Source organism: Pantanalinema rosaneae CENA516, assembly GCF_050753385.1.
Lineage (GTDB): Bacteria > Cyanobacteriota > Cyanobacteriia > Leptolyngbyales > Leptolyngbyaceae > Pantanalinema > Pantanalinema rosaneae.
Map to the genome: position 1 here is coordinate 115,344 of NZ_JBLZFZ010000006.1, position 57,671 is coordinate 173,014.

At 49.3% G+C, this 57,671-nt stretch carries 43 protein-coding genes (2 of these 43 cut by a window edge); 25 read left to right on the forward strand and 18 right to left on the reverse strand.

Translation table 11 applies throughout. The features are described 5' to 3' along the window. The 3 genes from ACN4EK_RS05090 to ACN4EK_RS05100 form a co-directional block, all read left to right on the forward strand. On the forward strand, positions 1-495 hold the end of the coding sequence (locus ACN4EK_RS05090; protein WP_431656409.1) for an ABC1 kinase family protein. The gene continues 1,158 nt to the left of window position 1, outside the view; only the last 495 of its 1,653 coding nucleotides appear in the window; its start codon lies beyond the left edge, outside the window; it ends in the stop codon at positions 493-495. 37 nt (positions 496-532) lie between these two features. Next, complete coding sequence (locus ACN4EK_RS05095) at positions 533-787, forward strand: ribbon-helix-helix domain-containing protein (RefSeq protein WP_431656410.1); 255 nt, start codon at positions 533-535, stop codon at positions 785-787. 66 nt (positions 788-853) lie between these two features. Continuing rightward, positions 854-1,111: a type II toxin-antitoxin system RelE/ParE family toxin gene (locus ACN4EK_RS05100; RefSeq protein ID WP_431656411.1), complete on the forward strand. Its 258-nt coding sequence runs from the start codon at positions 854-856 to the stop codon at positions 1,109-1,111. Positions 1,112-1,212: 101 nt separating this feature from the next. Here ACN4EK_RS05100 and ACN4EK_RS05105 read toward each other — a convergent pair whose 3' ends face one another. The 6 genes from ACN4EK_RS05105 to ACN4EK_RS05130 all read right to left on the reverse strand — a co-directional run bounded on the left by ACN4EK_RS05105 (position 1,213) and on the right by ACN4EK_RS05130 (position 9,704). Then, entirely contained in the window at positions 1,213-1,752 is a 540-nt protein-coding gene (locus ACN4EK_RS05105) for a phosphate-starvation-inducible PsiE family protein (RefSeq protein ID WP_431656412.1), read from the reverse strand. A gap of 101 nt (positions 1,753-1,853) precedes the next feature. Next, positions 1,854-2,087 carry a hypothetical protein gene (locus ACN4EK_RS05110; protein WP_431656413.1) on the reverse strand — a complete coding sequence of 78 codons (234 nt, stop codon included), beginning with the start codon at positions 2,085-2,087 and terminating at the stop codon, positions 1,854-1,856. A 41-nt stretch (positions 2,088-2,128) separates the two neighbouring features. After that, entirely contained in the window at positions 2,129-2,464 is a 336-nt protein-coding gene (locus ACN4EK_RS05115; RefSeq protein WP_431656414.1) for a Mo-dependent nitrogenase C-terminal domain-containing protein, read from the reverse strand. 649 nt (positions 2,465-3,113) lie between these two features. After that, positions 3,114-5,642 carry a condensation domain-containing protein gene (locus ACN4EK_RS05120; protein ID WP_431656415.1) on the reverse strand — a complete coding sequence of 843 codons (2,529 nt, stop codon included), beginning with the start codon at positions 5,640-5,642 and terminating at the stop codon, positions 3,114-3,116. 238 nt (positions 5,643-5,880) lie between these two features. Further along, positions 5,881-6,891: a glycosyltransferase family 2 protein gene (locus ACN4EK_RS05125; protein WP_431656416.1), complete on the reverse strand. Its 1,011-nt coding sequence runs from the start codon at positions 6,889-6,891 to the stop codon at positions 5,881-5,883. Between the two features lie 71 nt (positions 6,892-6,962). Then, entirely contained in the window at positions 6,963-9,704 is a 2,742-nt protein-coding gene (locus ACN4EK_RS05130; RefSeq protein ID WP_431656417.1) for a condensation domain-containing protein, read from the reverse strand. A 680-nt stretch (positions 9,705-10,384) separates the two neighbouring features. Between ACN4EK_RS05130 and ACN4EK_RS05135 the strand changes: the two genes are divergently transcribed. The 5 genes from ACN4EK_RS05135 (at position 10,385) to ACN4EK_RS05155 (ending at position 16,124) form a co-directional block, all read left to right on the forward strand. Next, on the forward strand, positions 10,385-10,636 hold the full coding sequence (locus ACN4EK_RS05135; RefSeq protein ID WP_431656418.1) for an acyl carrier protein: 252 nt from the start codon (positions 10,385-10,387) through the stop codon (positions 10,634-10,636). Positions 10,637-10,679: 43 nt separating this feature from the next. Then, a complete protein-coding gene (locus ACN4EK_RS05140; RefSeq protein WP_431656419.1) occupies positions 10,680-12,209 on the forward strand; it encodes a class I adenylate-forming enzyme family protein in 1,530 nt (509 codons plus the stop codon). Positions 12,210-12,247: 38 nt separating this feature from the next. Beyond that, positions 12,248-14,233 (forward strand): asparagine synthase (glutamine-hydrolyzing), encoded by a 1,986-nt coding sequence (gene asnB / locus ACN4EK_RS05145; protein WP_431656420.1) that lies wholly within the window; start codon positions 12,248-12,250, stop codon positions 14,231-14,233. Next, a complete protein-coding gene (gene nadE, locus ACN4EK_RS05150; RefSeq protein ID WP_431656421.1) occupies positions 14,230-15,228 on the forward strand; it encodes an NAD(+) synthase in 999 nt (332 codons plus the stop codon). Before asnB ends, nadE begins: the two co-directional genes overlap by 4 nt. A 71-nt stretch (positions 15,229-15,299) precedes the next feature. Beyond that, positions 15,300-16,124, forward strand: a complete 825-nt coding sequence (locus tag ACN4EK_RS05155; RefSeq protein WP_431656422.1) for a hypothetical protein — start codon at positions 15,300-15,302, stop codon at positions 16,122-16,124. Between the two features lie 67 nt (positions 16,125-16,191). On the opposite strand, the gene ACN4EK_RS05160 is transcribed toward ACN4EK_RS05155, so the two are convergent. From ACN4EK_RS05160 to ACN4EK_RS05170, 3 genes are read right to left on the reverse strand one after another with little or no spacing between them, the layout of a single operon-like run. After that, a complete protein-coding gene (locus ACN4EK_RS05160; protein WP_431656423.1) occupies positions 16,192-17,547 on the reverse strand; it encodes a sensor histidine kinase in 1,356 nt (451 codons plus the stop codon). Further along, complete coding sequence (locus tag ACN4EK_RS05165) at positions 17,540-20,194, reverse strand: hybrid sensor histidine kinase/response regulator (RefSeq protein WP_431656424.1); 2,655 nt, start codon at positions 20,192-20,194, stop codon at positions 17,540-17,542. The genes ACN4EK_RS05160 and ACN4EK_RS05165 overlap by 8 nt, the downstream gene beginning before the upstream one ends. Before the next feature lie 32 nt (positions 20,195-20,226). Continuing rightward, on the reverse strand, positions 20,227-21,234 hold the full coding sequence (locus tag ACN4EK_RS05170) for a BMP family protein (RefSeq protein ID WP_431656425.1): 1,008 nt from the start codon (positions 21,232-21,234) through the stop codon (positions 20,227-20,229). A gap of 408 nt (positions 21,235-21,642) precedes the next feature. On the opposite strand from ACN4EK_RS05170, the gene ACN4EK_RS05175 reads away from it, so the two are divergent. After that, positions 21,643-22,824 (forward strand): RtcB family protein, encoded by a 1,182-nt coding sequence (locus ACN4EK_RS05175; RefSeq protein ID WP_431656426.1) that lies wholly within the window; start codon positions 21,643-21,645, stop codon positions 22,822-22,824. 199 nt (positions 22,825-23,023) lie between these two features. Next, the gene (locus tag ACN4EK_RS05180) at positions 23,024-23,758 is read left to right on the forward strand and encodes a glutathione peroxidase (protein WP_431656427.1); all 735 of its coding nucleotides are present in this window, start codon (positions 23,024-23,026) and stop codon (positions 23,756-23,758) included. A 143-nt stretch (positions 23,759-23,901) separates the two neighbouring features. Here ACN4EK_RS05180 and ACN4EK_RS05185 read toward each other — a convergent pair whose 3' ends face one another. Beyond that, positions 23,902-25,839 carry a CASTOR/POLLUX-related putative ion channel gene (locus ACN4EK_RS05185; protein ID WP_431656428.1) on the reverse strand — a complete coding sequence of 646 codons (1,938 nt, stop codon included), beginning with the start codon at positions 25,837-25,839 and terminating at the stop codon, positions 23,902-23,904. A 306-nt stretch (positions 25,840-26,145) separates the two neighbouring features. On the opposite strand from ACN4EK_RS05185, the gene ACN4EK_RS05190 reads away from it, so the two are divergent. The 3 genes from ACN4EK_RS05190 to rppB all read left to right on the forward strand — a co-directional run bounded on the left by ACN4EK_RS05190 (position 26,146) and on the right by rppB (position 31,352). Beyond that, entirely contained in the window at positions 26,146-29,052 is a 2,907-nt protein-coding gene (locus ACN4EK_RS05190) for an HAD-IIIC family phosphatase (RefSeq protein ID WP_431656429.1), read from the forward strand. 193 nt (positions 29,053-29,245) lie between these two features. Then, complete coding sequence (rppA, locus tag ACN4EK_RS05195; RefSeq protein WP_431656430.1) at positions 29,246-29,944, forward strand: two-component system response regulator RppA; 699 nt, start codon at positions 29,246-29,248, stop codon at positions 29,942-29,944. Then, positions 29,934-31,352, forward strand: a complete 1,419-nt coding sequence (rppB, locus tag ACN4EK_RS05200; RefSeq protein WP_431656431.1) for a two-component system sensor histidine kinase RppB — start codon at positions 29,934-29,936, stop codon at positions 31,350-31,352. Before rppA ends, rppB begins: the two co-directional genes overlap by 11 nt. Positions 31,353-31,440: 88 nt before the next feature. Here the strand turns inward: rppB and pflB are convergent, their stop codons facing one another. From pflB to ACN4EK_RS05215, 3 genes are all read right to left on the reverse strand, one after another. Further along, positions 31,441-33,693 (reverse strand): formate C-acetyltransferase, encoded by a 2,253-nt coding sequence (gene pflB / locus ACN4EK_RS05205; RefSeq protein WP_431656432.1) that lies wholly within the window; start codon positions 33,691-33,693, stop codon positions 31,441-31,443. A 457-nt stretch (positions 33,694-34,150) separates the two neighbouring features. Continuing rightward, positions 34,151-34,369 (reverse strand): hypothetical protein, encoded by a 219-nt coding sequence (locus ACN4EK_RS05210; protein WP_431656433.1) that lies wholly within the window; start codon positions 34,367-34,369, stop codon positions 34,151-34,153. A gap of 250 nt (positions 34,370-34,619) precedes the next feature. Further along, positions 34,620-35,126: an NUDIX hydrolase gene (locus ACN4EK_RS05215; protein ID WP_431656434.1), complete on the reverse strand. Its 507-nt coding sequence runs from the start codon at positions 35,124-35,126 to the stop codon at positions 34,620-34,622. Positions 35,127-35,178: 52 nt separating this feature from the next. On the opposite strand from ACN4EK_RS05215, the gene ACN4EK_RS05220 reads away from it, so the two are divergent. Beyond that, entirely contained in the window at positions 35,179-35,952 is a 774-nt protein-coding gene (locus ACN4EK_RS05220; protein WP_431656435.1) for an amino acid ABC transporter ATP-binding protein, read from the forward strand. Here ACN4EK_RS05220 and ACN4EK_RS05225 read toward each other — a convergent pair whose 3' ends face one another. After that, positions 35,953-36,396 carry a DUF2358 domain-containing protein gene (locus ACN4EK_RS05225; RefSeq protein ID WP_431656436.1) on the reverse strand — a complete coding sequence of 148 codons (444 nt, stop codon included), beginning with the start codon at positions 36,394-36,396 and terminating at the stop codon, positions 35,953-35,955. Between the two features lie 44 nt (positions 36,397-36,440). Here ACN4EK_RS05225 and ACN4EK_RS05230 point away from each other — a divergent pair, with 44 nt between their 5' ends. Next, entirely contained in the window at positions 36,441-37,358 is a 918-nt protein-coding gene (locus ACN4EK_RS05230; RefSeq protein WP_431656437.1) for an ABC transporter ATP-binding protein, read from the forward strand. A 5-nt stretch (positions 37,359-37,363) separates the two neighbouring features. Continuing rightward, a complete protein-coding gene (locus ACN4EK_RS05235; protein WP_431656438.1) occupies positions 37,364-38,137 on the forward strand; it encodes an ABC transporter permease in 774 nt (257 codons plus the stop codon). A gap of 235 nt (positions 38,138-38,372) precedes the next feature. Here the strand turns inward: ACN4EK_RS05235 and ACN4EK_RS05240 are convergent, their stop codons facing one another. Further along, positions 38,373-40,358, reverse strand: a complete 1,986-nt coding sequence (locus ACN4EK_RS05240; RefSeq protein WP_431656439.1) for a calcium-binding protein — start codon at positions 40,356-40,358, stop codon at positions 38,373-38,375. Positions 40,359-40,832: 474 nt separating this feature from the next. On the opposite strand from ACN4EK_RS05240, the gene ACN4EK_RS05245 reads away from it, so the two are divergent. The 4 genes from ACN4EK_RS05245 (at position 40,833) to ACN4EK_RS05260 (ending at position 47,823) form a co-directional block, all read left to right on the forward strand. Then, the gene (locus tag ACN4EK_RS05245) at positions 40,833-42,548 is read left to right on the forward strand and encodes a tetratricopeptide repeat protein (protein ID WP_431656440.1); all 1,716 of its coding nucleotides are present in this window, start codon (positions 40,833-40,835) and stop codon (positions 42,546-42,548) included. A gap of 74 nt (positions 42,549-42,622) precedes the next feature. Beyond that, positions 42,623-43,558 carry an IS5 family transposase gene (locus ACN4EK_RS05250; protein ID WP_431655783.1) on the forward strand — a complete coding sequence of 312 codons (936 nt, stop codon included), beginning with the start codon at positions 42,623-42,625 and terminating at the stop codon, positions 43,556-43,558. A gap of 381 nt (positions 43,559-43,939) precedes the next feature. After that, a complete protein-coding gene (locus ACN4EK_RS05255; protein WP_431656441.1) occupies positions 43,940-47,110 on the forward strand; it encodes a beta strand repeat-containing protein in 3,171 nt (1,056 codons plus the stop codon). A gap of 173 nt (positions 47,111-47,283) precedes the next feature. Next, the gene (locus ACN4EK_RS05260; RefSeq protein ID WP_431656442.1) at positions 47,284-47,823 is read left to right on the forward strand and encodes a GNAT family N-acetyltransferase; all 540 of its coding nucleotides are present in this window, start codon (positions 47,284-47,286) and stop codon (positions 47,821-47,823) included. Here ACN4EK_RS05260 and ACN4EK_RS05265 read toward each other — a convergent pair. Continuing rightward, positions 47,816-49,462, reverse strand: a complete 1,647-nt coding sequence (locus ACN4EK_RS05265) for a RecQ family ATP-dependent DNA helicase (protein WP_431656443.1) — start codon at positions 49,460-49,462, stop codon at positions 47,816-47,818. The genes ACN4EK_RS05260 and ACN4EK_RS05265 overlap by 8 nt on opposite strands. 134 nt (positions 49,463-49,596) lie before the next feature. Then, positions 49,597-50,322 carry a hypothetical protein gene (locus ACN4EK_RS05270; protein WP_431656444.1) on the reverse strand — a complete coding sequence of 242 codons (726 nt, stop codon included), beginning with the start codon at positions 50,320-50,322 and terminating at the stop codon, positions 49,597-49,599. Between the two features lie 463 nt (positions 50,323-50,785). Here ACN4EK_RS05270 and carB point away from each other — a divergent pair, with 463 nt between their 5' ends. Continuing rightward, positions 50,786-54,031, forward strand: coding sequence for a carbamoyl-phosphate synthase large subunit (gene carB / locus ACN4EK_RS05275; protein ID WP_431656445.1), 3,246 nt, complete (start codon positions 50,786-50,788; stop codon positions 54,029-54,031). Between the two features lie 69 nt (positions 54,032-54,100). Here carB and ACN4EK_RS05280 read toward each other — a convergent pair whose 3' ends face one another. Then, entirely contained in the window at positions 54,101-54,511 is a 411-nt protein-coding gene (locus tag ACN4EK_RS05280) for a YbjN domain-containing protein (RefSeq protein ID WP_431656446.1), read from the reverse strand. Between the two features lie 470 nt (positions 54,512-54,981). Here ACN4EK_RS05280 and ACN4EK_RS05285 point away from each other — a divergent pair, with 470 nt between their 5' ends. The 4 genes from ACN4EK_RS05285 to mutY form a co-directional block, all read left to right on the forward strand. Further along, the gene (locus ACN4EK_RS05285) at positions 54,982-55,122 is read left to right on the forward strand and encodes a hypothetical protein (protein WP_431656447.1); all 141 of its coding nucleotides are present in this window, start codon (positions 54,982-54,984) and stop codon (positions 55,120-55,122) included. 120 nt (positions 55,123-55,242) lie between these two features. Beyond that, on the forward strand, positions 55,243-56,199 hold the full coding sequence (locus ACN4EK_RS05290) for an RNA polymerase sigma factor, RpoD/SigA family (RefSeq protein WP_431656448.1): 957 nt from the start codon (positions 55,243-55,245) through the stop codon (positions 56,197-56,199). A gap of 174 nt (positions 56,200-56,373) precedes the next feature. Further along, on the forward strand, positions 56,374-56,709 hold the full coding sequence (locus ACN4EK_RS05295) for a DUF760 domain-containing protein (RefSeq protein ID WP_431656449.1): 336 nt from the start codon (positions 56,374-56,376) through the stop codon (positions 56,707-56,709). Between the two features lie 206 nt (positions 56,710-56,915). Further along, positions 56,916-57,671, forward strand: partial view of an A/G-specific adenine glycosylase gene (gene mutY / locus ACN4EK_RS05300; protein ID WP_431656450.1) — the 5' portion only. It continues 369 nt past the right edge of the window; the window shows 756 of its 1,125 coding nt (coding positions 1-756); it begins with the start codon at positions 56,916-56,918; its stop codon lies off the right edge, out of view.

Below are 57,671 nucleotides of genomic sequence, written 5' to 3' on the forward strand. Positions count from 1 at the left end.
AATAAACTGCGAGTTCCCGGCAATATGGGACTGTATGCTAAAACGCTTGCGAATCTAGAAGGAGTAGCTCGTAAGCTCGATCCCGAGTTCAGTTTGCCAGATCAAATTAAACCCCTAATGACCGATCTGTTTCAGCGGCAATTAGTCGGTGAAGCACCACTACAAGCCTTGTTACGAACGGTTCTAGATTTAAAGAGTCTGGGTCTGCAATCGCCACGTCAGGTGGAAATGTTACTCGATCGCGTCACCTCGGAAACCCTGCGTTGGAATATCAGTTTGCGGGATCTGGATGCCTTGCGCCGCACTGTAGACTCATCTGCCAACCGTCTGTCCTATAGTGTCGTGGTCGGTTCGCTGATTATTGGCGCGGCGATTATTACCTCCAGACCCCAAGCTACCCAAATCTACTGGATTAGTTATGTGCTATTCGCCGCCGCCAGTCTATTAGGACTCTGGTTAGTCATATCCATTCTGCGCTCTGGACGCTTGCGGTAAATTAGAAGAAAATCCGCTGTCTTGAGGTTGATAGCCCATGCTAAGTATCTTCCTTCCAAACCAGGTTCAAACGTTTGTAGAGGAACAGGCGATCGCCGCAGGCTTTAGTTCAGCCAATGAGTATGTCTATCATTTAATTCTGCGCGAGCAGGAGCGCATGGCTCAACAAGAGCACATTGAATCTCTGTTGTTAGAAGGTCTGGCAAGTGGAGAGCCAGTTGAATCAATGGAAGATTGGTGGGAGCAAAAGCGTACCCAACTGGTTGAGCGATTTCACCAGCCGGACGCATGACCAAGCGAATCATCATCAGACCGAAGGCCGAAGGCAAGCCAGGATTTAGATGATCATTTTGCCTATATGGCTGCAAATAACCTCGAAGTAGCATTGCGGTTTTTTGATTCAACCCGATCGACAATTGCCCAACTTGCCAAAATGCCAGGAATTGGCAGTCCTTATTCCGGCAATAATTCTCGCTTGCAGGAATTACGGAAGTGGGCAGTGAAGGGGTTCAGGAAATACCTGATTTTTTACTTTGAACGCGATGATGCAATCGAAGTTATACGCATTCTGTATGCAACCCAAAACGTCAGCAGCATTCTGGAAGGTGAGGTGTAGGTTGCGAGTGCTGCCTATGATTTTCACCTCGTGGGGTTGAAGCGCAAGTGTCGAGCGATCGAAATCAATAAAATGGCTGTTCGCCGCGGCAAAGTAGCTAATCAATGCTGATTTGGGAGGTGATCCGGCGTTGAATATTGATTGATTCGGGTTCGGGGTGTCATCCGCGATCGATGTCGTTCTGAAACATACTGTTCAGGATCGATCCCATCAAAGGTGGGAGGTAGCCAGACCCGAATTACCAGCAGTGCCCCCAATACCAACAGAAACAAACACATCACTAGCACCTGAACCCAGGGTGTTTCCAATATCCCCCGCACAATGGTTTCTCTTAAGACAGATACGATCGAAACTTCAACCGCTACTCCAATTGAAACTCGATGCTCTTTGAGGTAGATAATCAGCAGGCGAAATAATTCCACCAGAATTAGCAGAAATAAAATATCTGAGGTGACAGTGGGAAAGTCTAAGGGAGGGAGTAACGACAGAACCATCTCCCGCAACTGCATCACCATAAAGCTAAATAGACCGATGCAGAGACAAATGACAATCAGATCTTGTACTGTTTCTAACAGTCGAATCACATAGTTATTATTCAACCAGCGATACCACGGCAGCGAATTCGGTTGTTCTGTATTCATAGGAGCATCTGCTAGTAGTAGAGAAAGTCTTGAAGGGAGAAGCAGTGTGTCTCCGCTGTATGCCAACCCGGTATAGTCGAGCGATCGTGAGCAGTCTTGCACTAATCTAAATTGACCGGAGCTGCGATCGATGATGGTACAGAAGCTTTAGACGAGTGTGTGGGAGTTTGATGGCTTAAACTTACCAAGGCTAGAATCAATCCCAATGCTAATCCGGCAGAGAATGCCCAAGCATGAGAGGGATAAATTGAACAGAGCAGTCGGCGGTTAGGACTGTAAATTTGAACTGACCAGCCTTTATCGAGACTTTCCAGTTGGTCGGTGGCTTTGCGCATGGATGTCTACCCTTAACTGAACGTAATTCCAACAACGTCAATCAGCAATAGCAGCGGATATCTTCACCGCACTGATCTGCCAGGTAGCACAGCGCTCGAAACCTCAAGCTAACCACCTCTTCGTAGAATGGATTCAGCTTACATAATGGCGGAATATACAAAAGGGTGTGCCCAAACACACGGATCTCCCGCTCAAACGGACACTGCATCGGAATGAATCGGCAAATTGCATGAGCCACTGCCCGATCGTGAATTTCCATCTGGTTTAGCCATTGGCGGATGGGAGATAACCCATCCGAAGAGAACAGAAATCTCTGCTTCAAGTGGCGAGCAGGAAGATGAGTTTGATGGATTCGATCTAATACAAGCTTCGACATAGCTATATCTCGGAAGTCCAAATGATTTAGGTCTTGAGCTATATCTACAGCTTAATCATAATTCCTGCAAATAGAAATATGGATTTGATATAAATTTTATTTATTAGATATAGTTCTTGCTTAATTGTCCAGTAGCCCTAATCAACGAAAAAGGTGCTGTAGTCATGGGCAAAGTACCACACTGCACCACATCGCCAATTTCACGGGTCTTCATATCGATTAGATAGCGTACTCGACAGGGGAATGCCTACTTTGCCTAGGATGTTACTAACCTATCTAGCCCACTACCTTTCTCAGCTTAAGGGCTACCTTGTACACACATCTTCTCAACGACCTCAAGAGCCTGCATTCTGCCCCCCTAGCCCCCCAATTCTGGGGGGAACTCGGTATTCAAAGTCCCCCAGAATTGGGGGATTTAGGGGGCTAAAAAGATGTATGTTACTAACCTATCTAGCCCACTACCTTTCTCAGCTTAAGGGCTACCTTGTACACACATCTTCTCAACGACCTCAAGAGCCTGCATTCTGCCCCCCTAGCCCCCCAATTCTGGGGGGAACTCGGTATTCAAAGTCCCCCAGAATTGGGGGATTTAGGGGGCTAAAAAGATGTAAACGAAGTCAGGCTCGATTGGTGTGTACACCGTAGCAGCCTAAGGGGCGCTAATGTGAGCGTAAATTTTCTGCGCCAGCACTTGTACGTGTGGTTCTGCCAATATGCCTAAATGATCCCCCGGCACATCGTAAATAGTTAGTCTGCCGCCTGCCAGAGTTTGCCAATCGAGTTTGCAATCTGGATCATCCTCAGCCCGGAATAACGTAATTTCTCCCGGATAAGGCACAAAGCGGTAATCCCGATTCACGGCTTCATAGTCCTCAGACTTGATCAAGGCACGAGCCTGGAGGTTAGCTGCATCCAATTCAATGGCAGCATGGTTGGCTTGGGGCTTCTGACTGGAGGGAATTAAAAGATGGCTGAATCGTTCTCCCACTTGTTGCAACCGCTCATACAGATACCCAATGCCCTGTTTGCGAAAATTGTGGAGATGGCGTTGGAAACGTTGCACCCGATAGGAACGAGACTTCACAGGGCAGTAGCTATCGAGTAGCCCCAGCAGTTTAACTGTGTCTCCCTGGGCAACGAGTTGTTGAGCCATTTCATAGGCAATGAACCCACCAAAGGAAACGCCCAACACATGGTAAGGCCCTTCGGGCTGAACGGTTTTAATTACCTGGATGTAATAGGTTGCCAGCTTTTGAATATCCTGGGGATGGGGAACTTCGGCACCATTCGACAGGGCTGTCGTTAATCCGTACAGGGTGTGCTGCTCCAGATGACGAGCCATCGGACGAAAGAATTGCAGATTGGGCCCTAAAACGTGGACACAAAATAAGGGTAGGGATGATTCGACCACTTGCATCGGAATCAGACTAGGATGTAACGCCTCGATCGCTGCATTTTGTAATTGTTCCGCCAGTTGGGCGATCGTCGGATACCGGAACAGGTTGGTCGCTGGGCACGATCGCTCCAAAACTTGTTCAGCCGCGGCAATCACTTGCACAGCTAAGAGAGAATGCCCACCTAGCTCAAAGAAATTGTCTGTCACGCTAATGGGTGCAACATTCAGTGTATTTTCCCAGATTCGGACTAACTCTTGTTCGATCGAGTTCCGGGGAGCAACATATAGTTTTGGCTCAGAGGGATAGGTCGGATGAGGCGTAGCTGTTCTCAGTACCGGGAGATCGGAGAGTCGTTGGTCTGGATTAAGGGTGAGACGGTCTAAAAGCTGGAGATATTGCGCCAACATGTCAGCGATCGTCTGCGATCGAAACAAATCTGTCTTATATTGCAAAACCGCTGTCAGTTGTCCCTGCCGTTCATGGATCGACATTGATAAATCAAAATTGGCAATCTCGCGATCGACAAACACCGAACTAACGTGCAACCCTTCCAGTTCCAGCATAGGCGTAGCGGTATTTTGCAACACAAACATGGCGCGGGTCAGGGGAACTCGCACTAGATTAGGTAATTCGGCGACCAATTGCAACGGCACTTCCTGATAGGGGCTGGCTTCCATGAAACATTGCCCCACTCGTTCCATCACCTCCCGCAACCTGGGATTTCCCGACAAATCGTTACGCAGGGCAACCACGTTATTGAAATATCCGATTAAGCGCCGGGTTTCTGCCCGATACCGTCCCGACACTGGCGAACAAACAACTAAATCTGCTTGCCCCGTGTATTGATGTAGCAGGATATTAAACGCTGCCATTAAAGTGACAAATAACGATACTCCAGCCTCAGCACTGAGTGATTGCAACTTCTCTGTTAGCGCTGCTGACAATTCTTGTGAGACAAATGCCCCCTGGTAGGAAGTCGCTGTGGAGCGGGGGCTGTCTATGGGTAACTCCAGCGCTGTTACCTTGCCCTGGAAATGCTGTTGCCAATAGTCTAGTTGTCGCGTCAGCATCTCGCCTTGCAACCATTGGCGTTGTGTCCAGGCAACATCAGTATACTGAACGGGTAACTCCAATAAAGGTGATGGCTCATCCTGCATAAACGCTGTATACAGTGCTCCCAATTCTCGCACAAACACGCTATGAGACATGCCATCAAAGATGATGTGATGTATGGTGCGTAGTAGCACATATTCTGTCTCAGCTAGTTGCAACAGGGCTACTCGCCACAGAGGGGCATGGTTTAGATCAAAGGGTTGTTCCACTTGGGCGATCGCTTGCCGTTGTACCTCTTGCTCTTGTTCGCTAGGGGATAAATGGCGCAGGTCAATCACCATCAAGGGAAGGGCGACTATTGCCGCAATCTGTTGGATCGGTTGCCCATCTACCTCCGCAAAGCTAGTCCGAAACACGGCATGACGACGGGCAATTTCTGCTAAGCTCCGTTCTAATGCGGCTACCTGTAAGTTGCCTACTAAGCGAAAGGAATGCAGGAGATGATGCACCGAGCTATGGGGTTGCAGACGCTCCAGATGCCATAACCGCTCTTGATTAAACGATAGAGGTAATTGTTGTCCGCAGGGGGCGAGTTGAATCGGGGGAGATTGGTGCAGTAAGCGCAAATTATTCCCAGCCATGCGCCAAAAGTTGGTCAGAGTTGGTGGTGGTGGGTCAGAAACACCGATCGGGGTAGGGGAACTACTTTGGCGAAAGTCAGCTTGCATTGCTTGGGCATCTCCAAAAACAGATGAGCCTGCTAGAAATCACGGCAAATTTGTGAAAATGCTAATATCACTTCAGTTAGGAGCATTTTCAGTTAAATCGTTGGAATGCTGAATGAACTGGAATCTGGAGCGGTTAAACGTGGATTTCTGGCAGCTTGATAATAACTATTTCGCTATATACCACTATAGCCTTTGTTGTTTAGCATACTGTTGCTGAGGTGATGGCTTAATCAAAACTTTAATCACTCCACACGGGCATGAATTTCATCACTGGGGATAGCAGAATACTGTTCTGGCAAAAATCCCAGAGCATGTAAGGCGGATCTAAGTCCGGTTTGCGTTGGATCATTCGACGACACCTCCAGACCATAAACCCAATCACCCAAACGATGTCACAGAGAACGGCATATAGCCAACCATGATTTTTGACAAAGTAATGCCGCCGGGAATCAAACAAGTATTTGGGTTGTCGTTTTGGTGCTCCATGATTGCCAGTCACCCCTGTACTTTGTCCTGAAATATGCATAATCCGACTTTGGGGGAGATACCAGCAGGTCCAGCCAGCCCGTTTTGCTTGCAGGCAGAAATCGGTTTCTTCGTAGTAGAGAAAGTACCCTTCATCCATCAACCCGGCCTGTTCAAACACTTGCCGCCGGATCATCATGCCAGCCCCCGGCAACCAATCTACAGGTTGGGCAGCATCAGTCATCTCTTGAGCAATTACCCAGGGTGATAACAGGCGGGAGACGAAACCAATTCTGAGTCCACCATCCAACTCACTGAAGATTGAAGGAAAGCGAAAGGTCACTGGCCACAGGCTACCATCGACTGTTTCAATGCCACTGCCAACAATGCCCACATCGGGATGGGTGTCCAGAAAGTCGATCATGGTTTTTAGTGCCTGGGGGCGTACCTCCGTGTCGGGATTGAGCAACATGAAATAAGGCGGAGGGTTGGGAGACTCCAGGGCTGGTCGAATTGCCGCATTATTGCCATAGGCAAATCCCCCATTGATTTCCGAGGGTAACAGCGTTGCCCAATCCCAGCCTGCCGTCGCGATCGCCGCCGCAATTTTGTCTGCCGAGCCATCTCCTGAAGCATTGTCCACCACCACCACCTGCATTCCTGGTAAGGTGGCGACTTCATGGACAAGCGATCGCAGACATTGAATAGTTAAATCGGCGGTGCGGTAGTTGACGATCGCAACCAGTAACGGGACTGAATGGTTGGTTTGAGTGGCAGCAAGCATGGTTGACAATAATGGGTCAGGCAGGGTTGAACACAGAAAGGAGGAAATGGGTAGGTGGTAATCCTTGGGGTTTAGCTGGAGCCGTCTAGCCCCCTAAATTCCCAATCTTGGGGGACTTGGAATCCGGGTGATGACGTTGGTTGCTCTGCCAGGAATTGATTGATGTGAGACTGCATTACATCCGCCATCTCCTGAACATAGGGGGGCTGGAGCATACTGGAATGACCACCCGAAATGTCATAGGCTTGCACGTTACCTCTGACTCGCTTGTCCCACCCCAGTAATGGATCACTGTAGAGTTCTACATAAGGGGTATCGTCCACTAATGTGCCATCAAAGCGATCGGTGGCTTCAGTGGCGCGAAAGAGTAAGACCTCGCCGTGAAACTGGGTGTCTGGGACATACTCCTGCTGTGCCCAAACCATCATTGTTCGCACAGGAATGTGGTGCAGAATTTGAGGCATGGGCAGCTTGCGATCTAAGCAATATCTAAAGGCTTGGAGTTTGGCGCGATCGCTGAAGTTTTTGATCCGTTTTTTTACCTCATAACTAATTAAATTGATGATTTTTTGACTAATCTGATGGGCAATCAGTAAGACTCGCCGATGAACGGGGAGATGCTCCGGTTGGCGAAAAACTTGCCGGAAACTAGTTAACCGCTGTTCAGACATGTATCCGGCGCGCTGCTCGGCGGCGACATCTGCACCATCAATGATGGCAACCATGCCAATACACTGTCCCTGGATTTGTAACTGTCGCGCGATTTCAAATGCCAAAACACCACCGGCACAGGAACCACCTAAGAAATAGGGCCCCTGGGGTTGTACCTGGCGAATCTGGTCAATATAGTAATTCACCATGTCGCCAATCCGGGTCTGGAGAATTGGATGGCGATCGCAGGCATAGGGCTGAACACCGTAGACCGCGATCGCCGGATCTAAACGGGTTGCCAGGTGGCGATACAGTAACGTTTCTCCATCCCCATCAGGCAACAAAAATAATGCCTGTTTACCCTGCCCTGCCCGCAGTTCTAAGATGCCGCTTCGGAGTGAAGACTGATGGGGAGCCTCTAATGTGTGAACGAGTTGGGCGATCGTGGGGGCGGCTAATAATGTACTTAAAGGCAACGGTTTGCCAAATGCCAGTTCAATCTCAGCAAACAACCGCACAGCCAGCAGGGAATGACCACCCAAATCAAAAAAGTTATCCTCTACCCCGATCGGTTGCACACCGAGTAACCGCTGCCAGATCTGTACCATTTTTTGCTCCGGGGCATTCCGAGGCGCGACATAGTGAGTGCTGCCCAGGGCTAATTCTGGCTGAATTACCTGAGATGACCGGGGGGTGGGTTGGGGTAACTCGGGCAGTCTTGGTAAGTCTGAAAGAGGGAGATTGGCATTGGTTGTAACACCTTCCAGTAGGGTATGGAATTGTGCCATCATCTGGTTGATTCGCTCTGCGTGAAACAGATCCGTTTTATATTGCCAGACCACCGTAAGTTGCCCATCTCGATCGTGTATCGACATGGATAAGTCAAAGTTGGCAATCTCGCGATCGACAAACACCGAACTAACCTGTAACCCGGCTAATTCCAGCGAGGGAGCCGCCGTATTTTGCAGCACAAACATGGCTCGAGTCAGGGGGACGCGAACTAAGCTAGGCAGTTCTGCTACCAGTTGCAACGGCATATCCTGATAATGGGACGCAGCCATGAAGCAATGACTGACGCGTTCGAGCAGGTCACTGAACTGGGGATTGTGCGATAAATCATTCCGGAGCGCGACCACATTGTTGAAGTAGCCAATTAAGCCGCGAGTTTCTGCCCGATGCCGTCCGGAAACCGGGGAACAGATGACCAAATCTTCCTGTCCGGTGTATTGATGCAAGAGGGTGTTAAACGCGGCAAATAGAGTAACGAAGAGTGACACACCATGTTGGGCGCTCAGGGTTTTCAGTGCAGTGGTTAGCGCTGGCGAGAGTACCTGCGATTGATAGGCTCCCTGGTAGGAGGGGGTGGCAGGACGCGGCGTGTCTATGGGTAACTCTAGCCCTTCAACCTTGCCAGCGAATAGTTGGTGCCAGAAGTCTAACTGAAGGGCAAGTAACTCATCCCGGAACCATTGGCGTTGTGTCCAGGCAACGTCAGCGTACTGTACGGGTAGATCGAGCAGGGGTGAGGTTTCCCCTTGTGTAAATGCCGTATAAAGAGCCCCGAGTTCCCGGACAAAGACACTATGGGACAAGCCATCAAAGATGATGTGATGGATGGTGCGTAGAAGCACATGCTCGGTATCACTCAACTGTAAGAGGACGATGCGCCACAATGGGCCTTGCATCAGATCAAACGGTTGTTCAGCCAGGGCGATCGCCTGGTGTTGAATTTCCCGTTCTTGTTGGGTGGGCGGAAGCTGACGCAGATCAAGGGAGGTGAGGGGTAGGGGCAGGTGGGAGGCAATCTGTTGAATGGGCTGTCCATTGACGGTAGGGAAGGTGGTACGCAGCACCTCATGACGCTGGGTAATTTCCTGCAAGCTATGTTCAAGGGCTGGACGCTGGAGGGAACCGACTAAACGGAAGGAGTGCAACAGATTGTGAACGGAGGTATTGGGTTGGAGGCGTTCCAGGTTCCAGAGGCGTTCTTGATTAAAGGAAAGGGGCAGGGGGAGGTTGCGGGGGGCTAGCTGAATGGGAGGCGACTGATGCAGCAAGCGCACATTGTTCCGCGCCATTTGCCAAAAATTGGACAGTTGTTGTCTGGGGTGATCTGTGGGGGGAGTTGCAACCGTCAGGGTTTGATTAAAATCAGCTGGCATATTTTAAAGAGGCTCCGATATTAAAGATCGATCGGCGGGAGATCACGGCAGGATTACAGAAGTGGCTGTTAGGTCGCCGACGGACAGTATGCTGAATAAAATGGCTTAAAAGCTTGATGCACCTGGAGTTTAAGTATTTTCTCAGGCTGCTCAGGGTTGATCGATGGTAGCTGAGTTATATGGCACTGTAGCTTCTGTATGTAAGAATACGGTTTCCGCCACGATCGCTTAATCAAAACTTCAATTTATGATGAAAGTTTTATTTTACGATTGCGAAAAATGGCAACCTGGAAAACAATGGTGGGTAGAAAAATCAATTTCGGGTGTCTTGAACACGGTTTCATAGTTCCAACTCTGATTACGATCGCGACTGTTTCTGGATGGGCCTTGAAACAGGTGTGTTGCGTAAGTAGGACTTGATTGTTTTCAATAGTTGGGCGGATTCACTGTTGATCATGCTGCCTCACTAGGTAAGTTGTTCCAGCTTGGAACTGAGGCGGCTGGCAACAATGGTTTTTGCACGTATTTAGCAGACATTACTCTCCGATTAGCAGATGACGCTAACTAATCGAGGGATATGAAACGTCTTGGAGCCAGGTGTTTGCCTCATCCTCAGCTTCCATTCAGCGTAACTAGGCATGAAATTAACGTCGCACCACAATTATCAGGAGCTTTAACCAATGCAAGTTGACGAAATTTTACGCAAACAAATTGCCGAAACGATTTTATTTACCAAGCAATATCCCTATCAAGACACCGATTCATTTTTAGAAAATGGGGTGATCGACTCCATGAATGTGATTGAACTGGTGTTGTTCTTAGAGCAGCAATTTGGCATTCAGGTTGCCGACCACGAAATCGTTCCCGATAATTTTGATTCGATTCAACAACTCACTTCATTTGTGCAAAGTAAGCAACAGGTTGCCGCCTGAGTTTCTTATTCGCGATCCTGGGCGAACTACAGGAAGTCATCCTATGTTAGTACAGCAATTTCTGGAACATAGCGCCGATCGCTTACCCGATCAGGTGGCTCTAGTGTGTGATGGGCAACGGTTGACCTATGCCGATGTTGAAGCCCAGGCGAATCGCTTGGCAAATGCCCTACGGAGTCAGGGATTACAACGGGGCGATCGCGTTGCCTTGTATTTACCGAATAGTGTGGAACTGGCGATCGGGATTTTTGCCGTCCTGAAAGCGGGCGGTGTGTTTGTGCCGATTAACCACACGACGAAATCTGACAAGTGTGCCTACATTTTGAACAATTGTGCTGCCCGTGTTCTGATCACGAGTGGACGGCAACTGGAATTGGTGCAGCAGTTGATAGAAACAGTGCCATCGTTAAAGACGGTGGTGTTGGCTTCGCCGATGGCGGTGGAAGATCGCGATCGCTTTCTGAGCTATAACGCCATCCAAGCTGACTATGCCGAAACTCGTCCTGCCCACGTCAACATTGATGTGGATCTGGCTTGCCTGATTTATACCTCTGGCAGCACTGGAGAACCGAAAGGCGTGATGTCGGATCACAGTAATGTGGTATTTGCCGCCAGTTCGATCATTCAATATTTGGGCAATGTCGAGTCCGATATTGTGATTGGTTTATTGCCGTTATCGTTTGATTACGGACTATACCAGTTGTTGATGGTGTTCAAGTTTGGGGGCACACTCGTACTGGAAAAAGGGTTTACCTATCCCGCCGTGATTCTCAAACGAATAGAGGAGGAACGAGTGACGGGATTTCCGGGCGTTCCAACCATCTTCACAGTGTTGCTGACGATGGATCTGAGTGGCTATGACCTTTCTAGCCTACGCTATTTAACCAATACCGCCGCTGCCTTACCCCCCTCCCATATTGCCGCCATCCGGGACAAATTTCCCTGGACGACGCTGTTTTCCATGTATGGTCTGACAGAGACGAAACGAACGCTCTACTTACCTCCCGACCAATTAGATCATCGTCCGGGTTCCGTGGGAATTCCGATTCCTGGGACGGAAGCCTGGGTAGAGGATGACGCGGGACAACGGTTACAGGCCGGACAGGTAGGTGAATTGGTGGTGCGGGGTCGGCATGTGATGCGTGGCTACTGGAATGCTCCAGAGAAAACGGCGGCTCGGTTTCGATCGGGAACATTACCAGGTGAGCAATTGTGCTACACCGGGGATTTGTTCCGCACCGATGAAGCTGGCTTCTTCTATTTCGTCGCCCGTAAAGATGATGTGATCAAAAGTCGCGGCGAAAAAGTGCCACCGAAGGAAGTGGAGAACGCCCTCTATACCCTTGCCGGAGTGCAGGAAGCGGCAGTGATTGGAGTGCCCGACGATCGCCTAGGGCAGGCAGTGAAGGCATTTGTGGTACTGGAACCAGGTTCAGAGTTAACTGAGGTGGATATATTACGCCATTGTCGCGCTCATCTAGAAGACTTCATGGTGCCGCGTTTTGTGGAGCTACGGGCAGAGTTACCGAAGAGTGCTAACGGCAAGATTAACAAGTTGGAGTTGCAGTCATAAAACCTGCCTAAATCGGTATAACTATCAAGGAGTTGCCCATGTGCGGCATTGTTGGTGTTTTGAATTTACATGAGCCGCAACCTGTACCTGAATTGGTGATGCGGCAAATGCTAGGCATGATTCGGCATCGGGGGCCGGATGAGTTTGGCATCTATCGGGATGAGTGGGTCAACCTGGGCAATGCGCGACTCAGCATTATTGACTTAAGTGGTGGTCAGCAACCGATTAGTAATGAAGATGGCACACTGTGGATTGTCTTCAATGGTGAAATTTTTAATTATCAAGAATTACGTCCTGACTTAGAGCAACGAGGACATCGGTTTAAAACCAACTGTGATACCGAGGTAATTCTGCATCTGTATGAGGAATACGGAGTCGATTGTTTGAATTTCCTCAATGGGCAGTTTGCGATCGCCATTTGGGATACCCGCCATCAACGGTTATTCATGGCCCGCGATCGTTTGGGAGTCCGACCGTTGTTCTATACCGTCCAGAATAGACAGTTGATCTTCGGTTCGGAAGTCAAGACGATCCTGGCAAATCCGGCAGTCTCAGCAGAGATTGATCCCACCTCATTGTCCCAGGTGTTTACCTTTTGGAGTCCTCAGATTCCCAACACCATTTTCAAAGATATTTTTACCCTGCCACCGGGACATTATTTGATCGCCCAACGAGGTAAATTGACGATCGAGCCGTACTGGGAACTCGACTTTACCACCGACACTCATTCAACTCGTTCTCCCCAGGATTACCTGGAGGAATTTGAGCAGTTGTTGATTGATGCGACACTAGTACGGTTACGCGCTGATGTGCCGGTGGGAGCCTATCTTAGTGGTGGTTTAGACTCATCTACGACTACGGCAATCATTCGGCAATATACCCAAAATTCGCTCGATACCTTTTCGATCGCCTTCTCCGATCCAGATTTTGATGAAAGCGAATTTCAACGCCGGATGGCAGGAATTTTGGGTACCGATCATCAGGTCGTGTATTGCACCCATGCCGATATTGGTACGGTTTTCCCGGAGGTGATCTGGCATACGGAAACGCCCATGTTGCGGACGGCTCCGGCTCCGATGTTTCTGTTGTCAAAATTAGTGCATGACCATCACCTGAAAGTGGTGATTACCGGAGAAGGTGCTGATGAATTTTTGGGTGGCTATGATATTTTTAAGGAGATGGTGATTCGGCGCTTCTGGGCAAAACAACCGGATTCCACCTGGCGACCCTCGCTGTTACGACGGCTGTATCCTGAAATCTCGCGACTGGGTAACAACGAAGCCTTTCTGACCAGCTTCTTCAAAAAACAATTGACGGAAACCGATCTGCCATTCTATTCACACCTATTGCGGTGGTCGAATGGAGCGCGTCTACAGCGATTATTACAACACCAACCAGCGTCATCTGTAACTGAAATCGCTGAAAGTGCAGTGCCAATTCCCGATCGCTTTCATCAGTGGTCGCCGTTAGCCAAAGCCCAATACCTGGAAATCACCACCTTTTTGTCGCCGTATCTGCTCTGTTCCCAGGGCGATCGCGTGGCAATGGCAAACTCGGTAGAAGGACGATTTCCCTTCCTGGATTGCCGTGTGGTGGAATTCTGTAATCGGCTACCCAGTCATTTGAAGTTGAAGGGACTGAATGAAAAATGGTTGTTGCGGCAATTAGCTAGCAAGTTGCTACCGGCGGATATTTGGCAACGGCGGAAGCGTCCCTATCGCGCTCCAATTCACCGCAGTTTCTTCCATAGTCAAACTCCCGATTATGTCATGGAACTGCTGTCTGAAAGCGCCTTGCAAGACTCAGGATTATTCAATCCCTTAGCGGTAGCGCAATTGCGGCGTAAGGTTCAGAGCGGTTTACAACTGAGTGAAGTAGACGATATGGCGGTAGCCGGGGTGTTATCCGCCCAGTTAACCCATCACCAATTTATCAAAACGTTTGAAGCGCGACGATCGACCTTAACCGCGAACGATCGCGTCAAAGTGATCAATGGATTTGTCAAAGAGGAAGTAACTGTATGAGTCATGTTGTCATCGAGTCGTCTGCTACCTTTGGTCGCCATGCGTTAGACCTGGATGTGGAGCAAGAAACAAATCGTTTAGTGGAAGGGTTGCGGCAAGGAGTCCATCAAACACTACATCGTCAAGGTGTGGTACTGGGGATCAGTGGCGGCATTGATTCTTCGGTGGTGTTGGCGTTGTGTGTGCGAGCCTTTGGAGCAGAGCGGGTAGTAGCGCTCATGTTGCCGGAGGGGGAATCCAGTCCTGACAGTGAAATGCTGGCGCAACTGTTAGCCGATCACTATGGCTTACAAACGGTGATTAAAGAAGACATTTCAGGCGCATTAGAAGGCTTTGGTTGCTATCGTCGTCGGAATGAAGCGATTCAACGCCTATTTCCTGACTTTGGCGCAGGTTGGGGGGCAAAGATTGCGTTGCCCGGTAATCTACTGGAGCAAGAAACCCTGAATATTTTTTACCTGACTGTGACCAGCCCAACTGGGGAATCGTTTACCAAACGCTTGCCGCCGAGTGAGTATTACCAAATTGTTGCTGCCTCTAACTTCAAGCAACGATCGCGGATGGCAATGCTCTATTACCATGCCGAGTTGCGCAACTACGCGGTGATTGGCACTCCCAACAAAAACGAACATCTGTTAGGCTTCTTTGTCAAACATGGGGATGGGGGGACAGACATTAGCCCGATCGGGCATTTGTTCAAAACTCAGGTGTATCAGTTGGCTCGACATCTCGGTGTCCCGGAGGAAATTCAACGCCGGACTCCGACTTCAGATACCTATCCCGGTGGCAGTACCCAGGAAGAGTTTTTCTTCCGGTTGCCCTTCGAGATTCTGGATACGATCTGGTACGGTTACGAGCAGGGGGTATCGAATCAAGACATTGCCCAGGGATTAGATCTGACTGTGGCTCAGGTAGAACGGGTGGTGAATGATATTATTCGCAAACAACGCACCACGGCTTATCTGCGGATGCATACCATTTCGCTGGACGCATGAAGCGGCGGTTGGTTCTGATAGTTCTATTTTTAGCTGTTCTGTCAGCGACTTTAGTGTTTGGCAGTAGACTTATGTACTCCCCATTTCCTGCATCTCCTGGCATCGATCGGGTATCTTCAGATTATTGGCAAAAGCTGGCGCAACAACGCATCTTATTTGGTCATGCGTCGGTGGGAGGCAATATTGTTGCTGGTATTCAGGAACTTCAGAACCAACACCCTGAGATTACGCTGGATATAATTGCTAGTGATACTCCCTGGACGGTGAATCGTTCGGGGCTAATTCATTTCTATTTAGGTAGCCAATTCCATCCCAATCAATCTTCCAATAGTGCTGTAGCTAAAATTGAGGCATTCTCCTATTTAATAGAATCAAGAATTAAAGATTCAGTTGATATTGCTTTGTTTAAATTGTGTTGGGCGGATATCCACTCGAATACAGATGTGGACGACCTGTTTCTAGACTACAAAACCACGATCGCGAAATTAATTCAAGACTTTCCTCAGACTACATTTGTCCAGGTAACTACGCCACTGGTGGCTGAACCTGGGGGAACAATGGCGATCAAAAATTGGCTGAAACAGTTGTTAGGTAAGTCTCCGTCTCGTCTATCAGACAACGTTAAAATCAATCAACTCAATGATTTAATTCGTTCAGAATATACCGGAAAAACGCCCATTTTTGATTTAGCCGCCATTGAATCGACGCGGCCCGATGGTACCCGCCAGACGTTTTCAGTCGAGGGAAACCCCTACTTTTCCTTAGCGCCAAATTACACGTCAGATATGGGGCACTTAAACCAGGCTGGACGGAAACTTGTCGCTGAACAATTCTTAGTGTTCCTGGCAGAGTTAGCCAGTCAACGATCGTCGCTGCCAACCAACGGAACTTTTTAGGAACGTCATCGTTGATCTGCTTGCCGCTGCGACTTGAACGGTAGAGCTACTGGTATCACATCATTGGTCAAACGGTCGAAACCACTTTACGGGGTTGAACTGGAGGTTGAATTGGCTGGATGGGAATTTTAATGATGAATTCAGTGCCGTTGCCGGGTTGAGAGTGACATTCAATTAAGCCGCCATGTTTTTCCTTGATAATTTGACTGCTGATTGACATGCCTAAACCTGTACCTTTCCCCACTGGCTTGGTGGTAAAGAAGGGATCAAACACTTGATGAATCACCTGAGATGGAATCCCAGGTCCATTATCGTGAATGTGGATAGCGACCCATTCTGGGTTAAGCGATCGCGTCTGAATCCGAATAGTCGGTAGGGGATGGGAGTGGGCGATCGCGGGATCTCGATGCATGGAACGTTGGTCATCCAGTGCATCAATGGCATTGGTCAGAATGTTGATAAACACCTGATTTAACTGACTGGCATAGCATTCCACCAGGGGAAGAGTTCCATAGTCTTTAATGATCTGAATCTCGGGTACACCCGCTTCATGGCTTTTGAGGCGATGCTGCAAAATTAACAGGGTGCTCTCTAACCCTTCATGCAAATCGACTGCCTTGACTTCCGATTCATCGATCCGAGAAAAATTCCGCAAAGATAGGACAATTTGCCGAATTCGATCTGCCCCCAGCTTCATAGAGTGCATCAAGCGGGGCATATCCTGCTGCAAAAACTCCAGATCAATGTCTTGCATCCGCTCTTGTACGGGGACGGGGGGATCGGGCACATAGGCTTGATAGCACTGAATTAAACTGAGCAGATCCTGGGTATAGGCTTCGGCGGGAGACAGGTTGCCATAAATAAAGTTAATTGGGTTATTGATTTCATGGGCAACCCCAGCAACCAGTTGTCCCAGGGATGACATCTTTTCGCTCTGCACCAGATGCAACTGTGCCTGCTGGAGGCTTTCTAAAGCATCGCTTAATTCGGCTGTACGCTCAGCCACTTTAGTCTCCAACGTTTGGTTGAGTTGACGCAGTTGGAGGTGAATATTAATGCGTGCCAGCACTTCTTCATGCTGAATTGGTTTGGTAATATAATCGACGGCACCCAGTTTTAGCCCCTTCACTTTATCAACGGTGTCAGAGAGAGCCGTCATGAAAATCACCGGGATGTCGCAGGTCTGCGGATTCGCTTTGATCTGGCGGCAGGTTTCAAACCCATCCATACCGGGCATCATGATGTCCAGTAAAATCAAATCCGGCAGATTGATGGCTAAACGATTCAGGGCAATTTCACCACTTTTCGCGATCGCGACTCGATAGCCAGAAGCATCCAGTACATCGAATAGAACCTGAATATTGGTGGGAGTATCATCCACCACCAAGATGGTTGGTTGAGGGGATTTCGGTTGATTATCCATCATGTTCTTTAGAAATATACGGTGCAATTAAACGCAGAATGGCTTCGTCATCAAACTCCTGTGCTAGATCTAGGACTTGGTGAGCAAACTCACTATAGTTCGGGGTCATCTCTCGAATCCGTATCGCCTCCTGTTGAATGTCCTGAATAAATCCCCCTTTCGCTGCTTTGTATAAAGCCGTTAGTTCCTGGGCTGAAGGCACAACTAATCCCTTAGGTGGCGGCGTGGCTGACAGGGGAGTTGAAGGCTCTAACTGGGGATCGGTGTCGTAGATCCATTGCAAATCGAGCAACGTTGCCAGTTCGATCAGCAGATCATCAAGCTGAATCGGTTTTGGGAAAAAGCTGTTGCAGCCTGCCTCAAAACTTTCATGGCGGTCAACATGGGACAGACTGGCAGGGGAAGCAATAATTGGTGTGTTGACAAACTCTGGATGTAAGCGTAACTTGCGGGTCATATCCAACCCGTTCATTTCTGGCATCACGACATCGGTGATGATCAGATCGGGCTGACTTTGGCAAGCCTGTTGATAGCCTGCCTGTCCATCGCTCGCTTCCACCATCCGAAATCCCAGTGGTTCCAGCATGTTGATTAAAACCAGCCGATTTTCAGGGTGATCGTCTATGACCAGAATCGTGTAAGGGCGACCGCGATACCCTACGACCACGGGCTGACGATCGCTGTTGCGGCTATCCTGCCAATCTTTTGCCAGATCCAGGTTCAGTTCAAACCAGAAGGTACTTCCCTGACCTACCGTACTCTCTAACTGAATCTCACTCCCCATGATCTGCACAATTTGTTGACTAATGGCTAGCCCCAGCCCGGTGCCCTCAGCGTTACGATTGCGCCCACCCGCCTGCTCAAACGCACTGAAGACTACCTCGATTTTTTCGGGAGGAATGCCAATGCCCGTATCCTGAACTGTAAAGCGAATTCGCTGACTGAGAGAGGTTGTTGGCAAGTTCGCTGATTGGCTGGCAACGGGCGGATCGACCGGTTCTACCCGAAAGGTGACTTGCCCGCGATCGGTGAACTTAATCGCATTACTTAACAGGTTTAACAATACCTGCCGCAACCGTTTGTCATCTGTATGGATAGCGGTGGGTAAATGTTCTGACAGCAGATAGTCAAACTGGATACCTTTCTGCTGAGCTTTAATCGTACACATTTCTACGGTTTCCAATAGAAAGTTGGGGAAATGGAAATCCTGGGGATACAGTTCCATCTTCCGAGCTTCGATTTTTGCCAAATCGAGAATGTCATTAATCAGCGTTAACAGGTGAGAGCCACACTGATAAATAATCCGAATGCCTTGCTGCTGCTTGGAAGTAAGTGTCACATCCCGCTCGAGAATTTGGGCATAACCCAGAACCCCATTTAACGGAGTGCGTAACTCGTGGTTCATGTTCGCGAGAAACTCACTTTTGGCACGATTGGCAATTTCGGCAGCTTCCTTGGCGGTTTGCAATTCGGCGGTTCGTTCAGCCACCCGGTGTTCCAGTTCTACGTTAGTATTTTCCAGGCTCAGGATGGATGCTTCTACCTGTTCAGCCATGTGGTTAAAGGTTTGCGCTAAAATCCCCAATTCATTTTTTGCCAGCAGTTGCACTCGGGTCTTCAGATTGCCTTGACTGAGTTGAATAGCGGTCTCGGTCAACGTCCTTAAGGGCAGGGTCAATCGCCGAGATAGCAGCCAGCCAGTGGCAATCGCCAGTCCGAGTAGACCAATCGCTGCCCCAGCCATGATGATGATCATGCGATAAAGGGGCGCATAGGCTTCCTGGGTTGGCAATTCGACCACGACCTTCCAGCTGACATTGCGAACCGGGGCAACGTCTCCCAATACAGGTTGGCCCGCTAATCCCTGATACTGAACTATGTTGTTGCGTACCGCCTGCTCTAGTGACCGAATCAGGGGGCGATCGCTCAAGTTTTCTAACTGAGTGGACTGACGCTGCCTGCTAGAGTGGGCAATCAGGTAGTTGCGTTCATCCAGGACATAGGTATAGCCCGTTTCTCCCACCCGAGTTTGGGAGACCACATAGCCCAGAAAACCCAGGTTAATCCGTGCTACTAACACTCCATCTACCTTGTCCGCATCATCCCGAATTGGCTCAGCCATCATGACATACGGTATCTGGGTCTGTGGATCGATCGCCACCACGCCAATAAATTCTTCTTGCTGCCGAAAGGAGCGCTGAAACAGTGCCGAGTTGGCAAAGTCTCCCAGGGGCGAATTCTGAAACGGCATGACTGAGCTAACGACCTTGCCTTGGCGATCCAAAACTGCCAACATTTCGTAGGCATCGTTGTGCCGGGTCAAACCCTCTAGCAGATTGCGTTGCGTCGTTGGAGTCAGGCGGGTCAGTCCTCTAACGCGAGCCAGGTAACTGAGCTTACGCTGCAAATCATTCAGGTAATTGGTAATTTGACCTGCAACAACTTTGCTGCGCTCTTCCTGCAACTGAATCGTTTTCTCAAAGTGATTGCGCGAACTCCAGTAAATCAGGGTCATACTCAGGGGCAAAACACTGAGTACCACCATCGCTAATAGACCCAACCGCATCTGATTGGCAAGGGAGGTCAGACGTTGCCAGGAGTTAATGGGTAGAGGGTTTTGTACCAGCGATTCAACAGATAGTTTCATGCTGCGGTTGGCTGCCACCTTAGACAACAAAATTAGCTTTGGGGGACAGAAATATCAATTTCACCGGTGATTACCTTGTTTTTGATCGTTGTAAACTCGGCTTCTTCGGCGGCAGTCAGCGATCCTCGGAAGGGAGCCAGGTTGTAAATGCCTTCCTTAAACCCAAATTTGTAGAGTTTGCCTTCCCATTGCCCCTGTTGCATCAGGTCAGCCGCACTCAAAATCAGTTTGGGAATATCCTGTAAAACGCTGGTAATTACGTGATTGGGCGCTAATTCATATTGATCAGTTGTCCAACCAATGACGTGAATCCCCGATCGTTGGGTGATGGCTTTGAGCGCTACGATGCCTGCTTCATCTGCATTGATCGCAAAGCTGTCATAGCCCTGATCCGCCAATGCCAGGGTGATTTCCCCCCCTTTTTTGCCATCTGTCCAACTTTGCAGGAATTCAGTCGCTACTTCAATGTTGGGGTTGATGGCTTTGGCTCCTTTGCGAAATAGGGCGGCTTCTTCTTTGTAAACCGGATAGTCAAAACCAACAATGTAGGCAACTTTGTTGGTTTTGGTTTTCATTGCTGCTAAAACTCCACTCAGGTAGCCAGCTTCGCCTGAGCGGAAGGCAACTGCTCCCAGATTATGGTTGTTACCCGCATAGGTCGTAACCAGGGCAAATTTGGTGCGGGGAAATTCGCTGGAAACTTTTTCGGCAGACTCAATGTAACCACCGCTCTGGGCAATGATCAGGTCATAGCCTGCCTTAGCATATTGCCGCAGAGGTGCTTCTCCGGCTCCGTCGGGAACGGGTCCCGAAAAATCGATTTTGGCGTTAAATTCTTTCTCAATCAGCTTGAGTCCTTCGTACCCTGCTTGACTCCAACTGCCGTCATCCTTATGCCCGGTGGTGATCATCGCAACTTTGAGATTGCTGGTGGCGGTGTCAGAGTTGGCGGGTGGGGATGGCGATGAACTGCAACTCATGGCGATCGCTAGGGTCACGATCGCGAGCAAAACATTGACAAGCTGCGACTTTAAACGCATAGGAACCTGTTCACATTATGGTAAAGAAAACCACCACACAACAGCCTGTTGAGGCGGCGGCTAATCAAGCCAGAGAATTGTTAAAGGGATCGGACAGGACAAACCGTGATGAATTAAGGCTGAGGGACAAAAGCAGGCAACCATCCAGTTGTAGAGTACCCCGGAAGAATTAACTGCTAACTTTAAGAGGGGGAGAAAATGAGTTGTGCCAGTCCTGTAACGCGCTCAGGATGGGGGAAACGGAACCTCAATTGCAGATTTCCCTCAGTCCGGAATCAGCAGTTTGAGCCTGTAGTATGATGTATTACAATGTAATAGTTACGACTGAACGTAGCCGACGATCGCGATCGCGGTCTGGCTACCCTGGTTTTACGTGATGAATTGTTTCTGGTGGAAGAGGCAACGATTATGCCTTACGAATCTCTTAAACTGACAACTCCTACCCCAATTTTGTCCTGGGCAAATCACGAATTGGGGCATGAAGAAATCAAAATGGCAAAGAATGTTGCCTCGCTACCCTTTGTGTTTAAGCATGTGGCGTTAATGCCCGATGTGCATTTAGGCAAGGGAGCGTTAGTGGGTTCCGTGATTGCCACCAAAGATGCCCTGATGCCTGCCGCCGTCGGTGTGGATATTGGCTGTGGTATGTGTGCGATTAAAACGCCCTTTGTGGCGGAGCAACTGGATGGCAAGCTGAAGCAAATCCGCAAGGAAATTGAAGCGGCGATTCCGGTGGGGTTTGATGAAAATAAAGAGGCGGATAAAACCGTGTCGAACTGGCAGGGCTGGAGCCAGTTTCAGGAGTTACATGCTGGAGTCAAAGACTTACAGGGCAAAGCCATGCGCCAGATGGGTTCCTTAGGCGGTGGCAACCACTTTATTGAACTGTGTCTGGATACGGAAAACCAGGTCTGGATTATGCTGCACTCCGGTTCCCGGAATATCGGCAACAAGTTAGCTCAATGTCACATCAATACTGGCAAACATCTGGCAAAACTGGCTGGCGATCGCTTGCCCGATCCTGACCTGGCTTACTTTGTGGCAGGGACTCCCGAGTTCGATGCCTACTGGCGCGATTTGCAGTGGGCACAGAACTATGCGCGGGTGAACCGCGAAGTGATGATGGCTCGCGTCAAGCGGATTGTCGATCAACATCTGGCGGGGGGTAAGCCGTCTAAGCCGCTGTTGTCGGTCAACTGCCACCACAACTATGCCGAAAAGGAAGTTCACTTTGGTGAATCCGTGTATGTCACCCGGAAGGGCGCAGTGCGGGCGCAGACCGATGACTACGGGATTATTCCCGGTTCGATGGGGGCGAAATCCTTTATTGTCAAAGGCAAAGGCAATCACGAAAGCTACTGTTCCTGTTCCCATGGCGCAGGACGGAGTATGTCTCGCAGCAAAGCCAAGCTGAACTTTACGCTGGATGATCTGATTCAGCAGACCTCGGGAGTCGAGTGCCGCAAAGATCCGGGTGTATTGGATGAAATTCCGGCGGCATATAAGCCGATCGAGCAGGTGATGGCGAATCAGGCTGATCTGGTGGAAGTGGTGGCTACGTTGAAGCAGGTGCTTTGCATTAAAGGCTAACGGCGTTGGCTCCTCTTGCCGGAACATCGATCGGATGAATTAAGCCTTTGAGCTAATCCTGGCTGGTAACAGTTCAGGCTCTCAGTTCAGGGGCTTTGCTCTGTAGAATATCCATTCATTAATCTCTCTGGCGCTACTTGACAAGTCATACTCATTATGAGTACGCTTTAATGGTTGATTCATTTGCCAGGAGTTAAACATGTTGCCAAACCGTGAAGGACAGCGAGTTCCTAATGTGACGTTTCGGACTCGTAAGAATAATCAATGGGTCAATATCACGACCAATGATTTATTCGCCGGGAAAACGGTGGTCGTCTTTTCGCTACCAGGAGCCTTCACACCTACCTGTTCTTCGACCCATGTGCCAGGTTACAACGATTTAGCCCCTGCCTTTAAAGCGAATGGCGTAGATGACATCGTGTGTATTTCCGTCAATGATACCTTCGTGATGAATGAATGGGCGAAGGATCAACACGCCGACAATATTACGATGATTCCCGATGGTAATGGGGAGTTCACGGATGGCATGGGGTTGCTAGTAGACAAGCAAGATTTAGGGTTTGGTAAGCGATCGTGGCGTTATTCCATGCTGGTGAAGGATGGCGTAATTGAGAAGATGTTTATTGAACCGGAAGAACCGGGTGATCCGTTCAAAGTATCGGATGCCGAAACGATGTTGAAGTACATCAATCCTCAAGCTGTTAAACCCACCTGTATTTCGCTATTCACTAAAGTGGGTTGTCCGTTTTGTGCGCGGGCGAAGGAGATGTTGAGCGAGCGGGGTCTGAAGTACGAAGAGATTGTGTTAGGCGATAAGGTGACAACGCGATCGCTGCGGGCGGTGGCAGGGGCAGCTACCGTACCTCAAGTGTTTATTGATGGTAAGCATATTGGTGGTTCAGAAGCGCTAGAAGATTTTCTCAGAACCGCGTAGTGTACCTATGCTGCTGCGATCGTTCTCGAATCTGATAGGAGAGCGATCGCAGAAGGTCATAAAAGTTGGGACAGCTAAATTAAGGCTGGCTGGTAAATGTGCGATCGGTTATGCAGGAGCAGCCATGAAGTAGCCAACATGTGTTAGCTGAAAGCTAACACAATAATTACATCCTCAGGTTTAAATTCAATCAACTGGTCTTTGGCTGGGTTAATGACAATGCCGTAGTCTTTAGCCATATTATTGGTATCAGCCTGACACCGATAGCCGATCGCGGATTCTCCTCGTTGTCTCCCTGCTTCTACCACCGTATAAAAATTGACTGGGTAATCAACGGTAACATAATTAGTAACGGGTTTGAGATAGATTTCTGATCCTTCGGCATTGAATAGATCAGCCAAAACTGCATTGATCTGCTTCTGCTCAGATACCTGTGCCAGCATTAAACTAACAATTTGTTCGCTAATCACAAAATCATCGGGACGCGCAACTTGAGCTAGGGCTTGATTACGCACATCTAGAATTTCAGTGACAATTTGAAAATCATGCTGATGGCGATCGGAAATATCCCGTAAATGTAGCAGGGTAACTAGGGTTTGGGCATCGGCGTGTTCTGGATCTAAAGTGGGATTACACAGAACGACTACATGCTCGTATGCCGTTAAATTCAGGCGTTCTAGCACAGCACGATCGGTAGGATTGCCCTGTTGGTAGCGTACCGTTTGTCTCTGGAGTTGCAGTGTTTCTTCCGATAAATCAACCTCAGCCGCAGGGAACTCGGCCATCACGACAACGGTGGAACCAGGGGCAACATAGTGATCAAGTTGTTGAATGATAGTACCGACCCGATCGTTCCACCCCAGGATTAAGGTATGTTCTGCTTGGACGGCTGCTGGTTCTGCCAGTTGAACCGCCTGCTGATCAATCGGTGGAGGACTATGCTTCGCCAGGTGAATGGTATCGTCATCTTTACTAATCACAATCAGGTGTCCGCCCGCCTCTATCGGTGTATCGCTAGGTGGGTTCAGTTGAATTGCGCCATTCGCGTATTGTATGCCAATTACGGTCGAGTCTCTGTAGGATAGCAACGCTTGACCGTAGGTTTTTCCTTGGAGGGCAGGTTCAGCTTTGAAGTAGATTTCATCCCCACTAAAATTGAGTAAATCCATGTAAACAATGGACAAGCCGGACTGCCGACAGGTTTGCACCACAATTCGTGAGATCAGATCATTGCTGAGCAAGGGTTCAACCTCGTTGTGCCCAATGAGCCGAATCACATCCAGCGTCTTAGGCGTTTGGACTTGAGCCACAATATGATATGGGTGCGAGTGCGATCGCGGAATATTGGTGATGGCTAATAGGGTTTTGACCAACTGTGTATCGGCTTGGTCGTGAATAGGATTGAGGATGATGATCGATCGTGCCGTTTGAATACTGACCATGCCCAGGTCAACCATACTACTAGGGCTGCCTGTGCGGCAGACTAACCGGATGCGTGGTAGTTTCCCCAGCGTATTGTACAGTTCAGTTTCCATCTGCACCTTATCCTGTTCACTGAGGATGACAATGCAGGCATTGGGGCGGTTAGCATTGGCTAATGCCAGCTCAGAAATGAGCGTAAAGATCTGGAGTGACCAACCCAGAATCACGATGTGATCGGTTTCAATGACGCGGGAACGCCCTTGGCGGAGGTCTTCTAGCTTGGTATTAATTCCGTTACTGAGCAGACCAATCAGGGTACTGACCACAAAAATGCCACCAAAGGTGACAAATAGCATGGTCAAGCGAAATACCCAACCTGTGTCACCGCCGACCGTACCGGAGTCTAATGTCCGCATTAACACACTCCATAGGGACTCTGGCAGATCCATGCGATCGCTCCCTTCGGGTGCAACTCCGAACAAACTCACCAAAACGGACATCAGAAAAATAAATGCGAACGAGATTAAAGCCAATCCACTGACCAGGGCGACGGTGCCTCTAGCCATGAAGTTGTCAAACCTGTAGTGCAGTTGATCCGCCAGAGTGCTGCGATACTTTTGGCTACGAATTTTTGCGCGGTTATCGATCGATTTTTGCATGGGAAAAGCGAGAAGTGACTGATCACTGAAAGTTGTAAGGCACTAATGTGCTGTCAAGAAAATTTTGATGGATCGAAGACCCTCAAAATTCACGCCATCATTGAGTTGCTGGACTTAGGTTGCCCGTCAAGCATGGATACGAACTACTAGAGGTCTAGAGGTAGATTAGTTAGTATGCCCTTGTTCAGTGATATTTTTTACACGTCAGAAGAAAATATTGAAAGTTTATTGCCTTGCTCTTTCATCTTGAATTCATTTTTCTCTGCGAAGGTAGATAGATAAGAACTGTTGAGCTTCCAGGGAACAATGACTATGCAAGCGGCGACTCTGATTTCATCCCAGAACCAGACCGATGAGCAGATGCATCTGGCGATCGCAGCGACCTTCACGGCGGAGCCAATTGCAGATACCCTATCCTTTTGGATGCAGGAACTGGCGATGCCAGCCACGATCGCCTTTGCTCCTTATAATCAAATTTTTCAACAACTACTAGCGCCCTCCAGTTTGCTGGCTAGTAATCGCCATGGAGTCAATATCATCTGCTTGCGCGTAGCCGATTGGTGCCGATTTACTCAACCAGATGAGCCATTCAGTGACTTGGCGGCAATGCTCAAACGGCAGGCTCACGACCTGGTCGCTGCGTTGCAGGCAGCCGTCAGTGCCTCCAGCACCCCGTATATTCTCTGTCTCTGTCCCGCGTCTGCCAGCCTGCCACCGGGGTCTGAGTTGGCGGTTCTGTTGCAGCAGACAGAAGCGTGGCTAGTCGATCGTTTAAGGGATCTCAAGGGCTTACATCTACTTTCGTTTGCGGCGGTGCAGGCGTTATATCCAGTTGCCGAGTATGACGATCCGCAGCGCGATCGCCTGGGACATATTCCCTTCACCCCTGAATTCTTCACTGCCCTGGGAACCGCGATCGCTCGCAAAATTTATGCCCTCAAAACTCCACCGCATAAGGTGATTGTGCTGGACTGTGATCACACCCTCTGGCAAGGCGTGGTGGGGGAAGATGGTGTTCACGGACTTGATGTTTCAGCTCAATGGCAGGTCGTTCAAAACTTCATGGTGGCACAGCAACAGGCGGGAATGCTTTTGTGCCTCTGTAGCAAGAACAATGAAGTCGATGTCATGCAGGTGTTTGAGCAACGGCAAGATATGCCATTAAAACTGGAGCATTTGGTGGCGTGGCGGATCAATTGGCTACCTAAATCGGAAAATATCAAATCGTTAGCGGCGGAATTAAATCTGGGCTTAGAGAGCTTTATTTTTATTGATGACAATCCCGTTGAATGTGCTGAAGTGGGGGCGAATTGTCCAGAGGTATTAACCCTCCAGTTACCGATCGATGGGGATATGTCCCAGTTTTTAAACCACATTTGGGCGTTTGACCATTTACAAACTACGGAAGTGGATGCTCAACGCACAGCGCTGTATCAGCAGAATTTAGAACGTCAGCGCTGGCAACAACAAGCCTTAACGCTGGAAGACTTTCTCAGTGGACTGGAAATGACCATTGAGATTGCTGAACCAACTGCCAGCCAACTTGTTAGGGTCGCTCAACTGACACAACGCACCAATCAGTTCAATTTCACCACGATTCGCCGCACTGAAGCAGAGATTCAGCAGTTAATGCAGGCGGGAATGGAGTGCCGCGCCGTCACAGTGCGCGATCGCTTTGGGGATTATGGGCTGGTGGGGGTGATGCTGTTTTCTAGCACAGCAAATGCTGTCCATTTGGACACGTTCTTGCTCAGTTGTCGAGTGCTGGGGCGAGGGGTAGAACACCAAATGATTCGTTATCTCGCTAAATATGCCGCCGCCTATGCGCTGAATCAAATTGATTTAACCTATGTTCCCACTGCGAAAAACCAGCCTGCCCTTAGCTTCCTGGCAGCGATCGCTGGGGAGTACCAACAAGCGAATGGCAATGGGTATTGTTTCCAGCTACCTGTTCCGCAAGCATTGACTACTACCGCGCAATTAGGCGCAATGCCACCCGCCGTGGATACAGATCGGGAGCCGCAAGCTTCAGTAAAACCCAGCCTCCCCACCTCCCAAATCAGCAAATCGCAAGTATTGGGTCGGATTGCGATCGAACTTTCTGCCCCCCAAGCTATTCTGGCAGCGATTCAGGGGCAACGACGAGCCGCCAAACTCTCGGTAGATAAGCCCTTTGTGTTTCCCCGGACATCTACCGAAAATGACCTCAGTGCTCTATGGAGCGAATTGCTGGGCATTCATCCCATTGGTCTGATAGACAATTATTTCGATCTGGGAGGGACTTCCCTACAGGCAGTGGAACTGTTTGCTCAAATTGAACAATATTTTGGTAAACGTCTGCCATTAACCAGTCTTTTAGAGGCTCCAACGATTGAAGAATTAGCCCGGTTAATTGATGCTGATTCCAGCGCGGCGGCTAAAACGGGTCAGGTTAACGGTGTGATTAAATTAAACCGCTCGGAGGGTGTGACTCCGCCGCTATTCTTGATTCATCCCGGTGGTGGCGATGTTTTGCTATATCGCAACTTAGCTCAACGGCTACAACCGACCACGACTGTCTATGCCATTAAGCCCTATAGTCGAAATGGCTACCCGATCGTCCATACGCAGATCCCGGAAATGGCGGCTTATTACATTGAGCAAATGCGGGCGATTCAACCGGAGGGCCCGTACTGGCTCGGTGGCTTTTGTGTCGGGGGGGTGATTGCGGTTGAAATGGCGTTACAACTGCAACGACAGGGGGTGGCAGTTCCGTCTGTGGCATTGATTAATGCGATCGATACAACTGAGAAAAAGCGATGGGAGCAAGTACGCTACCACCATAACCCGCTCAAACTCCTGTGGTGGAATTTGAAAGCGCAGTTCAGGATGTTGCTTTATCGATACAGTGTGGCTAAATTAAATCATCCCCCCCAATTTACTCAGACCATGACTGTACTATCGGTTTGTCAGATGGCATCGGCTGCCTACAAGCCCAAACGCCAATTCCAGGGTAAACTCTTACTGTTTAAGTCTCGGGAAACTATCCTGGGTGAATCCAGTGATGCCTGCGATTCACTTGATGCGCTCCTTGGGTGGGGTCAGCGCTCAACCTTAGGCGTTAAGGTGTATGAAAATGCGGGGGATTTTGAAGGAATTCTTCGGGAACCCTATGTGAAGGAGCTTGCCGAGCAATGGCAAAGCAACGTTTACCCGATGTCTTCTATCTCATGAAACTACCGTGTATCCGCATCTCCTCAATTACCTCAAAAACTCTAGATTTTACCCCCCTAGCCCCCCAATTCTGGGAGGAACTCGGTATTCAAAGTCCCCCGAATATAGCCTGTGGCATCGTAGAAAGGGGACTTAAATATGCAAGAAAGTCAGACTCGACCTATGTGTAGATTGCTTTCAACTCATCGATCGTATGCGCATCCTTTTTGTGGAAGATGAACCTGATTTAGGGGAAGCTGTTCATCAAGTGTTACATCAGGAACGCTATGTGGTGGATTGGGTGCAGGATGGGGCAGAAGCCTGGGAATACCTGAATGAACCCTTGGTTCAATACAAATTGGCGGTGATTGATTGGATGGTGCCTGGGCTGTCGGGCATTGAATTATGCCGACGATTGCGAGGGCAGGGCAATCCCTTACCGATTCTGATGCTTACAGCTAAAGACCAAATGGCAGACAAAGTAGCAGGCTTAGATGCTGGAGCTGATGATTATTTAATTAAACCGTTTGGCATGGAAGAGCTGCTTGCCCGGATTCGCGCCTTGTTACGCCGATCGCCGCAATTCCAATCGCGTCAGCTTCAGATCGGGGGATTGACTTTAGATTATGCCACTTCCTCCCTGATCTGCCATGCTCCATCAGGTCAGCAGCAGATTGTCTTAAGTGCAAAGGAGTTTCAGCTTTTAGAATATTTCATGCAACATCCCAATCAAATTCTGAACCGATCGCAAATTATGCATCAGCTCTGGGAGATGCAAGCTGAACCCATGAGTAATGTGGTGGCAGCCCAGGTGCGGCTCCTGCGACGTAAACTTGCAGAACAGGGATATGACAATTTAATCGAAACTCTCTATGGTTTAGGCTATCGGTTCAACGCGAACAATGCAGTATGACAGCCTGTTTCAGAAAACCCGTCTCCGGTTAGCCTGTTGGTACGCGGGTGCCATTGGGCTACTCCTGAGTGTCAGTGGATTGATTGTCTATGAAGTAGTGAGCTACATCCGTTGGCAGGTGATTGATACCCAGTTAGAATCGATCGCTGGAACCTTACATGATGGGCTGTCACCCTATTTAAAGCAGCCGGGTCAAATTGCTCCGACGGTTCACAGTCTGCTGCCGGGAGTTTGCTTAGCGGGTGAACCCTGTATGCAGCAGGCTCAATCCCCAGGCTCGCGAAACCGGGGAACACTGCATAGCGAAGGATACTACGCGCGGTTTTTAGATCGATCGGGACGGGTCGTGGCGACTCTAGGAGCATTACCTGAGCCAGCCACCGCTCTCACTCAGGAGCGCCCAAATCAGCCATTGTCGATCGATACTAGCCTGCTGCACTGTTCTTACGATTGTTCAGCAAGAAGAATATGGCAGATTTTAACTCCAAACGCAACCTTTCGGTATCGCCAAGTTTCTCTGCTCTTAATCACTCCGGAGGCTGAGAGGTGGGGATATCTCCAGTTAGGTAGATCCCTGGAGGATTTTGATTGGTTTATTTTGAGATTGCGGCTAATTTTTCTGCTCGGATTACCCGTGGCGGTTGTCCTGATTGCTGGATCTGCCTGGTGGATGGCAGGATTGGCAATGCGACCAGTTTATCAGTCTTACCAACAAGTGCAGCAGTTTAGCGCTGATGTGGCTCATGAACTCCGCACTCCCCTGGCGGCAATTCGAGCCACCGTGGAAGCTAGTTTACGCAATCAGCAGCTAACTCTGGAACAAGCCTGTGCTACTCTCAAAACCGTTCATCGTCAAAATAATTGCTTATCGCAGTTGGTACAGGATTTACTGTTGCTATCTCGTTTAGATTTACAGATGTTGGCTATTCACCACAATGCTTGTTGTCTGAATGATTTGATTAGTGATGTATTAGAAGAATTTTTTCCCTTAGCGGTGGCGGCACAGGTCAAACTACGCACCGATGTACGAGTAGATCATCCAGTTGTGGTATGGGGAAATGAGGAACAACTCTACCGCTTATTTGCCAATTTAGTCACGAATGCGATCCACTACACCCCCAGTGAGGGTGAGGTAACTGTGCGGTTGGAACAGCATGAGGCGAATGGAATTGTCCAAGTTCAAGATACTGGGATTGGGATTGCCCTGACCGATCAAGCCCACATTTTCGATCGATTTTATCGGGTAACAAGCGATCGCTCCCGTAATACTGGAGGAACTGGCTTAGGATTGGCAATTGCTAAAGCGATCGCGCAGTCTCATCATGGTGATATCAAAGTTCAGAGTGAGTTAGGACAGGGCAGTACATTCATCATTCGGCTGCCTCTGAAATTACCGGCTAATCATTGACACGGGTGACGTTGAAAAAAGGGTGAGGATTACCCCCACCCGATTAATTACGGAGAACTACCCCAATTCAACCGATAAACTCTGGGCGTTAGAAGCGATCGTGGAAGGTGCGTTTAATCACATCTAACTGTTGTTCGCGAGTCAGTTTGATGAAATTGACGGCATAGCCTGAGACTCGAATGGTTAGCTGGGGATAGAGTTCAGGATGTTCCATGGCATCCATCAGCATGTCGCGGTTCAAGACATTCACATTCAAATGGAAGCCACCATCTCGGAAGTAGCCGTCCAGTAAACTGACTAAGTTATTATGTCGATCGGCATCGGTTCGACCTAAGGCACCAGGTACGACCGAGAAGGTGTTAGAAATGCCATCCTGGGCATGGTGGTAGGGCAATTTGGCAACAGAAGCCAATGAGGCGATCGCGCCTTTTAAGTCTCGCCCATGCATGGGGTTAGCACCGGGAGCGAATGGTTCGCCTGCTTTGCGCCCATCGGGAGTGCTACCTGTCTTTTTGCCGTAGACTACATTGGAGGTAATCGTCAGCACCGATTGAGTCGGTACGGCATCCCGGTAGGTTTTATGTTTGCGAATTTCGTTCATGAAGGTTTCGACTAACCAGACGGCAATTTGATCCACACGATCGTCATTATTGCCGTACTTGGGAAAGTCACCCGTAATGGCGTAATCCGTGGCTAATCCCGCTTCATTCCGAATTACGTCAACTTGGGCATATTTAATCGCGGATAGCGCATCAGTAACCACTGACAATCCGGCAATGCCACAGGCCATCGTTCGCAGAATATCGCGATCGTGCAATGCCATCTCGATCCGCTCATAGCAGTATTTATCGTGCATATAGTGGATCACATTCAGGGTATTGACATAGGTTTTTGCTAACCATGCCATCATTTGTTGGAGTTTAGCGATGACATCATCGTAGTTAAGTTGATCACCAACTACAGGAGCATACGCTGGTGCAACTTGTTCACCAGACTTCTCATCCTTGCCACCGTTAATCGCATACAGCAAGGTTTTTGCCAGGTTTACCCGCGCCCCAAAGAACTGCATTTGCTTGCCAATTCGCATCGCAGACACACAGCAGGCGATCGCGTAATCATCCCCCCAGACCGATCGCATCAAATCATCATTCTCGTACTGAATCGAACTGGTTTCCGTAGAAACTTTGGCACAGTACCGTTTGAAGGCGGCAGGTAATTGGTCTGACCACAGAACCGTCAGATTGGGTTCGGGAGCGGGCCCCAGGTTGTAGAGGGTATGCAGGAAGCGGAAGCTAGTCTTAGTGACGAGTGGTTTCCCATCCGTACCCAGTCCCCCAATACATTCCGTCACCCAGGTGGGATCGCCAGAGAACAGATCGTTGTAATCCGGAGTACGGAGGAAGCGCACCATCCGTAACTTCATGACAAAGTGATCAATTAACTCCTGAAGTTCAGCTTCGGTTGTCGTTCCGGTTTGCAAATCGCGTTCACAGTAAATGTCCAGGAAGGTGGAAACGCGACCCAGGGACATAGCGGCACCGTTTTGTTCTTTAACGGCGGCTAAATAGGCGAAATATAGCCATTGCACCGCTTCTTGCGCGGTCTGGGCAGGATGACCAAGGTCAAACCCATAGCTGGCAGCCATTTCCTTTAGTTCAAATAGTGCCTGGATTTGCTCGGTAATTTCTTCCCGCAGCCGAATCGTTGCTTCGTCGATCGTGTCCAGTTCCAGCGATTCTAGTTGGTGTTTTTTGTCACCAATCAGAAAATCGACTCCGTATACAGGAACACGACGATAATCCCCAATAATCCGTCCCCGTCCATAAGCATCCGGTAAACCGGTAATCACGCCAGAGTGCCGCGCCAGCCGCATTTCTTTGGTATAGGCTGAAAACACTCCATCATTGTGAGTTTTGCGATACTTGGTAAAAATTGCTTCGGTGTCTGGATCAAGTTGATAGCCGTAGGCTTCTAGACCCGCTTTGACCACGCGAATTCCACCGTTGGGCATGATTGCCCGTTTCAAGGGGCGATCGGTTTGCAACCCGACAATTTGTTCGAGCTCAGGATTGATATAACCGGGGGCATGGGCGGTAATCGACGATGGCACTTTGGTATCGACATCTAGAACCCCTTTTTCCCGTTCCTGTGCCATCAAGTCTTTAACGGTATTCCAGAGGGCAACGCTGCGATCGCTGGCTGCCGTCAAAAATGCTTCATCTCCGGCATAGGAGGTGTAATTCTTTTGAATGAAGTCACGGACATCTACTTCCTTCATCCATTGTCCGGGTTTAAAGCCTTGCCATTGTTCAAACATGAGATCAGCTTCCTTGTACAGCATGGGGGAGCCTGAGCTACAAAACTGTTGAGTGAAAGGAGAAAAGTGTAGCGATTACTCAACAGTAATATCAGCAATTCATCAAGGTTAACTATGAATTTGCTGCCACTCAATGCTCCTGGGGTTAGTCACACTTTGAACTGTAAGCAAGGATTATGAGGAACTTGTGAGGATAATAATCAGGGTCATGAAATCAAAACAATCTGCTAGTAGAAAATATCTAATCATGCTACTAACAATTTCAATCAGCAGTAACTTATACTCGACTTTAGACTAAATGCAATTTTCCGCTATATGTAAGGGCGAACGGTCGTTCGCCCCTCCTAAATATGGGGTATTTTTTGAATTAGTCTAAACTTCAGAACTTATAGCCATCGCGATGCAACCCTGAGATTTCAGGCAGATGGAAACCGCCAGACTACTAGAATTAAGCTGGAATAGAATTCTTCAATCAGTAAAATTACTCTTGCCAGGGTATAGGGCTGGTAGCGATCAGGTTGCGTCCTGACTCTGCTGTCCAACCTTCCTGTTCAAACTGGTCTTGATACCCTGCCAGCGCAAAACCTGCTGTCGGGCAGGAAATGGTGACCCAACCTTCATCCTGGGTGGTCACGATACAACCTGTTAACAGTTGCTCCGGACGATCGCACACCACTTTTTGCCCAATTTGCCAGTTCATGAGATATCCACAACTCTATATCAACGCTATGTTGCTTCCCCACTCTCAGCTTCGTCCACCCGGATTAAACCGTTTGGTTAGCTGAGGCTCATCCTATGCTTGCCAGAAAATTACCTGACGAGAGATTGCTATTGAGATCGTAATGTACCCTACTTTGTCAACAAAGTAAGTGAGTTGTGTCTCAATTTGAGTAAAAAATTACGACCTGATTTAGGCTGAAATTGTAGAATCACTGTGTCTCTCAATTAATCTAGCGATTCCTGCCGATAAAGTCCAACAGAATCCGCTGATGGGGTTTACCCAGGGGGCGGGTTTGGTGGATGCGGTGTGACCAGCGATCGCCCTGCTGAATTTCCGCGATCGTCACTAGATCCAGATCCATCCCTTCATTTAATACCAGTTGACTCACGTCCACGATGAGTTCTGCTTGGTAAACATGTCGAATCACTTGCTCGTCGATATAGTCCCCAAATTTGGCGATCGTGGGGGGAGCATAAGCTATTTCCTCCAGTAATTCCCGTAAAATCGCGGTATCCGGATCTTCACCAGGTTCAATGTGTCCGCCAAACAGTGCCCAATGTCCGGGATAGAAGATATTCGGCAAATCATCCCGTAACTGCATGAGAAATTTGTCCCCTTGATGCAAAATGGCAATGGCAACTTCGGGACGGGAAGCCGAGACTGGCAGGGGCGGGTTGATCGAGGTCATGGGATGACGGGCAACGTCACCCCCAGTGTACACTGTGCTATCAACCAAGCAATTTTCATGGCAGCATAGAATTTATATAGAGAAACTCACGGAATTGCCCATGGAGACATCCCCTGCCGAGGCGATCGCGGCTCCGAACCCCGAGCCCATGATTATTGCCCAGGACGTAGAAAAGTGGTACGTCAACGGTTTCCATGCCTTAAAGGGGATTAGTCTGACGGTGCATAAAGGCGAAGTCGTTGTGATTATGGGGCCGTCGGGGTCGGGTAAATCGACCTTTATTCGGACTTTTAATGCCTTGGAAGAGTATCAAAAGGGCAGGATTGAAATTGATGGCATTCAACTTTCTCATGATCTGAAAAATATTGAAGCGATTCGGCAGGAAGTGGGGATGGTGTTTCAACAGTTTAATTTGTTTCCCCATCTGACGGTGATGCAAAATGTCACCCTGGCACCGATGCATGTCCGCAAGTGGACGAAAGCCCAGGCACAGGATGTGGCGATGCAACTATTAGAGCGGGTGGGCATTCTCAATCAAGCGGATAAATATCCCGGGCAATTATCTGGGGGGCAACAACAACGGGTGGCGATCGCCCGCGCCTTAGCCATGCAGCCCAAAATTATGTTATTTGATGAACCAACTTCTGCCCTGGATCCAGAAATGGTGCGAGAGGTGTTGGATGTGATGCGATCGCTGGCAAACTCCGGGATTACGATGGTCTGTGTTACCCATGAAGTGGGATTTGCGCGGGAAGTTGCCGATCGGGTGGTGTTTATGGATGAAGGGTTAGTGGTCGAAGACACCATTCCCACCGAGTTCTTTAATCATCCCAAAGAAGACCGAGCGAAGCAGTTTCTCGCCCAGATTTTGTAGTTAACCTCGCCGAAAAAACTGCTGCAAAATTTCTTTGGGGGGACGATCCCAGGTGTCAATGTGTTGATGAATCAGTGCCTCAGAATTGAATTGATAGGTGGAATAGCCATTGAAGAAAATTTTGGCGTTCCAGGGCACGCGTAAGCTGCCTCGCACTGTCCAATCTGCCCGAATAGTAGTTGAATCGACTGGATAAATTTCATGCAAGTCAAAAAATAGTTCGGTAAAAAATAACCTGCCATGAAATCGCAATGTCCAGAAAATAATCCGGTAATTCAATTTCCCTTTAAACACATTGACTGGATCACGGAAGTAAATATCCTGGCTGTAAATTTCATAGGAAATATCGCGTTCAAACAAGGTAGGTAAATCCTGTTTCAGGATCGCGATCGCGTGGTCTACCCGTTGAGCGTAATCCTGCTGGCTGAGTTCAGTATGCTGCATAGCCGTTATGGTAGAAAAGGAAACTGGGTACAGAATACAAGGTTATGTTAATTCTTGAAGCTCGTAACCTGAACAAGTCTTTTCTAGAGAAAGGGCAACGGGTCACGGCGGTGCAGGATGTCTCGCTACAAATGGCGGCAGGCGAAGTGCTGGCATTTTTGGGACCCAATGGGGCAGGCAAAACGACCACGATCAAAATGGTCGCGGGATTAATTCGACCGGATCAGGGGTGGGTACGAATTGTCGATCGTGATCCGCATCGTACTCCCCACGCCTTACGGTATTTGGGAGCCGTCCTAGAAGGCAATCGCAATATTTACTGGCGGCTGACCTGTTGGGAAAATTTGGAATATTTTGGCGTATTACGGGGGCTAACTCAACGTCGATCGCGCCAACGAGCCGAGGAATTGTTAGAACGATTTCAACTCACCCATAAACGCCGCTCAACGGTGCAATCCCTCTCACGCGGGATGCAACAAAAACTGGCGATCGCGGTGGCATTAATGCACCAACCTCCCTTATTACTGCTGGATGAGCCAACTCTGGGGCTAGATGTCGAGGCAACCCTGGATGTAAAACAACTGGTGCGAGAGATTGCCCAGGAAGGCTGTGCCATTTTGCTGACAACTCACCAATTAGCGATCGCAGAGGAACTGTCGGATCGGGTTGCCATTATCAACAAAGGTGAAATTGTCGTCGAGGAACCCACGGCTGAACTGATTCGGCAATTCTCTGGTAGTGCGTATTTGATTGAAACGGAAACGGCGATCGATGCTGATCGTGGTGATAAGCTTGCCAGTCTAGACATTGAACTCCAGAGCGATCGGCTGATTCGAGTACCGGATGCGGGTCTTCTGTATCAGGTGCTAAACATCCTCAAACCGATCCCATTATTACAAGTCAAGAAAGATCAAGCCAATCTAACCGATGTATTTCTCAAACTGGTGCGAGGCGAGGCATAACTGCGATGTTGACGTTATTTGTAGCGGAACTGAAGCGATCATGGATTTTACTAAAACGCTATGCGACTGAAACGATTAGCTTAGTCATTGGCACAACCATTATCTTTTATGGGCTATTCATGAGTGCCCAATATATTGTTGGTTCTAGTTCTCAATTTGGCGATCGCTTAGACTCAATCATTGTTGGGTATGTGCTGTGGTCACTGACCTTGTTTATTCTGGGTGACATTGCTGGTGGCTTACAGCGAGAAGCGCAAACTGGGACATTAGAACAATTGTTTCTTTCCCCCTTTGGTGCGCCTAGAGTATTTTTAACCCGAGCGATCGCCAACCTGACGACCCAACTCACCATTAATCTCGTGATTCTGTCCCTGATCCTGGTCTTAACCGGCAGCCAATTAGCCTTTCCGCCCTTGCTACTGCTGCCGCTACTGACTGTGTTGTTCGGGGCGTATGGCATTTCCCTGGCGATGGGTTCTCTCGCACTACTGGTGAAGCAAGTCCAACAACTGTTAGGCATTTTCCAATTTGCTTTGCTATTTGTGTTGACGGTGCCAGTGGAAAGTTGGGTTGGGGGAACGCGGTGGCTCGGCTGGTTGTTGCCCATGACTCCCGGAGCCGGACTATTACGGGAACTGATGGCGCGGGGGCAGGGCTTGGATTGGCAACTATTCGCGATCGCCCTGCTGAATGGAGGCAGCTATTTCATTCTGGGATTATATCTATTCCGATATGCGGAACGGGAAGCAAAACATCGCGGTAAATTGAGCGGTTATTAAGTCGATCGATCACCTCCCTTCCACTGGCGACCATGTATACACAAGTTAAATCGGACTTCGTTTGAGGCTCCGCGCCCCCTAAATCCCCCAATTCTAGGGGACTTTGAATGGTTGGTTCCCCCAGAATTGGGGGCTAGGGGGGCTAAATGCAGAATTTTCAGGTGCTAGAGAAGGTGTATACACAGTAGCTTCTACTGGCAAGGAGGTGAATCGAGAGAGTTAGAGGGCGATCGGGTTAGGCTTCAATCACAAAGTCCGATGCCGAGAGAATCAGATCGCCAGGTGTGTTGATCACGGCAAATTGACCGCCGTTGGTTCCAAACCCTGTGGCAGAACCATTGGCATTGAAGAATAGACGGTTGGTAGCCGCACTATAGACAATCCGGGCGGTACTGCTATCCGCATCGGCATCAAACCCGACTACGGCAAAGTCGGCAGCATTGCTAAAGCCATTGCCCACCCCACTGAGCAGACCGAACACCGAGCGATCGAGGATAATCTGATCAAGACCTTGCTCGAAGTTTTCGATCGTATCCACCCCATTCACGGTCGGAGTCCCATCGAACACAAAGGCATCGCTTCCAGTGCCACCGTTAAGGATGTCATTGCCAGCCCCACCAATTAAGCGATCGTTGTTCGCTCCGCCAATCAACAGGTCATTACCCCCTCCACCAATTAAGGTGTCATTACCAGCGTGACCGATTAAGGTGTTACTGAAGGCGTTACCTGTGATCACATTGTTCAAGGCATTACCGCTGCCAGTAGTAATCAAACTACTTTCCATTAAGGTCAGGTTTTCCAGATTAGCTCCCAAAACGAAGTTGTTGCTGGCAGTGATGACCGTATCAATGCCACCATTCACGTCTTCAATGATCACATCATCCAGCCGAACATCTTGATAAACATCATTACCCGTTCCCCCGATCATGGTGTCCTGACCAAAGGTACTAATGAAGGTATCATTGCCAGCGCCGCCTTCCATCCGGTTGTTGCCAAAGAACCCATTCAGCGTATCATCACCGCTGCCACCCAACAAGGTGTCGTTGCCGTCGCCCCCAAATAAGGAATCATTACCAATGCCACCATCTAACGTGTCATTGCCAATGCCGCCAATCAGGGTGTCATTGCCAGCCCCACCACTGAGGTGACTGCTCACCAAGCTATTAGCATTTAAGCGGTTGTTCAACTCGTTACCAACCCCGATCGTTGCCGTTCCATCCAGAGTCAGGTTTTCTAAGTGAGCGCCTAAGGTGAAGTTGACACTCGATCGCACTGTATCGAGTCCAGCATTGGCACTTTCAACAATGACATCGCCAACGCTGTCTACAATGTAGATGTCATCTCCTAACCCACCCTGCATGGTATCATTACCAGTGCCACCATCGAGCAGATCAGTATCAGAGCCGCCAATCAAACTGTCGTTGCCAGCACCACCATAGAGTTCATTAAAACTATCAGCACCAGCGACATTGCTACTCCCAATCAGGGTGTCATCACCAGATCCCCCCAATAGGGTATCGAAACCAGCCCCACCATCCAGGAAATCATTGCCGATGCCGCCATCCAGGGTGTCATTGCCAGCGCCACCGATTAAGGTGTCGTTGCCGGAACCGCCATTTAAGGAATCATTACCGGAACCCCCGTTTAAGGAATCGTTGCCAGAACCACCTAATAACGTGTCATTGCCTAGTCCACCATGTAACGTATCATTTCCGGCTTGACCATCTAACAGGTTGTTGCCATTGTTGCCCAGAATTTCGTTATTTAAGGAGTTCCCGATGCCGTTAATATTGGCGTTACCAGTGAGATCCAGATCTTCCAGGTTAGCACCCAGTGTAAAACTAATAGATGACTGCACAATGTCTCTACCCCCGTTGAATCCTTCGATAATGCGATCGCCGATGTTATCCACAATATAGAAATCATCGCCAGCCCCACCATCCATCAGGTCGGCTCCGGTGCCACCATTGAGGAGATCGTTGCCATCCCCTCCTAGCAGGACATCGTTACCGGCTCCACCACTGAGGAAGTCACCATCAGCCCCACCATCCAGGGTATCATTGCCGTTGCCGCCGATTAGGGTATCGAAGCCAGTCCCGCCGATCAGCAGATCAAAGCCATCACCACCATCGACCCGATCATTACCCGCCAGAGCATCGATCGTGTCGTTGCCTGCTCCACCGAGGATTGAGTCATTACCAGTTGTCGGAAAGCTTGCCATCGTGTTGTTCCTTATGTGTCTTGAGTGTGTGCGAATTCAATTGTCAGTCGTCCATTACTTGGTTGGGTTTATTGGTAATGGTTGATTGCCTGACATTGATGTACACGGTTCAGCAGCAAGGATTCATGCAGAGTTTGAGTCACCCGATCGTGCGACCTGATCGGGTGAAATGAAGCGTTGCCATTGCATAAAACGGCGTAGTCCAACCTGTGAATTTATAGTGATCAAATGATGCGCTTTGATCGTGCGGTTTAATTTTTTAGGAGTAAAAAATGTTGTTTTTGATGTACTCAGGGCAGGAATCATACGATCGGGTGAACCAACCGAATGAAGCTGTGCTCATCCAGATCGGTTTAATCTAAGGCTAATGACATATTTTGGATGGGCTAGTGACACTCGCTACATGTCCTGCTCAATAGATTTCTTGTTGATTGTTTCTAATCATATTTGATCCTTACTTCAGGAGAACCAACTATGCGAAAACGCATGACAGTCATATTCAGTTTGGTTTTTGTGATTGGTATTTCAGTCAGTGTTCTAGCTCATCAAGTCCGAGGACGATCGCCGCAACCAGCAGACCATACAATACACATGGCGCAGGTAACATCGCCTCGACCATCGGCTGATTCCCAGCCTCCCTTATTTGAGAAATTAGGCAATCATCATCATCCGATTTCGACCAAAAACGCTTTAGCACAGCGCTATTTTGATCAGGGACTAACCCTGTCCTACGGCTTTAACCACATGGCAGCCGCGCGATCGTTCAAAGCTGCTGCCCAACTCGATCCAAACTGTGCGATGTGTTATTGGGGGATTGCCTTAGTGCTAGGACCCAACATTAATGCCCCGATGGGAGAAGATGCACTACCAGAGGCTAAACAAGCCCTACAACAGGCGAAAGTATTGGAGCAATATGCGAGTGAAAAAGAACGGGCTTATATTGAAGCTCTAGCGACCCGCTATCCGCAACAGGCTGTGGGCGATCGCAAATCGTTTGATATCGCCTATGCCACTGCCATGCGGGAGATCGCCAAACGCTATCCTGATGATCTGGATGCTGCCACCTTATTTGCCGAATCCTTGATGACGACAACGCCTTGGGATTATTGGGAAGCAGACGGGACACCGAAACCGGAGGGTCAGGAAATCATGGCAGTGCTAGAGTCTGTCTTGAAGCGTGCCCCTAACCATCCTGGAGCCAATCATCTTTATATCCATGCGGTAGAAAAAGAACGTCCTGACTTGGGAGTACCCTCTGCCGATCGCTTGATGAGTCTTGTGCCGAACTCGGGGCATTTGGTTCACATGGCATCCCATATCTACATTCGGGTCGGACGCTACCATGATGCCGTGTTGTCAAATCAAGCTGGAATTGCGGCGGATAACCTGTATGCTACCCAGTGTCATGCTCAGGGCATCTATCCACTCATGTATATGCCCCACAACCATCATTTCCTCTGGTTTGCGGCACAGATGACTGGACAAAGCAAATTGGCAATAGAGGCGGCACAGAATACGGCGAAGGTCGATGCCCAATTTTTACGTCACCCCGCGTTAGCGGCAACGGTTCAGCACTTCTCTACCATTCCCATGTTTACCGATGCCCGATTTGGTAAATGGGATGAAATTCTAGCGCTGGCAGCCCCGGAATCCGATCTCAAGTATCCTACAGGGGTTTGGCATTATGTGCGAGGGCTGGCATTCCTGGCAAAAAATCAGCCGCAACAGGCAGAACAAGAGTTACAGCAATTGCAACTTCTGACAACGGCGGCTGACCTGAAAACCATGAAAATTGGCGAGAATAATCCCGTGACCAGTGTGCTGTCGATCGCCGCTAATGTTCTGGCGGGAGAGCTTGCTTCCTACCAGGGGAACCATGATCAGGCGATCACTGCTCTCAAGCAGGCGGTCAAATTAGAGGATGAGTTGATTTACACTGAACCGGCTGATTGGTATCTGCCAACCCGTCAGTCGTTAGGAGCGATTCTCCTAAAGGCAGGACGAGCCAGCGAAGCAGAACAGGTCTATCGGGAGGAACTGAAGATCTATCCCAACAATGGCTGGTCACTATTAGGGCTAACCCAAAGCCTGCAAGCGCAAAATAAGCTGCAAGCGGCGAACGCCACTCAGAAACAGTTTGAAGCTGCCTGGAAATATGCAGATGTTAAGCTGACTGCTTCTCGCTTCTAACGGCGTTGTTGCATGAAGAGGAGTTGCGGAGGGCGAGGCATGGTAAGTTTTAATCACCACAACCAAAACAAGCCATGAAACCTCAATACCGCATCCGCAACTGGTCTGAGTATAACGCTGGACTGAAGCAACGGGGAAGCCTCACCTTCTGGATTGAGGAATCGGTTCTGGAGCAGTGGGTGGTCGAAGATTTGAGCGGCAAACCAGGTGCGTCTGTCCTCTATAGTGACCTTGCGATTCAAACGATGGCGACTGTCAAAGCGGTCTATCGCCTGGCTGGACGACAGTGTCAAGGATTTCTCGAATCAATTTTTGAGTTGATGGAAATTGACTTGCCTGTGCCTGACCACAGTACACTATCACGGCGAATTGGGAACCTGAGCATTGACTTACCGATTGTGCCGAAACCGGGTGCTCGTCATGTGGTGGTCGATTCGACTGGGGTAAAAGTCTATGGTGAAGGGGAATGGAAAACCCGTCAGCATGGGGTGAGCAAGCGTCGGACTTGGCGCAAACTGCATCTAGGGGTTGATGAAGCTACGGGCGAGATTGTGGCAATGGTCGTGACAACCAATAATGTGGCGGATGGAGAAGTGCTAGAAGACCTCCTGGAACAGATTGAAGGGGAAATTGAACAGGTTTCAACCGATGGTGCTTATGACCATCGCCATTGCTATGACGAAATTGATGCCAAAGGAGCCAAAGCCGTGATTCCACCGCGCAAAGATGCCAAAATCTGGCAGCATGGTAATCGCAAAGGCAAGCCCCATGCGAGAGATGAAAATCTGCGTCACATCCGCAAACATGGACGCAAACGCTGGAAGCAGGATTCTGGCTATCATCGCCGCTCCATTGCCGAAACCACCATGTTTCGCTTTAAGACAATTTTTGGTGGCAATCTCAGCGCGCGTCAATTTGACAATCAAGCGGTGGAACTGTTCATCAAATGTGCTGCGCTCAACCGGATGATCCAGATCGCTAAACCTGATAGCTACAAAGTTGCAGCTTAATACCAGGACGACCTTAAGGCAGGTCTGGTCGTTTTTCTAATCATGCAACAAAGCCGCTTCTAACCTGAGATCGTCCCCGAAGTAACCAATAACTGAAGCCTCTGTAGAGATAGTGATTGACATATCTCTACAGTTTTTTTATGGAAACTGTGAGCCGTTGGCGCTGTAGCTGCGGTTCACTGCATGGTAAAAGTAGGCTGTCTATCGGGGGTAAGCAGAATTAATCAGGAGAATTTGGACAATTTTAAAGCTGTCTTTGCATAGTTTGCGATCGTTCACCGTGTAACTCCTTAGATAGGAACGCTTCCGAGCCGTCCCAACCAGATTGATGGTGCGGCAAGGGATCGCTAACAACCAAGATTGACTAACGGAGAAAACACGATGGCGGTAATTAACGGTAATAACGACAACGAAACCCTGATTGGTGGTGCGGGTGATGACACGATCGATGGGAATGGTGGTAATGATACGGCTTTGATGGGGGGCGGTGATGATGTGTTTATCTGGGATCCGGGTGATGGTAGTGACATTGTAGAAGGCGAGAGTGGTCAAGATACTCTGCAATTTAACGGTTCTGCTGCCAGTGAAACGTTTGATTTTTCTGCTAATGACGATCGCCTACGCTTCTTCCGGAATGTTGGCAATATTGTCATGGATACCAACAGTGTCGAGCAGGTAGATCTGAATGCCTTGGGTGGTAGCGATACGATTACGGTGAATGACTTGACGGGCACTGATGTCAAGTTAGTTAACATTAATCTAGCCGGAACCCTCAACTCCTCCACCGCTGATGGGGTGTCAGATACCACGATCGTCAATGGTCGCAGCAGTCAGGATACGATTCAGATCTCCAGTGCTACAACCGACATTGTTGTCGATGGCTTAGCCGCTAAAATTACGATCACCAATGCAGATGCAGCGCTTGACCAGTTGATTGTCAATGGGAATGGTGGTAACGATGTTTTAGATGCGACTAATTTAGCGGCTAACTTAATTCAACTGACGTTAGATGGCGGATTTGGTAACGATAAGATTGACGGTAGCCAGGGAATAGATACCTTAATTGGTGGTGAAGGTAACGACACGATCGCGGGTAAACAAGGCAATGATATTGCGTTTCTAGGCAGAGGCGATGATGTGTTTATTTGGGATCCCGGTGATGGTAGCGATGTGGTTGAAGGGGATGCTGGTCAAGACACCTTAACGTTTAATGGGTCGAATGGCAATGAAGTCATGAGCCTATCTCCTAATGGCGATCGACTGCGCTTCCTCCGCGATCTTGGCAATATTGAAATGGATTTGAATAGCATTGAACGAATTGAAGTAGATGCTAAAGGCGGCGATGATTTGATTACAGCCGCTTTAACGACTGGTGCCGCTCCGGCAACGGTGGAGTTTGTGGTGGATGGGGGTGATGGTAACGATACCATTTTGGGTGGTGATGGCAACGATACGCTCAAAGGTGGTGCTGGCAATGATGTAATTGATGGCAACCGGGGAGATGACATTGCTGATCTGGGGAGTGGAGATGATGTCTTTATCTGGGATCCCGGGGATGGCAGCGATGTGGTTGAAGGCGGTAGTGGGAGTGATACCCTACAATTCAATGGTGCCAATGTTAGCGAAGTGTTTGATCTGTCAGCAAATGGTGAACAACTCCGGTTTTTCCGAAATGTTGGCAATATTGTGATTGATACGGACAACGTTGAGCAAGTGGATCTGAATGCTCTCGGTGGGGCGGATACGATCGTCGTCAACGATCTCAAAGATACTGATGTGCAAGTAGTCAATATTAATCTAGCAGGAGCAATTAATGGCACAACGGGTGATGGGGCTGGAGATACGGTAATTGTGAATGGTCGCAATCAAAAGGACACCATTCAAGTATCTAATGTGAATGGCAACATTGTCGTAGATGGATTAGCTTCCCAAGTCATCATTACTCAAGCTGAAGTTACCAATGATCAATTAGTGATGAATGGGAATGGTGGTAATGACACGCTCGATGCCACGAATCTAGCGGCTAACCTGATTCAACTCACCTTAGATGGTGGATTTGGGAATGACAATCTTAAAGGTAGCCGGGGGATTGATACCCTGATTGGAGGGGAAGGTAACGACACGATCGATGGAAATGGTGGTAACGATACGGCATTCATGGGCAGTGGTGACGATCTGTTTATCTGGGATCCCGGTGACGGTAGCGATGTGGTTGAAGGGGATGCGGGGAAAGACACACTTCGCTTCAATGGCTCCAATGTGAGTGAAGTCATGAATCTTGCCGCGAATGGGCAACGTCTGCAATTCCTGCGGAATGTCGGCAACATCATTATGGATTTGAATAGTGTCGAACGGATTGAAGTGGATGCTAAAGGAGGTGATGACCTGATTACAGCTACGGCTGGCAATCTGGCGGCTGTAGAGTTTGTGGTCGATGGTGGTGATGGTAACGACACCATTCGTGGTGCTGAAGGGAATGATACTCTGTCCGGTGGTGATGGCAACGATCGCATCAATGGTGGAGCCGGTAATGATAGCCTTTTTGGTGGTGCTGGCAATGATGTCATTGATGGTGATCAGGGTAACGATGTTGCCTTTTTAGGCAGTGGCGACGATGTGTTTATCTGGGATCCCGGTGATGGCAGCGACACGATCGAGGGCGGCAGTGGTAATGACACCATGCGGTTTAATGGTGCGAATGTGAGTGAAGTGTTTGAACTATCTGCCAATGGCGATCGACTCCACTTCTTCCGTAACGTTGGTAACATCACCATGGATACGGATAGCGTGGAACAAGTGGATATCAATGCCTTAGGTGGTGCTGATTCTGTTATCATTAATGATCTCAAAGCGACTGATGTTAAGTTAGTCAATGTCAACCTGGCTGGCTCACCTAATCCCACGGCGGGTGATGGTCAAGTTGATACTGTGACGATCAATGGTAGTGCTGGTAGAGATCAGGTAGATATCTCCAGTACAGCGAATGGAGTTGTCGTAACAGGGTTGGCAACTCAAGTGACAATTCTGAATGCTGAGGCAACTGATCAGTTAGTGCTAAACAGTGGTGATGGCAACGACAATCTCAATGCTTCTCACCTTGCTGCTCAGGCTCTACAACTGACGTTAAATGCTGGTGCAGGTAACGATACCTTACGAGGGGGACAGGGGAATGATGTTTTGCGTGGTGATGCGGGCAATGATCTACTGATTGGCGGAGCGGGCAATGACACCTTAACTGGGGGATCAGGACTGGATTTCTTTGGCTTCAATACGCCGCATGAAGGGACTGATGTGATTACCGATTTCGCGGCTAATGATTTCATTCTGCTCTCGCGATCGGGCTTTCAGGGAGGATTAGGTGTCGGCATTCTGTCGGCAAGCCAGTTCCGTCTCGGTACAGCAGCAGGCGATGCCAACGATCGCTTGATCTACAACAACCAGACGGGCGATTTGTTCTTTGATGTGGATGGTTCCGGTAGTGCCAGTCAGATCCGGATTGCTACCTTAACCGGAGCCCCAACGCTGACCCATGCGGATATTTTGATCATCTAACCGATCTGCAATAAGTTACTCGATCGTTGCTTTACAGCCCTCTTCTTTGCTTTGGAGAGGGCTAATTGGATTAGTGTCACCCGATGAGTGCCTCAAACCCGGTATGTCGCATAATATGGCACTGGATTTCCAGTAAGTGCCCTTGCATCAGTTGTATCTATCTGAGACTGAACATGAACACAGATTGTGTACTACCCATGATGCCACTGCAAACAGCCCGGTTAACTCTGCGACCGTATCGAAGTGATGATGTCGATCGCTTATTACCGATTCTTTCTGATCCAACCACAATGTACTTTTGGCAGCAACCGCTGACCCATGAGGACGTAGTGAGATGGATCGATCGTAGTCTCCAAAGTTATACTCAGCAAGGATTTGGTCGATATGCTGTGATGTTACAAGGAAGCGACAAATTAATTGGTGATGTGGGGTTGTTGGCAACCACTCTTGCGGATGAATCTGTGGTTGATTTGGGCTATATCATTCATCATCCCTATTGGGAGCAAGGCTATGCGATCGAAGCCGCAACGGCAGTCCGAGATTATGCGTTTTCGACTCTGGGTGTTCCCACGCTGCATGTGAATATGCCCTGGGATCATCGTGCCTCTCAACGACTTGCCGAACGACTGGGGATGAAATTTATCAAGATCTTCAGCAATCCCCGTAACCGCAATATCCCGACGTTGTTATATCGCCTCGATCGTCCTACTTAACTCGCCGCAGTAAACCGTATAACCGGGCTAAATTAACTCCCAATGTTTTGTAACCCACCTGGTCAAATAACACCACAACTTTGTCGGCTTCATGCCGCATTACCACTCCTTCTCCCCAACTTTTATGCCTGACGCGGGTATTGACTGGGAAAGGGTGGTTGTCCTCGGGCGGCGGTTCGGCGGCAATCCCGGCTTTGCAATTATCACAAGAATCACAGGGAACCTCTAATGCTTGCCCAAAGTAGTTGAGTAAATACTTGCGACGACAATCCCGCACTTCGGCATACCCGCGCATCATTTCCAACCGCGATCGCTCCCAATGTTGGCGACGTTCTTGAGCCTGGAGCGCTGACTCGGCTGCCTGACTCATATCCTGGGTTAACGGACTGATGGCGACTTCGCCGGTGGGTAAGGTTTCTACAGCCCCGACCTCGGCGAGACGACTGAGTGCTGTTTTTAGCTTAGTTTGCGATAGATCAACCTGTTCTTTTAGCGCTTGTGGTGCGATCGGTTCAGCTTGTTGTTGTAAAACGTCTGTTACTTGTTCTAGCTGTTCGGCTTCTAATTGCCCACTACTCGCAAAAAATCGCCGTAGGTTCAAATCATCCGCATGATAAAACAGAATTGCCCTGGCAGGCTCGCCATCCCGCCCCGATCGCCCAATCTCTTGATAATAGGAATCGATCGAGTCACTAATATCGGCATGAAACACAAACCGCACATTGGATTTATCCACACCCATGCCAAAGGCAGTGGTTGCCACTAACACCTCAATGTCATCCTGCATAAAGGCGGCTTCTATCTCCTGGCGGTCGGTGGCTTTCATGCCTGCGTGATAAAACCGGGCGGCAATTCCCTGTTCCTGTAACTGCTCGGCAATCTCTTCGGTGCGTTTGCGAGTTGCGGCATAAATGATGCCTGGTTTCTCTGCCTGCACTACCCGATCGCACAAAATCTGTTGCTTTTCGGCTTCATCCCCTACCCGTTCCACTGCTAACCAAATGTTAGGGCGATCGAATCCTTCCACAATCACTACTGGATCTGCCATGTTCAACCGTTCGACAATCTCTTCCCGGACTGGAGGCGCGGCTGTGGCGGTCAACGCGAGGACTCGGGGATGATCTAAGGCTTCAACGATCGCCCCTAACCGGAGGTAGTCCGGGCGGAAGTCATGTCCCCAGGCGCTAATACAATGGGCTTCATCCACCACCAATAAAGATGGTCTGACAGTCTGTAGGGTTTCTAGTGTTTCGGGATTATTAAACTGTTCGGGAGCTAGAAATAAAAACTCTAAATCACCATCCTGTAAGGTTTCAAACGCTTCCTGACGATCGGTGTCACAAATGCTGGAATTGACAACGGCGGCATTCCCCAACTCCTGCGCGGTGATCGCTTGGGCTTGATCGCGTTGCAAGGCAATCAATGGCGAGACAACTACGGTTGCTCCTGGCATTAATAGCGCCGCTAGTTGATAGATCGCAGACTTCCCGGAACCCGTAGGCATGACCACCAACACATCATGTCCATCTAAAACTGCCTGAACCGCCTGTTCCTGACCGGGATGGAGGCGATCGTAGCCAAACCGCTTCTGTGCCAGTTGATGCAACGATCGCTGGCGAGATGTTGATTTCTTGCCCATCGGACTTCCTTACCGTGAATGCTTTTACGATATTGAAGCCGTGATGAAACAAAATCCGCAGAATGGGAGATCAGCCGCTGGTCGTTGGTTATATTTCAAACATGCTAGTGGTCAACGGTGTAAGGTTGGTAACCTTATTTGACTGCCTGCTTTTCTGCGTATATGGGAGCCGGTACAGGTACAGCCGGGGTTGGCGCTTTTGATTTTGTTAAGCGATAGACGAAGGCGGCAATGATGCTCACCATAACCATCTCTCCGCCATCTTCCAGGATGGTGAATAGACGCTGAAGCCAGAGTGGGGAAGCGATCGCACTAACTGCCATGTGTACCATATCTACGACCCCACCAAAGACCGCAAACAGGAGTAATAAGACAAATAAGTAAACAGAAGTCCGGCGAGTGGCTGGTTGTCGCTCAGTTCGGTAAGACCAGACCAGGGATATGAGGGAAATGATGCCAACGCTGGCGAATACTAGCAGTTCTCCCAGGTCTTGTCCCCGCAGCCCACCGATCGCAGGGAGTTGCCAAGCCGCCTCTAATAGAAACCCCAGGCGTTCATGCAGTTCTAATGCGTCATCCAGCAAAATATACAGGAAGATGCCTGTCCAGGTGAAAAAAATCCGCGATCGTTGGCGGATAGCAAGAAGCCCCAAACCCAGGACAATCAGCAATAACTTAACATATTGAAATTGTTCGGCGTACCCACCGTCCTGAGTAATCAGAAATTGCGGTTCATTCGGAACCACATGGGTCATTCTAGCGGCGATGTGCAGCAGGATAAACGCTAGATCAAGGGCTAGAAGTGGTACAAGAAAACTGATGGATAGTTTACTAACCAGTTGATTGACCCGGTGATGCATTTCTTAACCCTACTGATATTTACGGACAGCAAAACGAAGCCACCAATTGCTTGCTGGCGAGTAGACACCCCTAAGTTCGGTCGAAGGTGGAAGATCTCAGGCAAAGGATGGGCGAAGCAGCCTACGTAATTACCACGAATTTTCTTTTGAGCTGAGATCTATCTTTATCTGGTTTTAATGCTTTCTTTACCTGGAACAATCTAACCCTAGGGGGATTTAACCTTGACTTAACCGAATCTTTTTAAACGCTGAGGCATTTTAACGGCGGTAATTCCTCTCTATCCCTCGATCGTGCAGTCTAATCGCTAGACTAAGGTTGCCTCTGTAAAGGCAGTTCACCTGTTCTCTTGAGCGCCGTCTCTGTGAGCAAACCCGGAGATTAGATAAAAGGCTACCGACTGAGACTGACCTTTCCTTTACAATAGGTTGGACTTTTTTAGCCCTTGACCTGACAGCTACCACCATGCCGCGTCGCACAGACCTCCAAAAAATTTTGTTAATTGGCTCCGGCCCGATTGTGATTGGCCAAGCCTGTGAGTTTGATTATTCCGGTACCCAGGCGTGTAAAGCGCTCCGAGATGAAGGGTACGAGGTGATCCTGGTGAACTCGAACCCGGCTACGATCATGACTGATCCGGAAACCGCCGATCGCACCTATATTGAGCCGCTGACTCCGGAGATTGTTGAGAAGATTATTGAGAAAGAGCGTCCCGATGCGCTGTTACCAACGATGGGAGGACAGACAGCCCTGAACCTGGCAGTGGCGCTAGCCAAGAACGGCACTCTGGACAAATATAATGTGGAACTGATTGGGGCAAAACTGCCAGCGATCGAGATGGCAGAGGATCGCAAGCTATTTAAAGAAGCGATGGAACGGATTGGTGTACCCGTTTGTCCCTCGGGTCTGGCGAACACGATCGAGGAAGCCCGGGCGATCGGGCATCAAATTGGTAGCTATCCTTTGATCATTCGTCCAGCCTTTACCTTAGGCGGCACCGGGGGCGGGATTGCCTACAACCAGGAGGAATTTGAGGAAATTGCTCAGTCCGGTTTGGATGCCAGCCCGGTATCCCAGATTTTGATTGAGAAGTCGCTCTTGGGCTGGAAGGAATACGAACTGGAGGTAATGCGGGATCTGGCGGATAACGTGGTGATTATCTGCTCGATCGAAAACCTGGATCCAATGGGCATCCACACCGGGGACTCAATCACCGTGGCTCCATCCCAAACCCTGACGGATAAGGAATATCAGCGCTTGCGCGACTATTCCATTGCCATCATCCGCGAGATTGGGGTGGAAACGGGCGGCTCGAATATTCAGTTCTCGGTCAATCCCGATACGGGGGAAGTGATCGTAATTGAAATGAATCCTCGGGTTTCCCGCAGTTCGGCTCTAGCATCCAAAGCCACCGGATTCCCGATCGCCAAAATGGCAGCGAAACTGGCGGTTGGCTACACCCTGGACGAAATTCCCAACGATATCACTAAAAAGACTCCGGCTAGCTTTGAACCGACGATCGACTACGTGGTTACCAAGATTCCTCGCTTTGCCTTCGAGAAATTTCCCGGTGCCCAACCGGTACTCACCACCCAGATGAAATCGGTTGGGGAAGCGATGGCCATCGGGCGCACCTTCCAGGAATCCTTCCAGAAAGCCCTGCGATCGCTGGAAACGGGTCGCGCCGGTTGGGGGTGTGATAAGTCGGAAAAGTTACCTAGTCTGGAACAAATTCGGGCTGGGCTGCGGACTCCTAACCCCGATCGCATTTTTATGGTACGCCACGCCATGCAGATGGGTATGTCCGTTGAGGAGATCTATGAGCTAACCGCGATCGATCCCTGGTTTCTGGATAAGTTACAAGAACTGCTGGAAACTGAGAAATTCCTCAAACGGACTCCGCTAACCAGCCTGACGAAAGATCAGATGTACATGATTAAGCGGCAGGGCTTTAGCGATCGGCAGCTTGCCTTCGCCACGAAGACCACGGAAGACGAAGTTCGGACTTATCGCAAATCCTTAGGCGTGATTCCGGTGTACAAGACGGTAGACACCTGTGCGGCTGAGTTTGAAGCGCTGACTCCTTATTACTACTCGACCTATGAGGAGGAGACGGAAGTTCTGCCTTCCACCAAGCGCAAGGTGATGATTCTGGGGGGTGGTCCCAACCGGATCGGACAAGGGATTGAGTTTGACTATTGCTGTTGTCATGCGTCCTTCTCTCTGCGGGAAGATGACTTCGAGACGATTATGGTCAACTCCAACCCCGAAACCGTTTCGACCGACTACGACACCAGCGATCGCCTCTATTTTGAGCCCCTGACAAAAGAGGATGTGCTGAATATTATTGAGGCAGAAAATCCAGAAGGGGTGATTATTCAGTTTGGGGGGCAAACTCCACTGAAGCTGGCTGTACCGTTACAGAAGTATCTGGAAGGGAATGCCGAAAGTCACGTTAATACAAAGATTTGGGGCACGTCACCTGATTCGATCGATACCGCTGAAGATCGGGAACGGTTCGAGAAAATTCTGCGGCAATTAAACATTCGCCAACCCTCGAATGGGATTGCTCGAAGTACCCGTGAGGCGTTGGAAATTGCTCGTCGCATTGGTTATCCGGTGGTGGTGCGTCCCAGCTATGTTCTGGGGGGTCGGGCAATGGAGATTGTCTACTCCGACACCGAGCTAGAACATTACATGACCTATGCGGTTCAGGTGGAACCCGATCACCCAATTCTGGTGGATCAATACCTGGAAAACGCGATCGAGGTGGATGTCGATGCGATCGCGGATGCCACGGGGCATGTGGTGATTGGTGGCATCATGGAACATATTGAACAAGCGGGGATTCACTCTGGTGACTCGGCATGTTCTCTCCCCAGCGTGTCTCTGAGTCCAGCCGTACTGGAGCAAATTCGGCACTGGACGATCGATTTGGCGAAAGCCTTGAAGGTCGTGGGACTGATGAATATTCAGTTTGCGGTTCAGGGCAATCAGGTGTTCATTCTGGAAGCCAACCCGCGTGCCTCCCGTACCGTCCCCTTTGTGTCGAAGGCGATCGGCATCCCTTTAGCCAAAATGGCGGCTCGGATTATGTCAGGGCAAACTTTGAAGCAATTGAACTACACAGAGGAAATGATTCCTAAACATATTGCGGTTAAGGAAGCTGTGTTGCCGTTCGACAAATTCTCTGGCACCGACCCCATCCTCGGCCCTGAAATGCGATCAACGGGGGAGGTGATGGGGATTGATGAAAACTTTGGTAGCTCCTATGCCAAGGCAGAACTGGCGGCAAGTCAACGCTTACCCCTGAAAGGGACGGTGTTTGTCTCAATGAGCGATCGCGATAAAGCCACCGTTGTCCCGATTGTGCAGGACTTCATCACTCTGGGTTTTAGGATTATTGCCACGATCGGCACTCGCAAAACCCTGATGGAGCATGGTTTGGATGTCGATCTGATCCTGAAACTGCATGAAGGTCGTCCCCATGTGCTGGACTCGATTAAGAACGAACAAATTCACTTAATCATCAACACTCCCTCTGGGGAAGAAGCCCGCGCCGATGGTCGGCTGATCCGCCGCACTGCCCTGATGTATAAAATTCCGATCGTCACGACGATCGCTGGAGCTAAAGCGACGGCGGCAGCAATCCGGACGTTGCAAACCCAAGCGTTGTCTGTCAAGTCCTTGCAGGAGCATCTCAAGCCGTAGGTGCGTTAGCTCCAATTCCTACTCATATTCAGCAGAGGCTAGTATCTTACCCATCTAGACTCTGCTGTTTTATTCCACATAGGCTTCCGTCAGCTTATGCTCAAAGAACCGAGCCATGTCATATTCAATATTTTCTAGGAGAATCGAAAAATTGGTGCGGTCATAGGCTCCTTCAAAGAAGGTTTCCAGCAACAAACAGTTTTCTTCATCCACGTAGGCTTTCATAAATAGGAATTCAGCGTTCAGCTCATTCAAATATTCCAGTAGGTGTAACCGTTTGACATCAGGATCACAGTTATACACAGTGGCTACTGACACTCCCCGACTATCAAAGTCTGTCACGATCAAGTTCGGTTTGCGGGGATGCCGACAGAGAATGACTCCATCGCCTTCCTCAACTACATACCCATTGAACTCTAAATGGTTCCGGTAACGTGCTAAGGGGTGGGCGACAGCTTCGCTAAGGTTGAGGTCTTGCATGGATTCCAAGCCTTATGGGGGTAATGAAAAAGGTTTAGTACCTTTAGAGTGCCCTGTCCCCAGTGATGAATCACTCCGATATTACTAGAAGCTGATAACCGATAACCCCTCATCGGATAGATGCGCCGCCCCGGGTTGAGAGTTTAAGGTGATGAAAATTTATTTGCCATTTCTCCCTGCTGCCTGAATCAGAAGTAAGATTAAACTTCTAGAAAAATTAATATTCTTTACAGTCCTTATTTAGCAACCTACACCGGGCGATACCGCTAAAACTCCGGAATTTTGTTAGATTTTGTTGCTCAAGATGCATTCAAGAAATGCGATTATGGGTACTCTCTATATAACAGGATGCCGATTTTGGACGTAGATCCCAGTCTACTTTCTTAAAAATTAATGATCCCTGGCGACAGCCACCCTCATAAATGTTACATTTGTTAATATAGAGTGACGACCCTTAAGGATGATTTGTTATGATGCAAGAAATTTTTCTCCTAACCAGTATTATTCTTGAACTGGCCGCGATCGCCCTGATCATCGAGCAATGGCAGCGGCGACAGGTAGAACAACCCTCTACGGTTGCCATTCCGGTGAAAATACGTGACGACATTTAGGTTTTTCTAGATCGGCTCCATCCGGTTTTCGCAACCAGGCTGTACGATTACAGTCTTGTTCATCGTTATTTCTACCTATCCTTTGCTCTCAGCTTACTCTCTTCATTCTCAGGCAACGCCATGAAGACCCCTCAAACCACCACTGACTTAGTGCGTACCTACCTGCGAGAAATCGGTCGGGTTCCCTTGCTGACCCACGAGCAGGAAATCCTCTATGGCAAGCAGGTGCAACGCTTATCGACTGTCTACGAAGCGCAAGAGTCCTTAGTAGAAACCTTGGGGCGGATTCCAACGACGCAGGAGTGGACACAGCAGGTCAATCTGTCTGAAACCGAGTTGCAGCGAGTGATCACCGAAGGTGAATTCGCGAAGCGCAAGATGGTTGAGGCAAATTTGCGGCTTGTGGTTTCGGTGGCAAAGAAATACACAAAACGTAATGTTGATCTGCTGGATTTAATTCAAGAAGGCACGATCGGGATGCAACGGGGTGTAGAGAAATTCGATCCCACTAAGGGCTATCGCTTCTCTACCTATGCCTACTGGTGGATCCGCCAAGCCATTACTCGCGCGATCGCGGAAAAAGGTCGGACAATCCGCCTACCAATCCACATCACCGAGAAACTTAACAAAATTAAGAAAGCTCAACGCAAACTTTCCCAGAAATTGGGTCGAGCGGCTACGGCGGCTGAACTTGCTCAAGAATTAGAGCTAACCCCCCGTCAGGTGCGTGAGTATTTGGAACGGGCTCGCCAACCCCTGTCGCTAGATTTGCGGGTGGGTGACAATCAGGACACTGAACTGGGGGAACTGCTGGAAGATACGGGAGCCTCTCCCGAAGAGTTCGCGACCCAATCATCGTTACGGGCGGATCTGGAAAAACTGATGGCAGACCTGACCCCGCAACAGCGACAAGTGTTGGAACTGCGGTTTGGCTTAGAGGATGGACAAGCTCTCACACTGGCTAAAATCGGCGATCGCCTGAACATCAGTCGCGAACGAGTCCGCCAAATCGAACGGGAAGCCCTAACCAAGCTGCGCAAACGCAAAGCCTCGATCGGCGAATACCTTGCCAGCTAACCTGTTCCTGCCCCATCTCCCTATCCTTCCTATCTCCCTCATTTTCTCAACCTGCCCCTGGCGTGAGTGAGACAATCCCACCCTACTGAGTTCGGTTCTACTCACTGCCAAGCCCAAGCTGGATTGATACAGTGTGTTTATAGACATTGCAACCGTTTGATCGAGGTTCTAATCGTGAACAACTTATCGAACCACTTACCAGAATTTCTTGAGGGCGGAGCTGAGTCGGGTAACTCCTTACTACATTATGTGCAGTCGATGAGTCCCGAAACGGTTGCCCAGCTCTCGAAGCCAGTTTCTCCTGAAGTATTCCACATGATGGAACGCAACATCATTGGCTTACTCGGTGGATTACCTCCCGAAAACTTCCAGGTTGAGATCACCACATCCCGCGAAGATCTGGGTCGGCTGCTTGCCTCTGCCATGATGAGCGGCTACTTCCTGCGTAATGCTGAACAACGGCTGGCGATCGAAAAATCCCTGGTCGGTAGTGAATCAGAATCCAAATAGTTATTGCATCGCCCTGAGTGTGGGGAAATCTGATCATGGTTTGGCTGCTTGGGTCAGATTTCGACTAGGATGATTCCTTCCCTAACAGTTTTGCGTGTGTGCCGATGGAATCTCTTTCAGCCCCCAACACTCAAGCTCAAACTCATTCTGTCAACCCGAACGCTCCTGTAGAGACTACTTTCAACCCGGCAGACCATCCATGCGGTTTGTCGGGTTTTGTTGTGGCGGACTTACGACGATCGTTGTTGCATTGGTATCGCCAGCAAGGACGGGATCTGCCCTGGCGGCAAACTCGCGACCCGTATGCGATCTGGGTTTCCGAGATTATGCTGCAACAAACCCAGGTGAAAACCGTAATTCCCTACTATCAACGCTGGCTGGCGGCATTTCCGACGGTGCAGGATTTAGCCAAAGCCGAGCAACAACAAGTGCTAAAACTTTGGCAAGGATTGGGATATTACGCCCGCGCCCGGAATCTGCATCGCGCCGCCCAGGAAATTGTGCAAACCCATGCAGGCAAGTTTCCGACCCAGGTAGCAGATGTCCTGAAATTGCCGGGAATCGGACGGACGACCGCAGGCGGGATTTTAAGTGCGGCATTTAACCAACCGGTAGCCATCTTAGATGGTAATGTGAAACGGGTACTGGCAAGGATTACCGCCCTGACTGTGCCACCCAATCGGGCGATCGCGCCCCTCTGGCAGTTATCGGCAACCCTGCTAGATCCAGAGCAGCCGCGTGACTTCAATCAAGCTCTAATGGATTTGGGGGCAACGGTTTGTGTTCCCCGCCAACCCAATTGTGATCTCTGTCCTTGGCGATCGTTCTGTCAAGCCTACAATCGAGGTATTCAATCGCAGTTACCTATGTCTGAAACTCGTAGCCCGCTCCCGCATAAAGTGATCGGTGTCGCTGTCATCTGGAATCATCACGGTCAAGTATTAATCGATCGCCGTCGGCAA

Bases quoted from the DNA above. Each gene is read 5' to 3' on its own strand.
- ACN4EK_RS05095 (WP_431656410.1), top strand. From the start codon at position 533: ATGCTAAGTATCTTCCTTCCAAACCAGGTTCAAACGTTTGTAGAGGAA.
- ACN4EK_RS05100 (WP_431656411.1), top strand. From the start codon at position 854: ATGGCTGCAAATAACCTCGAAGTAGCATTGCGGTTTTTTGATTCAACC.
- ACN4EK_RS05105 (WP_431656412.1), bottom strand. From the start codon at position 1,752: ATGAATACAGAACAACCGAATTCGCTGCCGTGGTATCGCTGGTTGAAT.
- ACN4EK_RS05110 (WP_431656413.1), bottom strand. From the start codon at position 2,087: ATGCGCAAAGCCACCGACCAACTGGAAAGTCTCGATAAAGGCTGGTCA.
- ACN4EK_RS05115 (WP_431656414.1), bottom strand. From the start codon at position 2,464: ATGTCGAAGCTTGTATTAGATCGAATCCATCAAACTCATCTTCCTGCT.
- ACN4EK_RS05120 (WP_431656415.1), bottom strand. From the start codon at position 5,642: ATGCAAGCTGACTTTCGCCAAAGTAGTTCCCCTACCCCGATCGGTGTT.
- ACN4EK_RS05125 (WP_431656416.1), bottom strand. From the start codon at position 6,891: ATGCTTGCTGCCACTCAAACCAACCATTCAGTCCCGTTACTGGTTGCG.
- ACN4EK_RS05130 (WP_431656417.1), bottom strand. From the start codon at position 9,704: ATGCCAGCTGATTTTAATCAAACCCTGACGGTTGCAACTCCCCCCACA.
- ACN4EK_RS05135 (WP_431656418.1), top strand. From the start codon at position 10,385: ATGCAAGTTGACGAAATTTTACGCAAACAAATTGCCGAAACGATTTTA.
- ACN4EK_RS05140 (WP_431656419.1), top strand. From the start codon at position 10,680: ATGTTAGTACAGCAATTTCTGGAACATAGCGCCGATCGCTTACCCGAT.
- asnB (WP_431656420.1), top strand. From the start codon at position 12,248: ATGTGCGGCATTGTTGGTGTTTTGAATTTACATGAGCCGCAACCTGTA.
- nadE (WP_431656421.1), top strand. From the start codon at position 14,230: ATGAGTCATGTTGTCATCGAGTCGTCTGCTACCTTTGGTCGCCATGCG.
- ACN4EK_RS05155 (WP_431656422.1), top strand. From the start codon at position 15,300: ATGTACTCCCCATTTCCTGCATCTCCTGGCATCGATCGGGTATCTTCA.
- ACN4EK_RS05160 (WP_431656423.1), bottom strand. From the start codon at position 17,547: ATGGATAATCAACCGAAATCCCCTCAACCAACCATCTTGGTGGTGGAT.
- ACN4EK_RS05165 (WP_431656424.1), bottom strand. From the start codon at position 20,194: ATGAAACTATCTGTTGAATCGCTGGTACAAAACCCTCTACCCATTAAC.
- ACN4EK_RS05170 (WP_431656425.1), bottom strand. From the start codon at position 21,234: ATGCGTTTAAAGTCGCAGCTTGTCAATGTTTTGCTCGCGATCGTGACC.
- ACN4EK_RS05175 (WP_431656426.1), top strand. From the start codon at position 21,643: ATGCCTTACGAATCTCTTAAACTGACAACTCCTACCCCAATTTTGTCC.
- ACN4EK_RS05180 (WP_431656427.1), top strand. From the start codon at position 23,024: ATGTTGCCAAACCGTGAAGGACAGCGAGTTCCTAATGTGACGTTTCGG.
- ACN4EK_RS05185 (WP_431656428.1), bottom strand. From the start codon at position 25,839: ATGCAAAAATCGATCGATAACCGCGCAAAAATTCGTAGCCAAAAGTAT.
- ACN4EK_RS05190 (WP_431656429.1), top strand. From the start codon at position 26,146: ATGACTATGCAAGCGGCGACTCTGATTTCATCCCAGAACCAGACCGAT.
- rppA (WP_431656430.1), top strand. From the start codon at position 29,246: ATGCGCATCCTTTTTGTGGAAGATGAACCTGATTTAGGGGAAGCTGTT.
- rppB (WP_431656431.1), top strand. From the start codon at position 29,934: ATGCAGTATGACAGCCTGTTTCAGAAAACCCGTCTCCGGTTAGCCTGT.
- pflB (WP_431656432.1), bottom strand. From the start codon at position 33,693: ATGCTGTACAAGGAAGCTGATCTCATGTTTGAACAATGGCAAGGCTTT.
- ACN4EK_RS05210 (WP_431656433.1), bottom strand. From the start codon at position 34,369: ATGAACTGGCAAATTGGGCAAAAAGTGGTGTGCGATCGTCCGGAGCAA.
- ACN4EK_RS05220 (WP_431656435.1), top strand. From the start codon at position 35,179: ATGGAGACATCCCCTGCCGAGGCGATCGCGGCTCCGAACCCCGAGCCC.
- ACN4EK_RS05225 (WP_431656436.1), bottom strand. From the start codon at position 36,396: ATGCAGCATACTGAACTCAGCCAGCAGGATTACGCTCAACGGGTAGAC.
- ACN4EK_RS05230 (WP_431656437.1), top strand. From the start codon at position 36,441: ATGTTAATTCTTGAAGCTCGTAACCTGAACAAGTCTTTTCTAGAGAAA.
- ACN4EK_RS05235 (WP_431656438.1), top strand. From the start codon at position 37,364: ATGTTGACGTTATTTGTAGCGGAACTGAAGCGATCATGGATTTTACTA.
- ACN4EK_RS05240 (WP_431656439.1), bottom strand. From the start codon at position 40,358: ATGGCAAGCTTTCCGACAACTGGTAATGACTCAATCCTCGGTGGAGCA.
- ACN4EK_RS05245 (WP_431656440.1), top strand. From the start codon at position 40,833: ATGCGAAAACGCATGACAGTCATATTCAGTTTGGTTTTTGTGATTGGT.
- ACN4EK_RS05250 (WP_431655783.1), top strand. From the start codon at position 42,623: ATGAAACCTCAATACCGCATCCGCAACTGGTCTGAGTATAACGCTGGA.
- ACN4EK_RS05255 (WP_431656441.1), top strand. From the start codon at position 43,940: ATGGCGGTAATTAACGGTAATAACGACAACGAAACCCTGATTGGTGGT.
- ACN4EK_RS05260 (WP_431656442.1), top strand. From the start codon at position 47,284: ATGAACACAGATTGTGTACTACCCATGATGCCACTGCAAACAGCCCGG.
- ACN4EK_RS05265 (WP_431656443.1), bottom strand. From the start codon at position 49,462: ATGGGCAAGAAATCAACATCTCGCCAGCGATCGTTGCATCAACTGGCA.
- ACN4EK_RS05270 (WP_431656444.1), bottom strand. From the start codon at position 50,322: ATGCATCACCGGGTCAATCAACTGGTTAGTAAACTATCCATCAGTTTT.
- carB (WP_431656445.1), top strand. From the start codon at position 50,786: ATGCCGCGTCGCACAGACCTCCAAAAAATTTTGTTAATTGGCTCCGGC.
- ACN4EK_RS05280 (WP_431656446.1), bottom strand. From the start codon at position 54,511: ATGCAAGACCTCAACCTTAGCGAAGCTGTCGCCCACCCCTTAGCACGT.
- ACN4EK_RS05285 (WP_431656447.1), top strand. From the start codon at position 54,982: ATGATGCAAGAAATTTTTCTCCTAACCAGTATTATTCTTGAACTGGCC.
- ACN4EK_RS05290 (WP_431656448.1), top strand. From the start codon at position 55,243: ATGAAGACCCCTCAAACCACCACTGACTTAGTGCGTACCTACCTGCGA.